The sequence below is a fragment of the Rhodococcus sp. IEGM 1305 genome (assembly GCF_030058635.1).
Lineage (GTDB): Bacteria > Actinomycetota > Actinomycetes > Mycobacteriales > Mycobacteriaceae > Rhodococcus_F > Rhodococcus_F opacus_D.
In genome coordinates this window covers 228,874-286,544 of the sequence record NZ_JASHKX010000001.1, presented here as the reverse complement: position 1 = coordinate 286,544, position 57,671 = coordinate 228,874, and the positions used below count along the sequence as shown (strand labels likewise).

Here is a 57,671-nt window from a genome sequence, read left to right as displayed (position 1 = left end):
CTTCTCCGACTTCACGCCGCCGCGGCGGTTCGACATGGACTCGGAGTGGGGTCGCCGCTCGATGCGGACGCTGTCGCGGTTCGTGCACGGCGACCCGACGCCCACCCCGGCGGAGCGGGAACTCCACGCCCGGGCGGTGGTCGGTCAGGACGAGATCGGTGCCGCTCTGGCGCGGGCCGTCCTCGTCGACAAGACCGTGATGATGGCCCAGTACTCCCGGGCACTCTCCGACGGCATCGGCAGCGTGCCCGACGCCGCGCAACCGCTGGTCGCGTTCTTCGACGCAGTGGACCGTCGGCCGTCGTGGGTCGACGACCGCCGCCTCGAGCACGGGGCCGCCGTCTGCCTGCGCAGCGGCATGACCGGACTCGACCTGCTCGCGACCGGTTCCCTCATGAACGGCTACCGCAGCGCCGCCACCTCCCGCCAACTCGTGGCCACCGGCAGGCTCGTCGGGGACGGCGCCGGTCAGCGCGTGGCCGAGACCGTGCGGTGGTGGTACGAGTGCGTCCTGCCCGGTGGCATGGACCGCGACCGCCGGGGCTGGCAGTTGTCCGTGCACGTCCGGTTGATGCACGCGTTCGTGAACCTGACCCTGCTGCAGGACGAGAACTGGGACGTGTCCGACTGGGGCATGCCGATCAACCAGTCGGATCAGGCCGGGACGCTCGCCCTCTTCTCGACGACATTCCTCGTCGGACTCCGGTCGCTGGGGGTGTGGGTCTCCGCCGACGAGGGCCGCGACGTCATGCATCTGTGGCGGTACATCGGCTGGCTGATGGGCATCGACGAGCACTGGCTGGTCGACGACGAGAACACCGGACGCCGCAACATGTGCCAGATCGGGATGTTCGCTCCCGGTCCCGACGACAACTCCAGGGTGCTGGCCGACTCACTGCAGAAGTCGTGGGCCACCTTCCACTACCCGCATGCAGAGTCCCTGCGACGCCGGCTCAACCGCCAGCGTCTGCTCAGCATCCAGCGGTTGTTCTCCGGCAAGCGCGGCATGCAGGAACTCGGATTGCCGGTCGTGCCCGCCTGGTTCGTTCCGCTGGCACTGGCGGGGAACGGGACGCTGCACGGTGCAGCCAGAGTGAGTCCGGCGGTCCGTGACCGCGTCGGCCGACGCTCCCGGCGACGAGTCGAGGCGTGGCTCGCCGCCAACGAGACGTCGTCGCGGGCTCAGCGGCGCTCGTAGATGCCGCGGACGTACGCCGCCTGCCCGGCATGCTGAAGATCGTCGGAGACGACGCTGATCAACCGGACACCGAGAGTGACTGGCGGATCCCAATTCTCGTCGACGATCCGGTCGAGGTCGTCCGGGCCGATCGACTGGACGTAATCGACGGTGCGGTCGTGCACGGCATCGTGATACTCCCGCAGGAGGCCGGCGCCGGTCCGAACCTTCGCCACCTCGTCCGCGGAATGCCCGTAACCGATGTCGGCAACCGGGAACGGGAGGTCGAGGCGCTCCACCCACCCGCCGGAGGTCCACACCTGCGCGGTGCCCGCGACACCGGCGACGTGGTCGTCCTGCACTCGCGTCAGATGCCAGATCAGCCAGGCGATCGTGTTCGCCTTCGCGTCCACCCGAAACGTCAGGGCGTCGGCGGGGAGATCGGCCAGCGTGGAATGCACGGTCTCCTGAATGCGATCGAAGGCGTCGGTCAACAGCGCGCTATGGTCCACGATCTTCCTTTCGTCGTGTTCACATCACGTTCCACTATGACCCCCCTCGGGCTCACAGAACGGCACGACATGTCCCCGGCACCCCGGGCGGCCGCTGACCACCACGGCGGCCGGGCTACGCCGGTGACGATCCGAACCGCCGAGCCTCACGGGTGGGCGGAGGTGTGAGGGTGTCGGCTGTGGTCGGTTTCTGTGGTCGGTTTCTGTGTTCGGCCTCGAGTAGGGAGCTGAAGGCTCGGCTACGGAGGAGATCGTGGCGGTTCCGTTTTCATGACACGGACCTTGCGATCACGGCGTCGAGGTACCGGCTCGCGGCGTCCTCGACGCGGGCGCCCTCGGCGACCATCGGCCACGCACCGTCCATGCCGCCGACAATGGCCGCGCGGGAGAGGAACCCCTCCCAGAACGCCGGTGACCCGAACTCGCCGCGCCACTGCAGGGCGGGAAGGGTGACCCGGTGCAGGGTGTGCTCGTGGGTGGTCCCGATCGCGCCGTGCACCTGGTGGACGTTGCGCACCGCCACGGCCAGGGCCTGCGAAACGACGCTGCGCGCGACCGCAACGCGGAACTGGGACAGCTCGCCGTCGAGGTCGTCGGTGAGGGCGTCGGCGAGCGCGGTGTCCACGGCAGCGCGGGCCAGCACGGACTCGGCGGCGATGTCGACGACGAGGTTCTGCACGGACTGGAACTTCGCCAGGGCGCGACCGAACTGGCTGCGGGCGGTGGTGTGCTCAATCGCCGAGGCGAGCATGCCGTCCATCGCGCCGACGCACTGCAATGCACGGGCGAGCGCGCCGCGCAGGACGTACGCCTCGACGGCCGCGGTGGGTACGGGTGACCAGGAGATGCCCTCACCGACGGTGACAGAGCCGGTCGGCACTGCCGAGATGCCCTCAATGGTCGTGATCGTCAAGCGGTCGGTTGGCACGTCCGCGAGCTCATGGGTATCGCCGGCGGGGCGCACGCACACGACGGTGGCGGTGGCACCGGCCCACGGGACACCGTGCGCGGTCCCCGAGGAATCGAGCAGCGCGACGGTGGCGGTGGAGTCGGACGAGTCGTCGATCCCGGCGGCGCGCCGGAGCGGCCCGGCCAGCAGGTCAGTCTCGGCGTACGGGACGGCCACACCGGCGGCAGCCGCGGTGCGCAGGAGCGCGGCGGCTTCGGCCCAGCCGGCTCCGCTGCCCCCGGCGTCCTCGGGCGCGGTGAGCCGGGCGACGCCGACCTCCCGCAGTGTCGACCACACGGCGTCGGCGTCGGGCCGGACGTCGGGGCCGGAGAAACCGGAGACGACGTCGGAGAGCATCGCCTGCAGGTCCTCGTCGACGGAGAGGTCGACGGTCGTGGCGGTGGTCATCAGCGCATCCCCAGTCCCCGCGCGATGACGCCGCGCAGAATCTCGTTGGTGCCGCCGCGGAGCGTGAAGCCCGGGCGCTGGTGGAGGCCCGCGCGCAGCAGGCCGTGGATCTCGGCGACCGCGGCGGTGCCGTTCGTGCCGGCGAAACCGGGTGCCAGCTCGTCGCCGAGCCGGGTGGAGACGGTGTCGACGATGTCACCCTCGGTGGCGGTGCCGAGCAGCTTGACGAGGGCTGCCGGGGTGTCGGCGGGTTCACCGCGCTGCAGCGCGCCGGCGATGTTCTGGCTGAGGTTGTGCAGTCCGGCCATCCGGGCCACGGTCCGGCCGAGGTCGCTGCGCTCGGGCAGGGCTCCGGTGGAGATCGCACCGATCTCCGCGGCGAACAGGCGGAACGAGGAGAGGAACCGTTCAGGGCCGCTGCGCTCGAAGGCGAGCTCGGAGTTGACCTGTTCCCAACCGTTACCGAGGGTGCCGAAGACCATTGAGTCCGCCACGAAAACGTCCTCGAGGACGACCTCGTTGAAGTGGTGGTCCCCCGAGAGGGAGACGATCGGCCGGATGGTGACGCCCTCGCTGCGCAGGTCGACGATGAACTGACTCAGACCCGCGTGACGGTACGAGGTGTCGAGCGGTTCGGTGCGGCACAGCGCGATGAAGGCCTCCGCGTGCTGGGCCCCGGAGGTCCACACCTTGGTCCCGGTGATCCGCCAGCCGCCGTCGACCTGAACGCCCTTGGTGCGGACACTGGCCAGGTCGGAGCCGGCGTCCGGTTCGGACATGCCGATGCCGAAGCAGCACTCGCCGGCGGCGATGCGGGGCAGGTAATCGTGCTTCTGCTCCTCGGTACCGTAGCGAAGCAGGGACGGGGCGATCTGCCGGTCGGCGACCCACTGCGCGGCGACGGGGGCGCCCACGGAGAGCAGTTCCTCGGTGACGACGAAGCGCTCGAGGTGGGTTCGGCCGCGGCCACCGAACTCCGTGGGGATCGTCATCCCGACCCAGCCGCGTTCGGCGAGGCGTCGGGTGAAGTCCTCGTCCCAGCGGGTGAGCCAGGTGTCGATCCAGGGTATGAGCCGCCCGGCGTCGACCTCCTCGGCGAGAAACGCGCGTACCTCGGCACGCAGGGCGTTCATCTCATCGGTCGCCACCGTGGTCGGTGGCGCGAGAGTCGAACTCATGGGGCCTCCTGATGAGTCCTGCCCGGGCGGCGCCCGGGCGATCGGGGTCGACTGTGCCGCTGTTCGGGGAGTGCGCACAGTCAAATCAAGGGTCAGTCCAGACCGCGGGTCGCCCTGCCGCGAAGGATGCCCCGCATCACTTGGAAAGTGTTCCAGAAACGCTAGAGATACACAATAGCGAAGCAGGTTACGTATATACGCTATCTAGTGAGCGTGGATGCCATTGCTACGCTTTCGCAATGACGGAAACTTCTCCGGCCGCCGGAGCTGTACCTTTCGAGCAGGTTCCCGAGCGTCCCCGCCATCGCATGATCGACCGGGTCGCGGCAATCCTCGAACTCGTCGCCCGCTCCGGTGCCGGTCTCACCCTCACGGCCGTGGCAAAGGCTCTCAACGCCCCAGTGAGTTCGGTGCATGGGCTGCTCAACGGTCTCGTCGCCGTCGGCTACCTCGACGAGCGCGACCGTATCTACACCCTCGGTACAGCGCCCTACCTGCTCAACGTCATCGCGGGACGCCCCCCGGTCACGTCGATAAGTCACGAACAGCTCCAGCAAGTGCACGCCGAGGCCGGACTGACCATCGCGCTGTCCACCTCGGTGGGCGACGACCTGTTCTACGTTGACCACGTCTCCTCTGAACCGGAGTACGCGTACCTGGCGGAGAACCGCCTGCGGCGCTCCCTGCTGCGCACGTCCGCGGGGTGGCTGCTACTGGCCGACCGCGAGCAGCGCGACATCTGGGCCTACCTCAACTCCCGCCCGGTGGCCGACGCCGACTACATCGAGCAGTTCCTCTACGCCCTCGAGGCACTACGGGCGACCGGCGTGTGTGCAGCCCCAGGCGTGGCTGTCGAACGCGGTGACGGCGTGTCGGTGGCTCTCCGGGAACGCGGCCGAACCATCGCCACACTCGGTGTGGTCGGCGTTCGCGAGACGATCATCGAGCGGCGCGACGAGCTCGCTAAGATCTGTCTCCGGCACGCCGAGGAGTGGGGCTTTCGCTGACCGCTAGGCGCGCGACTCCGTGCGAATGCCGAGTGCACGAACGTTCTCACAAGATGTAGGACGAACGCGATCTCTCGTGTCAACGCCCCTGATACTTGCCGGCGCGTTTGCCCGCGAACGCCGTCAGCGCCTCACGGTGGACCTCGGAGTGATGCGCGAGCGCCCACGGAGCGGCCGACCGCTCGAGAGCAGTGACTCCAACGGCTGGTGCTGAGACTCCCGCACCAGGAGAGCTTCGTGCCACTGGGGTCGTTCCCGTTAGTGGAGCACATCGGGTTCGCTCATACCGAGGGCGATCTCACGACGTTGATGGCGGTGACCAGGGGCAGGATCGACACTGATCAGACGCGTCTCGAGCTGGAGCTGGAGCTGGAGCCGGAGTCGCAGGTCTGCGCGGGCGGGGATGCGGTGGTGCGCTCGCACTCAAACGAGGTCCTGTGGGCCGACCTGGCCGGGACGTACTAGGCGCTGGGGTTCGATGAGATCGGCGATGAGACATTCAAAGTCGCTAGTGTGCGCCCGACTGATCGAGCCGAACGGCAAACTCGACACGACCGGGCGCTCGAAGACATCGGCGTCCAGGCACGCCCCGAAACACGATCGACGCCAACCTGCGGGGCCGTCGTTCATCGTCGCCTCCCGAACCTCCAAGGCCCCCAGGGAAACTCGAGGATAACTTCGGCCGCCGCGGTAACACTATCGCCGAAGGTGACACCGCGGAGCTGACCCGCTCGATGGGCCAGGGCCCTGACCGGCGCGACCGCAGGGTGGTGTGGCACTAAAAGTGGCAGCGCGCCCAACGCGACCGGCGCACCACTAACGCGCAGATCGACCGCACCCAGCGCGTAGGCGACCTGGCAGAACCACTACGAAGGTAACGATCCGTCAAGGTCACCGGACAGAGCGTCATCCTGGATGAGGCATCAATCGAGCGGGCCCGCCAGTCCGCCGGCCACAAGGGCTACGTCACCGACATCGAGCCGACCGCGATGGTCGGAAAGGCGGTCGTGGCCACCTATCACAACCTGCGGAAAGTCGAGCAGTTCTTCCGCCTCACCGAGTCCGAACTGAAGGCCCGACCGGTCTTCCACCGCACCCGCGAGTCGATCGAGGCGTACCCGACCATCGTGCTCGCCGCTCCAGCCATCGCCCGCCCGCGCCGCGCGGCCAACGCAGCAAAACACTACTGAAGCGACCGTGTTTTACGTAGTTATGAATTATTCTCTTTAGTTGCGGACTTGAAGCCTGAAGCCTATGGTGTACACCACATCCCAAGCGAGACTTGGTCGCAGTCACACAGGTTCCAGATCTCGCTCCCCTCCAGCTCGTTCGGCCCTCTAATCACCTCTGATCAGAGGGCTACAGCGAGCGGCAACCCTGCCCCATCTCAGCGTTCGAAAGGTCCAAATCGATGACCGCAATCCACGCTCCAAAGAACGACCTGGCACAGTCTGCGGAAACACCTACCTATGACGTCATCGTTGTCGGGGGTGGTTTCGGTGGCATCTATCAGCTACGCCATCTTCGGGACCGGGGATTCTCTGTGATCCTCCTTGAAGCCAGTGGCGGTTTCGGCGGGGCATGGAGCCTCAATCGCTATCCGGGAGCAAGGGTGGACAGCCACGCACCGGTATATCAGTTCACTGACGAATACCTCTGGAAGGATTGGGACTTCTCGCAGATGTACCCCGATCATGAGGAAATGCGTAGCTATTTCAATTATGTTGATTCCAAACTGGACCTGAGCAAGGACAGTCGATTCAACACTAAGGTCGTGGGCGCAACGTTCGACGAAGAGCAGCGGATGTGGAACCTCGAAACACAGGACGGAGCCACTTTCCGGGCAAGGTTTGTGGTGTTCGCGACAGGGTCGACCACGGAACCCTACACACCATCCATCCCAGATATGGATGCGTACCAAGGAGAACTGGTTCATACCGCCCGATGGCGTTCCGACCTGGACATGACGGGCAAGCGCGTCGCGATTATCGGAACTGGCGCAAGCGCTGTTCAGGTAGTGCAGGAAGCAGGCCCAGTAGTCGAAAACCTCACGGTTTTCCAGCGCACTCCGAATATTTCGTTGCCTATGCAACAGAAGTACTTGGATGATGAGGAACAAGCCGCCCTGAAGAACAAAATGCCCGAGGTTGCCGCGAAATGTCGCGAAACCCACGCAGCGATCGACTACGACTTTGACCCCCGGAGCGGTGTCGAAACCCCAGAGGACGAGCGCAATGCTGTCTTTGAGCGCCTATGGAATCAGGGCGGATTCGCATTCTGGCTGGGAAATTTCTCGGACTATCTATTCAATGACAAAACAAATGCGCTGACATATGAGTTCTGGAAGAACAAGATCAAGCCCCAGATCAAAGACCCAGTCAAAGCAGAGCTGCTGGTCCCAGAAATCGCCCCTCATCCCTTCGGAGCCAAGCGGCCGGCCCTCCATCAAAACTATTATGAGGTGATGAATCAGACGAACGTCTCTCTTGTCTCCACCAAAGAGACCCCGATCGTCGGATTCACCGAAACTGGGATTCGCACAGCCGACGGAGTCGAGCACGGCGAGTTTGACATTATCGTTCTCGCTACAGGCTTCAACAACAACACCGGCGCACTAACCTCGATCGACGTTCAGAACGCGAATGGCGTCACTTTACGTGACAAATGGAGCCAGGGCGTAGACGCGTACCTCGGAGCAGTCACAGCCGGGTTCCCGAACGCCATTTTCGTCTACGGCCCCCAGAGTCCTGCTGCATTTGCGAACGGGTCCACGAACGCCGAGCTTCAGGGCGAGGTCATGGTCGACTTTTTCGAATTTCTTCGGTCAAACGGACTCACCCGTTTCGAATCGACAGTTGAAGCGGACAAAGCTTGGACCGCGCACATCAACGAGACCGACGACACGGCGCTATTCAATCGGGCGAAGTCTTGGTACAACGGGGGCAACATTCCGGGCAAGAAAATGCAGATGCTGCAGTATCTAAACGGCGTACCGACATACTTGCAGTTCTGGCAGAAGGAAAAGGAGTCCGGATATACCGATGGGCTGACCGTGTCATGACTTTTCATCACTTGGTCGCTATATCATGGACCCGGTCGATCGATGACTCGAATATATCGGCTTTCGCAATTGCGCTTGATCAGCTGTCCGCCGAATGTACAGAACTGCTACATGCCTACGCTCATGGAAGAGACATCAGTTCGCGCGACGTGAGCAGCGACTACGGGATTTCCGCTGCGTTTCATGATCCAACAGGCTATGCCGAGTACGACGTGCATCCTACTCATATTCGCGCAAAGGAGTTGCTCTCCAAGCTCGCGGCGAAATACACCGTAGTGCAATTTGAGGCGTGACCAGCGCCTAGGATGCGTTAACTCGAAGCTGCAATCGCCATATCTACCACCGAAAGGGCAGGCAATGAAGAACCATTCACTGCAGACAATATCCAGTGGGCATGGCTACCTCGAAGCACCACGCTGGCACGATGGTCGACTATGGGCCAGCGACTTTTTTGGCAAGCACATCCTTCATTTCGAAGAGGACGGCAGCCACACTGCATTCGCGACGCTCGAAGAGTCACCGTCTGGGCTCGGTTTCCTACAGGATGGATCGGTCTTAGTGGTCCTCTTGGATCCGACGAAGAAGAAGGTTGTGCGAATCGCGCCCGACGGATCCGTCAGCGAGTACGCCGATATCGCGCATATCGCCCGCGGAATGGCAAACGACATGCTGGTATCGCCGTCCGGACATGCCTACATTGGCAACTTTGGCTTTGACCTCGGGGCTGAGGATCCGAAGGCAACAACTTTGGCCCACGTAACACCCGAGGGCAACGTAAGCAGAGTTGAAGGCGATGCGATATTCCCGAACGGAGCTGCTCTTAGTGCGGACGGTCGAACTTTGCTCCTCGCGGAGACCTTCGGTCACCGGATTGATGCTTTTGACGTAAACGCCGATGGTTCCTTGACTAATTTCCGAGTGTGGGCACAACTCGACGAGAGCATGCACCCTGACGGGATTGCACTGGACACCGAAGGTGGCGTCTGGTTCGGCAATGGCGTGACCAACGGTCCGGAGAGCGGCTTCTATCGCGTTGAGGAGAGCGGCGAGATCACCGATTCCGTTCTCGTGCCTGACGCCTGGGCTGTTGCGTGCACGTTCGGCGGATCAGACCTGGATGTGCTGTACATGTTTTGCAATGCGACCACTCTCGAGCAGTTCGGTGAAGGTAAGTCACAAGGCACCGTCCGCACCGCGCAGGTGAATCGACGTGGCGTCGCACAGTAGGCCGGCCTGATCTCCCTAGATGTGGGCCGTCGGAGTTCGATCGGGCCCGAGACGGACCGATCGGTACGGTGCCGAGCAGTCATCTAGTCATTCGCTTCAACTGTAGACGCTCCAGCGCTTTGCCCTTCGTTTGGCTGCGGCAGCGTATTGACCGTAATCGTCTTTCGTAAGCAACCTTGGAAGACAAGGTATATGACCACTTCAGAGAGGTTACATTATGCCCCCAGCCGGTGGCGCCGACCGCAGACAGTTTTATATTAACGGCCAGTGGCGAGAGGCTGTCGACCCAGAGTTATTTACTATTGCAGAAGCAGCAACCGAGCGGCCGCTGGGCGTTGCCGCAATGGGTGGTCCTTCGGAGATTGACGAAGCTGTTTTGGCCGCGCGGGCGGCACTCGACAACGGCCCCTGGGGGCGTTCCACCCCGCACGAACGGGCCGAGACTATGCGGCGGTTCGCCGATAGCCTCGAGCGCCGAGGAGAATCCACCGCGCGCTTGGTCAGTCAGCAGAATGGCATGATTAGGCCTTTATCGATTATCAGTAACGCTGCGGCCCCGGTAGCGATACTGCGTTCAATGGCTGAGCTCGCCGAGGCACGGACTTTTGAGACTCGCCGCCCCAGCAAGAAGGGGCACACCATTGTGCGGCAAGAGCCAGTCGGTGTTGTTGGTGCAATCGTTGCGTGGAACTATCCTCAGTTGCTGGCTATGGCCAAGATCGCTCCTGCTCTCGCCGCTGGGTGCACTATCGTTTTGAAACCAGCCCCCGAAACTGCGCTTGACGCCTATGTGCTCGGGGAAGCAGCGGAAGATGCAGGTCTACCGCCTGGAGTCCTCAACATTGTTGCTGGTGGCGTTCGCGCGGGCGAGGCCCTTGTGGCTCATCCGGGTGTGGACAAGATTGCATTTACCGGGTCAACGGCTGCAGGGCAGGCGATAGGCGAGGCGGCAGGCCGGTCCCTTAAGAGGGTATCGCTCGAGCTCGGTGGCAAGTCGGCGGCCGTTGTGCTCCCTGATGCGGATCTGGATGTCTTCGCTAGGAGCCTGGACGACGCTGTGTTCAAGAACGGGGGGCAGACGTGCACCACAAACTCCCGTATCTTGGTTCCCCATAGTCGTTCCCGGGAAGTTCTAGATGTCCTGGCTGCCTATGTGGATGATCTGGCGATGGGGGACCCGCTTGACGACGCGGTCACTTTGGGCCCGATGGTGAGCGATCGACACCGAGAGCGAGTTAGAAACTATATCCGGCTTGGGGAGTCTGAGGGATTCCAGCTTGTCCGTGGCGGCGCCGAGCCGCCTGATGGCCTAACGCGAGGGTGGTTTGTTTCGCCTACTATTTTTGGAGGCGTGGACAATAACAGTCGACTGGCACAGGAGGAGATATTCGGTCCTGTCATCTCCGTTATCCCGTACGGGTCCGAGGATGAGGCCGTTCGTATCGCAAATGACACCGTCTTCGGTTTGGGCGGGGTCGTCTTTACTGACGATCACGAGCATGGCCTAGATATCGCGTCACGGATCAGGTCTGGCACAATGGGGATCAATTATTTTTCGATCGACATGGGCTCCCCCTTCGGTGGCGTGAAGCACAGCGGAATTGGGCGAGAATTCGGCCCTGAGGCGCTGGATTACTATCTTGAATACAGGTCCATCTATGTCTAGTCGCCTCGGAGCCTTCCGACCCCACTCCCTGTTCAATTGGATGCCTAGAGGCTTCATGATTTACCTTCCCCCTCGGCCGGCCCGACCCTTCAATACCCACCAGAATGAGCAGCCATGACCAACTCGACAGTCAACGCCCTTTCGGCCGACGCCTGGGACGCCTCTTCCAATTCAGCCGCGCTGCCTCCGCGGACTGGCGCGCTCACAGACATTCGCGTCGTCGACCTGTCGCGGGTGCTCGCCGGACCACTGTGCGGGCAGATGCTCGCTGACCACGGTGCGGACGTAACGAAAGTAGAGCCACCAGCCGGCGACGAAACCCGCGGTTGGGGCCCGCCGTTCGTCAGAGAAGACCACAGCACGTACTTCGACGGGCTCAACCGCAACAAGCGCAACATCAGCGTCGACCTACGAATCGAGGAAGGACAGCAACTCCTGCGCCGAATGCTCGCCGAGGCCGACGTCGTGATCGAGAATTTCAAGGCCGGGACGCTCGAGAGGTGGGGCCTGGGCGACGAAGTACTCGCCGCGGAGTTCCCGCGCCTCGTACACTGCCGGATCACCGGGTACGGTACCGACGGGCCGCTTGGTGGCGCGCCCGGGTACGACGCCGTGCTTCAGGCACTGTCCGGGCTTATGAGTATCAACGGCGAAGCTGACGGCGAGGCGATGCGGATCGGGATCCCGCTGGTGGATATCATCACCGGCCTCAATGCGATGAACGGCATCCTCATGGCGCTGCACGTGCGGCGCGAGACCGGGCGCGGGCAGCTTGTCGACCTCGCGCTGCTCGACAGCGCGGTGTCGATCCTGCACCCACACGCCGGCAAATGGTTCGCTACCGGCGTCGCGCCGGAACGCACCGGCGTCGCCCATCCCACCATCTGTCCTTACGAGACGTTCATCTGCAGTGACGGACCGTTCTTCATTGGTGCCGGCAACGACCGGCAGTTCCGGTCGCTCGCCAACGCGTTGGACGCGCCCGGGCTCGCCGAGGACCCACGGTTCACGACGAATACCGATCGTATGGCGAACGCAGTACAGCTGCGCAAGGTCCTCGGCGGACTCATCGGCGGTTGGCAGCGCGAGGCCCTGGCCGCCGCGCTTCGACTGGCCGGTGTTCCCTCGGGGGCCGTGAACAACGTCGGGGAGGCACTCAACCTTCCGCAGGTGCGGCACCGAAAGATGGTGATCGAGTGCGACGGGTACCGAGGTGTCGGCGTACCAGTAAAGCTGTCCGAGTCCCCCGGTTCGGTGCGATTCGGCCCTCGCCACCGCGGCGCCGACACCGACGCTGTTCTCGACGAGCTCGGATTTTCCGAGAACGAAGTTGCGTCTCTACGCCGCTCCGGGGTATTGCCGGAGTAGCGGGGCCGCAACACCCGTGAAATCCGTCATTCGGGAGCGTTCCGAGGACGGCATACCGATTGCAGCACAGTGGATACGAACTCCGGTCCGTTGTCCATCCGCAACATCAGCGGCGGTCCACCCCACAGCGCGAACGCCTCGTCCAACCCGATCCAAGCGAGCCATCGCACCGGCCCGGAAGTAAGCGACCATTGAAACCTTCGGTGCCCCACACTGCCCATTCGTGGTCCCCGTCGAAGACACCGAGCAGCACCGCATGCTCGGGAGGCTCGAAGTAGCGGTCGGAGGCCGGTTCCAGCAGCACATGCTTCTCCGTGAGACGAACCTGCCCGAGCCCGTCGACTCGCAGAAGTCGCGCCGTCGGCCACTCCCGCAGCGCCTCGGCGTCGTCGCGCAGTGCGGCGGGGCGGTCGCGGCCACCACGTGAAGCCGCGGCCAGTCGCGATCGAGTTCGATCATAGATTCACGCCCAATCTCGTAATGGTGTTTCACAATTGCTCAGAAAACTCATGTTCGTACCGCGCGCTTTCGCCCATCAACTCTGAAGGCCCCGGAGGGCTCGCCTTCCAGGCACCGTACTACCGACGCGTCGTCAACGCGGTTATTCCACGGATGATCTCATCCACCATGAAGAATGGCTATCTGACACTTGCTTTACTGCAAGCTAAGTGACACGACACACCAACCATTTATCATCATATTCGTTGCACCCCAACCCTTTTTAATCGATACTCAAGGCTGTTACCCTTGGCCGTGGCACGGTTCCCACCGATCAACTGATCTCGATTAGCGAAGTGGTTTGTCGAGTGCCTTTCCCCAACAAAAACCCTCAAGGAGCACGCTATGCCGCTGTTGCATGTGACCCAGACCCCCGGCCAATCCGCCGAAGCAAAGCGTGAGCTATTGAAAAAGCTGACCGCTGCATACGTGGACGCGACAGGAGCGAAACCGGCAAGTGTCTGGGTGACGATCGAAGAAGTGTCGAAGGACGATTGGGCCATCGGCGGCGAGACTCTGACCGAACGAGCCTCGAAGCCGGCCTGACCGACTTTCGGCGAGCGACTCCGACTTCTCGTTCGGCCACCTCGGTCGCGCGAGAGGCCGGAACCCACCCTCGGTTCTCACTGAACGTCGGCGCCCCCGATCAACTGGACGTGGTGCCCTCCGCTCAGCAGGTGAGCGGAGGGCACCACGTCGAGAAACTCGTCGATGCCATCAAATGTTGCGGAAACGGCGCAGTCGGTGTTGCCGTCCTTGATTCCGAGATCTCGGCCGTGCCGATACTGAACAATCTGCGGACTGCAGCCGAAGTCGGGACCGACAACTATAAGTCAGTCATCGTGACTGATTGACCCTCACACAAGGAGCAACTTTCATGGATGATCCCGTTCTCGTCCAGCGCGACGGTGTTATCGAGACCTGGACAATCAATCTGCCCGAAGAACGCAACCCGATCTCCGGCGAGGACGTGATCGACGCGCTCGTAGCGTGCGTGTCCGCTGTCAATGCCAGCCATGAGACCAGAGCAGTCATCGTGACGGGCGCCGGTTCCGCGTTCTCGGCGGGCGGTAACGTGAAGGACATGGCGGAAGGCCGCGGGCTCTTCGGAGGCAAGCCTCACCAGCAGCGCGAGGGCTATCGGAAGGGAATTCAACGTATACCTCGGGCGATGTACAACTGCGACGTCCCCCTGATTGCGGCGGTGAACGGCCCCGCAGTGGGCGCCGGCTGCGATCTCGCGCTCATGTGTGACATGCGGATCGCCTCCGACACGGCCTTCTTCGCAGAAAGCTTCGTCAAGCTGGGCATTATTCCCGGGGACGGTGGAGCGTGGTTGCTGCCACGCGCGATCGGCGCTGCCCGCGCTGCCGAGATGACGTTGACCGGGGACCGCGTCGACGCGGCGACTGCACTGGAATGGGGGCTGGTCTCCCGGGTCGTCGCCCCGGAGCAGCTGCTCGACGAGGCGCGCGGGCTGGCGGAGCGCGTAGCGGTCAATCCGCCGAACTCGGTGCGGATGGCAAAGAAGCTTTTGCGTGAATCCCAGCATCTGAGTCTCGATAGTTTGCTCGAGTTGTCCGCTGCCATGCAAGCGCTGTCCCATCACACCGCCGACCACCGGGAGGCCGTCAGCGCGTTCATGGAGAAGCGTCCGGGTTCCTTCACAGGTGAGTAGCACCTGAATCGCTCGAGGCTGGGGCGGTATCGCCGGAGAATGACCGCCCAGCCGCCCGCGAGCTCAGTATGAGAACCACGAACGAGCAGATTTATCACCGCCTGACCCAACCGAGCCGGAGGACATTGCGCGTGCCATCGCGGCATTGATCGAATGCTTCAACTAACCCCGGAGGTGATGACAGTGATTCCGATCCCCCGTACGGGTTGGGCGACAGCTGGATGGTGTGGACACCTTGGCTGGTGCCCATCGTTCTCTGGTGGAACTCCTGGCACTGACCCAGTACCTACCGCGCGCAGCTGACACGACTATGGCGGACCACATCACCGCTGTTCCGGAATAAGCGGACCGTCTTTGGCCAGGTCACGGGCTTAACCGGGCGTATGCGTCTGATCGCGCCCATGCTGGCCACGGCCGGCACACTCCCGGACAACACGGACCGTCCGTGGAGTTTCGAGATGAAGTACGACGGGTGCCGGATGCTGGCCTCGGTGGGCGGCTGCGAGCCGGTGCTGTGGACCCGCGCCATGAACGTGGTGACACCTCATATCCCGAGATCGGCGGCCGCGGACGCATCGTTCTCGACGGCGGGGTCGTCGTACTCGATCACGGCAAGCCCTCGTTCGGCCTGCTCCAGCGGCGCATGGGGATTGCACACGCGACGAAGCCGTTTCAACGACGAATCCCTGTGACATTCTTACCCTTTGACGTCCTGGCGTTCGACGACCTGCACATCATGAGCGCGTCCTACCTGGATCGGCGGGCGGAGCTGGCCGAACTGGAGTCGATCATCCAGAACGTCGGCGGCCTGCCCATCACCGTCCCCCCGCACTGGGAAAATCAGAGCAGCAGAATCATGCTAAATGCCGCGAACAGTGCTGGAATGGAGGGGAATTTTGGCCAAACGGTCGACATCGATCTACCTTCCGGACCAGCGGAGCCGAGCCTGGATCAAGCACGCAATCCGGACTCGCAGTTCGGTTTGGCGATCGGCTTCGTCGGCTGCAGCCGGTCGGTTGCCGTGCTGATCCTCGGAGCGTACGACGCTACTGGTAATGCGGGATATTCAAACCTGCGGAGTGCCGATCGATGATGGAGAGCAAACCAGGGAGTCGGTGTTGCACGCGCTTGTCACGTTGCGTCGACTTGGGGCGATACCTAGATCATGAGGGTGAGGAAAGCCGCGATAGGTACCAGCGCTCTTGTCGCGATCGCAACCATCGCCGGCGTTTACTCGGTTATTCATCACGCCGCCGACCCGATCGTGCCGATGGCATCGGGGTATTTAGAAGAGCATTCATCGAGCACGCAACAAGCTCGTCGGGGAACTCGGCGTGTCGTGAGAGGTGCGGAATACGGACAAGATCGTTGAGTGCTGTGCGAACCGCATTCACCAGCGCGAGTGCGTCTGCCTCGGTGACTTCTGAACGCGAGGTTCGTAGCCATTTGACCCATTCGGCGAGGTCGTCCTGGCGGATTCGCCGATCACGCTCGGTAGCACTAGCGGGGAGGTTGAGGGCTTCGGTAACTGAAACCGCGAACAGATCCGTTGCTTCGGTTGCGATACGAACATAACCTCTCACGAGGCCGTCGATGACCTGTTCATCGGAGGCGCTGTGATGCATGGCCCTGGAGCTCTCCAGGGCCATCCATTCCTGTACTCGGATGATCATGGCGGAAAGGATGTCGGCCTTGCTGTCGAAGTACCGGTAGACGGCGGGGCCTGCGATGCCGAACTCGTCGAGGCTGACTCCACCGAAACCGCGCTCCCGGAACGCGCGCGCCGCTGCTGCGATGATCTGTTCGCGACGTGATGTACCTGGTCGTTCATTTGCGACTGGAGCCTCCGCCGCTGGCGCATCGCGGAACTCGGGTGACGCTGACGCGCATTCGGGGGTATTGATGGCTGCCAACGCAGCAGACACCAGCAGTGGGGACAGGCGACGCTGTGACAGTGACCGGTCGTAGTGCCCTGGGCTGGTGATGATGCTCACCGCCATCCACGCGCGTACGTCGGCACCGAATCTGCTCTTGGAGGGATCGGCTTTTTCAATGGCCCTTCGCACCGCGCCTCCGATGCGACGAGTACCCTCGCGCACTCGCTCGAAGTCATCGGCGGTGAGGTGCCGTGCTTCTCGCTGCCATAGGGGGCCGAGTCGAAGGCTCTCCAGTGATGCCTCGACCATCCGCGTCAATAACTCCTCTAAGCTGCAGACGCCGGTTTCGGAGCGCTCGGCGGATTGGGCTGCCATGAGCAGTCGGTCCTGGTCTTCGAGGACCACCTGCGACAGTAGATCCTGCTTGTTGGCGAAGTGCCGGTAGATCGCCCGTGCGGTGACGTCGGTTGCCTCGGCGATGTCTTCCATCCGCACGGCGTGAAACCCGTATTTCGTGAACAATTCACTGGCGTTGTGGAGTATCTGCGCACGCCGGTCACGGGGTCGCCGGCGCGTGGCAGCGGACGTCTTCACAGTTTGCGATGCGGTCACGACGCCCCTTTTCCTCCTCGAGGCCCATACGGATGCACACGATGTCCGGACTGGCGGCGCAGCCGTTGATACAGCCTTCTGACGATATACCGGCGGCGGACGGTCCCCCCGCAGTACCCCGCACTACCGCCGTTCGAGGGCCGATCGGACACAATGCCTCCTTCTACGCGGGGCGGCGCAGGCGCACTGCGTACGAGCGTAGGTGAAGTCTCCACTACGGCCGCAGTCCGAACAGCATGCACAATTTTCGATAAGAGTCATGGACAACTTCCGTTACATGATGCTACGTGCTTGATTCGATGAAAGATACGTTTGCCTGACATTTTCGGCTCAACACTTAGCGATGCGCCCCTCGCATTGCCGCGGTTCACTAGCGGAACGGCAGCTCTTCCTGCGCGGCATTTGCGGCCTCAACAGGTCATATGCTTCCGAATGGACGAAAAATCAACCATGCATCCTCAGAACTCTCTAGCTCTGAGCAGTTTCACATTTTCAGATACGAGCTATTGACATATCTAGGGAGTGGGGCCTACTAATGTGAGTAGAAGCACACCCGGTCGTGGCGCAAACCACTAGGGATCAAGGACATGCCGCCTCACGGAGGCGACCATCCGCACCCGGCCGGTCACAGCTCCTGCTTACGCCCGTTCGAACAAAGGAACCTCGATGAAGGATCTGCAATTTCTGCAATGGAAGACCGATCAGAAGGTAGGCACGGTCTGGCTTACCCGCCCACCGGTCAACGCGGTCACCCGCGAGATGTACGCAGAGATCAAGTGGTTCTTCACCCACACGGAGGAGTACCTCCCCGAGGCTCGGGCGATCGTCTTGACCGGCGCCGGCAAGCACTTCTGCGGCGGCAACGATCTCACCGAATTCCAGACGATGACGCCGGAAAACGCCGGTGAGCGCATGCTTGCGGTCCGTGAAGCGTTCTGGTCGATCTACGATTGCCCGTTGCCGGTGATCGCAGCTGTCCACGGAGTGGCCGTGGGCACCGGATTGGCCCTGGCAGCGTCGTGTGATCTGGTCGTGGCAGCCAAGGGCGCCACCTTCACGCTTCCCGAGGTCAACGTCGGTGTGATGGGCGGCGCCAAACATGCCTCACGCCTGGTACCGCAGCAGTTGGTCCGCTATCTGCACCTCACCGGCGAACCGCTGTCTGCCGAGGAACTCGCGCAGCAGGGCGGCGTCTTGAAAGTCGTCGATCCCGATCAGCTACTCGACGTAGCCTACGACGTGGCGGCCAAGATGGTCCGGCACTCGCCGGTCACGTTGCGGTTCGCCAAGCGCAGCCTCAACGCGATCGAATACCAGGACCTCAAGGGCGGCTACGAGTTCGAGCAGGGTCTTTCCGGCGAGTTGTCCGCTTACTCAGACGCCAAAGAGGCCGTAGCAGCATTCTTCGAGCATCGCGCACCGGCCTACACGGGAGCTTGAGATGAATGCTGTTTCACCTGTGCCGGTCGAGCAGATCACCGAGATCGCCGATCTGCGGCGCGAGGCTCGGAGGTGGCTTGCCGAAACAGAGATCCCCACCGTGCCGTTGGAGCTGGAGGAACGGTACAACGTCCTTCGTCGATGGCAGCGCACACTATTCGATGCCGGATGGATGGGGCTGGGATGGTCACGTGAAGCGGGCGGACGTGGCCTCACCGCGCGGCACCAGCAAGTCTTCTCCGAGGAGCTGGCGCGCGCTCATGCACCCGCCCCGATCGGATTGATCGGCCTCGATGTGGTCGGCCCCTCGATCCACCGGTACGGTTCGTCCGAGCAGCGCTCCCGTTTTCTGCCACCGCTGCTCGCGGGCGAAGACATCTGGTGTCAGGGGTTCTCCGAACCCTCTGCCGGCTCCGACCTCGCATCACTGCGGACCCGCGCTCTTCGCCACGGGGACAAGTACGTCGTCAACGGACAGAAGGTCTGGACCAGTTGGGGCAATCAGGCCAGTTGGTGCGCATTGCTGTGCCGCACCGACCCCGACGCCGAACCCAAGCACGCCGGCATCTCCTACCTCATCGTCGACATGAGTTCCCCCGGAATCACCGTCCGTCCACTCGTCCAGATGACAGGCGATGCCGAATTCTGTGAGGTCTTCTTCGACAACGTCGAAGTCCCGGTCGGCAACCTGGTCGGCAAGGAAAACGACGGCTGGCGAATTGCCCTCGACACCCTGTCTCAGGAACGTGGCAACTATGCAATGCGCCGACAGGTGGAGATCGGCTGGGGTGTCGAGAAGACGATCGACGGACTACGAGGCACCTCCTTGGAATCGACGACCAATCGTCGGATCAGCACCGCCATCGGAGAGTCACACGTGGCGCTGCGGGTGTTGGATGCTCAGATCCGCCGAACTGTGCAACGCCTGATCGACGAAGAGGGACCACATCCGCTCGACTCGATCGACAAGCTCGTCCTCAACGACGCAGAGCAGGTGGTCGGCCGCGCCCTCGCCGATCTCCTCGGACCGTTCCGCCTCGACACCGAATCACAACCTCTCGGGCTGAACGCCGCGCAGTTGATTCACGATCACTACTTCTCGCGTGCCGCATCGATCTACGGCGGTACATCACAGATCCAACGCAACATCGTTGCCGAGCGACTGCTCGGCCTACCCAGGAGCTGATGATGAGTCTCACCGCAGCTGACGTGGACCTCGTCACCCCGATCCGCGAATTCTTTGACCGCCGTGTCACATCCGACTACCGCCATGCCCTGCTCAGCGGCGGCGGCTGGGACCCGGAGCTGATGGCCGAACTCGACGACCTCGGCTGGTCCGAGCTGACCCGCCCCGAAAACCGCGGTGGTCTAGGAATCGACCTGACCGCGGTCGCCGGTCTGATCGCCTTGGTCGGTGATCGGCTCGTACCCGGCCCCCTGGTCGAGCAACTGATCCTGCCGGCGTACCTCGACGTTCCCGACGGTTCGCTCGTCGCCTTCGCCGACCCTGCCGTCACCCTCGACTGGGCATCCTCGATCGGTTCCGTGCACATGGAATCGGGGCAGATCCAGGGAACGATCGAACTCGTACGCTTCGGCGGCGAGGCCGACTCGCTGGTACTGGCAGTCGACGGCCCGGACGGACCGGCGCTGCTGCTCCTACCGGGCAGTGACCCGGCGCTGGTGCTCACGCCGATCACCAGTTCTGATCCCACATCGCATTACGTGCGCCTGGAGATCGCATCGCGAACTGTCGCCGACGCCGAGATCCTCGCCACCGGAATCGAAGCGGCCACACTCCTACGACAGATCCGGGCATGGTTCCGTCTTCTCACCGCGTGCGAAATCAGTGGTATCGCCCGCCGCATGCTCGAGAAAACTGTCGAGTACGTCGCGCAGCGCCAGCAATTCGGCAAGCCCGTCGGATCCTTCCAAGCCGTGAAACACATTGCGGCGTCGATGGCACAGGCGGCCATCTCGATGGAGGCGCTCTGCGAGGCAACGGTTTCCGATATTGCCTCTGCTGAGGTTGATTTCGACATCGAGATGGCAACGTGGACGGCCAAGGCTTATGCCGCCGGCGCCGGACGACAGGTGGTCGAGGACGCCTTGCAGTTGCATGGCGGGATCGGCTTCACCACCGAATACGACCTACACTGGTACTACCGGCGCGTCCTCGCCCTGCGGACCTGGTATGGGGACGAGCACGAACTCCACGCACTCATCGGTTCGCGGCGCCTGACCGACGGAGTCGACCGATGATCACCGCAACTCACACCGATTCCGCGCGCCGCGACCGCTACCTCACCAGCGGCGAGTGGAGCCACAGCACGATCGATTCTGCTCTGGCCGAGTATGCACACCATCACCCCGATCGGCTGGCTGTGGTCGATGGCGATCGTCAGGTCAGTTATGCCGAACTCGACGCCATGATCCGCCGGTTGGCCGGCGTGCTACTCGAGCGTGGGATCCGGCCGGGCGACTCGGTGGTCTGGCAGTTGCCGAACTGGCTCGAAGCGATCGTCGTACATCACGGCGCGCTGCGGATCGGCGCCGTCTCCACCCCGATCATCCCGATCTATCGACATCGCGAAGTGCAGTTCATTCTGAAGCAGTCGCGAGCGCGTATCGCGTTTGTGCCCGGCATGTTCCGCACCTTCGACCACCGCGGGATGTTCGACGAGCTGGCGCCCACGCTTCCCGACCTCGAGCATGTGATCACCGTTCGCGGTTCCGACAACGAGTTCGACCACCTCCTCTCGGGCGCAACTCCACTCGACAATCCCGTCGAGCACGCCAGCACCGATATCGCATTGCTTCTGTACACATCCGGAACCACCTCCGATCCGAAGGGTGCTCTACACACCCACGAGAGCCTGGATTACGAGAACCGGAGCATCATCGAACTCTTCGATCTAACCGGCGAGGACATCGTGTACATGCCCTCACCGGTCGGTCACATCACCGGAATTCTGTACGGACTGCAGTTGCCGTTCATGCTCGGCAGCCATGTCGTGTTCCAAGATATCTGGGACCCCGGCGCCGGCCTGGAGTTGCTGCAACGCCGACGCTGCACGTTCGTCATCGGTGCCACACCCTTCTTGCACGGACTGGTACACCACCCGGATCTCGCCGAGTACGACATCGCCCTGCGGGTTTTTGGTTGCGGTGGCGCCGACGTACCCCCCGAACTGATCCGGCAGGCCGAGGAGCAGCTGGGCTGCACCGCGACCCGCATCTACGGATCGACCGAATTCCCGACTCTGTCCGGCGGAAACGCGAGCGATCCGCTGGACAAGCGCGCCACCACAGACGGGCGTCCTATCGGGTCCGCAGAAGCGAGGACTGTCGATGAGCACGACACTCCGGTCCCCCCGGGCGCGGTCGGCGACCTGCAGGTTCGCGGCCCTGACCTGTTCACCGGATACCTCGATTCGAGACTCAATGCGGATGCCTTCGCCTCGGGTGGCTGGTTTCGGACCGGTGATCTGGCGGTGATCGACGAGGACGGGTACATCCAGATCACCGGTCGGCGTAAGGACATCATCGTCCGGGGCGGGGAGAACATTTCCGCCAAGGAGATCGAAGACCTGCTCTTCGAATATCCCGGTATTGCCGACATCGCGGTGATCGGCATGCCCGACCCGATCATGGTCGAACGCATCTGCGCCTACGTGGTACCGAGCGACCAGGCGCATCCACCTGCGCTGGACGAGCTCACGTCGTTCCTGCGCGAACATCGGTTGGCTACCCAGAAGCTGCCCGAGCGGCTCGAAGTCGTCGAACAACTACCGCGGACGGCGACAGGCAAGATCCAAAAGTTCGTCCTGCGTGACCGAATCCGGGACGCTCTGACCTCCGACAACGCTGTCTGATCGCGCTCCCCATCTCCCTCGTACCCCTTCCGGAAGGAAATCCTGTGAACACCACACTTCTCGAGGAGCTCGACGTCCTCGTCATCGGCGGCGGCTTCTCCGGCGTCTACCAGCTCGACCGGCTGCGCACCCTCGGCTACAACGTCAAGATCTACGAAGCCGGCACCGGACTCGGCGGCGTCTGGCATTGGAATTCCTATCCAGGGGCACGCGTCGATACCTGGGCGCCGGTCTACCAGTTCTCGCGTGAAGAGCTCTGGCGCGACTGGAACTGGAGCGAGATGTACCCCGGTCGTGACGAGCTGGTTCGCTACTTCGAATACGTCGACGAGAAGCTCGACCTGAGCAAAGACGTCCGCTACGAGACCCGTGTCCTGGCAGGCCGATTCGATGAAGAAACCCATACGTGGACATTGGTCTCCCGCAACGAGCGCACCGGTGAGGAATTCACCACCCAGGCGCGGTTCGTGATCATGTGTCTCGGTGCCGGCTCCAAGCCCCTCTTCCCCAACATCCCTGGCCTCGAGAAGTTCGGGGGCGACTGCTTCCACACAGCACGCTGGCCACTGGAGGGCTACGACCTTGCGGGCAAGCGGGTCGCCGTCATCGGCACCGGAGCCAGCGGCATCCAGGTAATCCAGGAGGCCTCGAAGGTCGCAGATCATCTGACGGTGTTCCAGCGCACCCCCAACACCGCGCTTCCGATGAATCAGCGGGCGCTTGGCGAGGCGGACAATGCCGAGATGAAGAAGACCTACCCGGAGCGATTCGCCAATCGCAAGAACACCTGGGCCGGTTTCGATTATGACTTCCTCAAAGAGAACCTCCAGGATCTGACCGAGGAACGTCGCAACGAAATACTCGAGGAACTCTGGACCAACGGTGGACTGCAGCCGTGGCTGGGTGGCTTCCTGAATGTCCTGTTCGACAAGGACGACAACGACATCCTGTACGCGTTCTGGCGGGACAAGACACGTCAACGTATCACCAGGCCGGAGCTGGTGGAACTGCTTGCACCGACTGAGCCGATCCATCCCTGGGGCGTCAAGCGTGTCTCCCTGGAGCAGAACTACTTCGAGATCCTGTGCCGTGACAATGTCAAGCTCGTCGATACCTCTGCCGATCCGATCCGGGAGGTTACCAGTGACGCCATCGTCACCGCGGACGGTACCCGACACGAAGTCGATGTCATCGTGCTGGCCACCGGCTTCGACTCGGTCACCGGAGGCTTGACTGCCATCGATATTCGCGGCACCAGAAATGAGACCTTCGAGGAGGTGTTCCGCGGCGGCAGCCGTACAGCACTAGGCAAGGCGACAGTAGGCTTCCCGAATCTCCTGTACGTCTACGGACCCCAGAGCCCGAACGCATTCTGCAATGGTCCGACATGCGCCGAACTTGAAGGCGAACATCTGATCCAGATCGTCGAGCACATGCGGAACAACGGCTACACCCGTATCGAGGCCAAGCCGGAAGCCCAGCAATATTGGGGTGCGCATATCGCAGAGCTGACCTCGGCCACCCTGTTCCCGCTGGCCAAGTCTTGGTACATGGGCGCCAACGTGCCCGGCAAAACCGTCGAAATGCTCATGTATCCCGGCGGTCTTTCGGTATACCTCGAGATCCTCGAGAAGGCTGCTGCCGGTGGATATCAGGAGCAGTTCGAACTCGTCTGAACTCACCTGGCCAGCCACCCGATCGGAACCCGAGGGTAGACATGCTCATTCATGTCGTGACATTCACCTTCAAAGCCGTCCATCTCGACCAGTTAAATCGACGAATTCCAAAAGAATTTCGAATTTTTCGGCGACCAAATACCGTACTCGCGCAATGTCCGACACGGTATCGACCTCGGACAGCGACCGAACAACGTCAGCTACGCACTGGTTGCCCATTTCCAGGACGAAGCCGACTTCCAGCAGTATCTCGACCGCCCTCTCCGCAAGGAGCTGACCCAGTCCAGTACCTCAACCCGCACGGACTAAGGAGTTCACGCGATGGCTACCTACCAACCCACAGTATTCTCGACCGGGCATCAGTTTCTCGAGGCACCTCGCTGGCATGACGGAAAATTTTGGGCCAGCGACTTCTTCAGCGAACAGGTGCTCACCTTCGCCGAGGACGGCACCGCAACGCCGATAACCAAAGTGCCCGGTCGACCGTCCGGACTCGGTTTCCTACCCGACGGGACCCCCCTTGTCGTCTCGCAAAACGAGCGGTCGGTGTATCGCATCACCGCCGGCGGCAAGCTCGAGCAGTATGCCGACTTCAGCGCACTGGCTGGAGGGATCGGCAACGACCTGTATGTGTCACCGGCGGGCGACGCTTATGCCGGCAATTTCGGATTCGCGCTCGGTGAAGAGGATCCGAAGCCGACTCACCTCGTTCACATCCGGGCCGACGGCAGCGTCTCGCAGGTTCCTGGAGATCTGATCTTCCCCAACGGCTGCGCACGTACCCCCCGTGGCACCCTGCTGGTCGCGGAAACCTTCCCGCACCGCATCAGCGCGTTCGACATGGCGGAAGATGGCGGTCTGACCAACCACCGAGTATGGGCGCAGCTCGACGAATCGTTTCATCCCGATGGCATCGCCCTCGATAGTGACGGCGGCCTCTGGTTCGGGAACGCCTTGACCCTCGGCGCCGACAGTGGCTTCTATCGGGTCGTCGAAGGCGGCCAGATCACCGATAAGGTCGAGGTCACCGACACGTGGGCAGTGGCGTGCGCCTTCGGCGGAGAGAACCTCGACACCCTCTACCTCTGCTGCAACACAACAACGCTCGAAGAGTTTCACGAAGGACGCTCGACCGCTCATGTGGCCGTCGCGCAGGTCGGGCGCACCGGAGTTCCGGCGTCCATCTGAACGTGAGGAGACAGGCGTGAACACCACGATCGTCACAGAAGGCCGGGTTCATCGCGGGCGATCTTTTCGACCGTCGATGCCGCTCACGCCGACCCGCCCGAAGCCCTCTCGTCGGGTATCCGCCGACGCCGTCGCCCGATGTCTGCCCTCGAACACCGCCGGAGAAGCGCCGGATTTCCGTCCGGCCAGTCAGGCAACATCTCGATCCCGGACGTGGCGGATCAGGCTCCCACACCGGTCGCCGACGACGCTACAGAACGAGACGGCGGATGTGATGCCAGTTACTTTCGAGCGATACCCTTCGGTAACGTTCGCGGTGTCGCTACCATCAATTGCACACCGTTTACCACCTCGTCAGAGGTGATCGAGTGTGGATCATCCGGGTTCGTCCCGGTCCCACCGATGTCGAGCCCAGGCATCAAATGCACCGACACGACCTGCGGACGTGGTGCCCGCCGATCACAGTCCCGGACTCAGGTCTGTCGCTACCGCTACCCGACCGCCGCCTCCCGGGCATCAGAAGTGACACCGCGATGTGTCGAGGGGTCTTGTCGCACAACACCTTCGGATGAAAAGCACTACGCCGTGGTTGTTTCCCGGGAGGCGGCAACAAGCCCAGGCCCGCCAGCCACGCACGCTCCGCCCATACCGACGGATCGGCCCACCGGTCCCCTCCGAAAGAGACCCACCCCGCTGTGCCTGATCATTTCCACCACTCCCCCGACCGGGACTGGCAACACCGCGCGTCCTGCCGCGGCACCGACACCAACCTGTTCTTCTCCCCCGACGGTGAACGCGGCCACGACCGCGCCCGACGTGAGCGCGCCGCCAAACAGATCTGCCAGGACTGCCCCGTACTCGCACGGTGCCGAGCCCACGCCCTCACCGCCACCGAGACCTACGGCATCTGGGGTGGCATGTCCGAAACCGAGCGCACCCGCCACACCCGACGCACCCGCGTCCCGGCCCGCCACCGCGACGCCACACACGCTCCGGCACCACACCACCACCGCTCTCCCTGCTCGCGCACGTGACGAACACGACATCGATACCCCGGCACGGCTCCGCACCGGAACCTGCGAACGTCTCTCCACAAACCGGCCGACGGCACTCCTGAAGTCCCTATCGTCGACAACGGACGTTCTCCCGCAAAGGAGTGACCATGAGCGGATCGATCGAATCATCCCCGAACGACGAGGCCCGTGTGCTCGTCGTGATCCTCTCCGCGGTGGTGGCGGTCGTGGGTTCGATCATCGGCTCAGGGGCGCTGGTGGGAACCCCGATCTCCCAGGTCGCCGACGGCGCCCTCGCCGCCGACGCCACCGCAGTGGCCCCCGGCGGGCCCGCCTTCTCCATCTGGACCCTGATCTACCTCGGGTTCCTCGCGCTCGCGATCTGGCAGGCACTGCCCGCGCACCGCACCGATCCTCGGCAACGCCGCGCCGGGTGGTGGCTCGCCGCGGCGATGATCCTGAACGCGGCGTGGACAGTCTGCGTGCAGTTCGAACTGCTGTGGCTCAGCGTCCTGACCATTCTCGCGTTACTCGCAGTGCTGGTTGTCGTGTTCGACATCCTGACCAGCATGAAGCCGTCCAGTCGTGTCGAGGCGATCGTGGTCGACGCCACCGCGTTCGTGTACCTCGGATGGGTGTGTGTCGCGGTGGTCGCCAACATCGCCGCCGCCCTGGCCGCCGCCGAGATCGATCCGTTCGCTCTCGGGGCCGATACCTGGGCCGTGCTCGTCCTCACCGTAGTCGCCGTGGTCCTTGCCGTCGCCGGTCACGGACGCTTCACCGTCACAGCAGCCATCGTCTGGGGCTCGTATGGATCGCCGTCGCGCGGACCACTGGCGACGGTTCCACCTCACAGCCCGCCGCCATCGCCGCGCTGACGGCCGCCGCGCTGGCCATCGTCGCCACCGCGATCGCCCGGCTACCCCGCGCACGTTCCGGCGAGCCCACGGTCACGAACCCGTAATCGCGTAGTGCTTGGCAGGTCGACCACGAGCGATCCGCAGTGGCCGACAGATTCCCCCGATCACACCCGTCCTGGCCGCCCACAACTGCGCCCGCATCTTCTCCTCGAAACACTGGTCTACCGACGCCGAACATGGAACGTCCCCGACGAGAACGAAGTCGTCCTGTGCGGAGGTCAACCAACCAGGGGACGATAACTCTCGAGCTCGAGAAGCGACCTCACGCATCCCGCTTCCGCCACGGCCGTCACCTCGTCGAGGTAGGCCAGGACGGGCCGGATCGGCGGCCGAGGTCGTGCCCGGGTCGCAGAACTGGACCTCCAGACGATCACCGGCCGTGGTCGCGTCCCTACTGACTGCACCGACATTCCAGTTGTACCGCGCAGTCCCGCTGTGCCGTTAATCGAGCCAGACTCGGCTGCGCGACCATGAGCGAACAGGCAGGCATCACGCTTGCGGCATTCGCCGAGCGCGCTCACGTACGACTCGAATCCAATTCCGGCTCCGCAGAGACGTTCTCGTCGGGCTCCGGTGCCGAGGCGAGCTTGCTCGGCCACCAGATCTTCTGCCCGATGTCGACGGTGAGGGCGGGCACCAGGAGTGACCGCACGAGGAGTGCGTCGAGGAGCACACCGAACGCCACGATGAAGGCGATCTGCGCGAGGAAGATCAGCGGGATGACGGCGAGCGCCGAGAAGGTCGCCGCCAGAACCACTCCCGCCGACGTGATCACTCCGCCGGTGACGGTCAGGCCGCGGAGCGCTCCCCGTCGCGTGCCGATGCGCCGGGCCTCTTCCCGGACCCGGGTCATGAGGAAGATGTTGTAGTCGATTCCGAGGGCGACGAGGAACACGAACGCGAACAGCGGGACGACGGGATCGGCACCCGGGAACCCGAAGATGCGCTCGAAGACCAACGACGAGATGCCCAGCGTCGCAGCGAAGGACAGGACCACCGTTCCCATCAGCAGCAGCGGCGCGAGTAGCGAACGCAGCAGCAGGCACAGGATCGCGAACACCACGAGGATCACGACGGGGATGATCAGGGTGCGGTCACGCGTCGACGTGGTCTTGGTGTCGAGGTCCGTGGCGGTGGTGCCGCCGACCAGGGCGTCGGCGCCGTCGATCGGGTGGACGGCGTCACGCAGGCGGATGATGGTGTCCTCGGCCGCGAGGGAATCGGCCGGATCGGTCAGGGTGGCTTCGATCGCCACCCGGCCGTCCACCACCAGTGGGTCCTGCGTGCCGGGGGCCGACAGAACGGTGATGTCGCCGACCCCGTCGATCCGGGCAGCGTCGGCTACCGCATCGCGGGAGCCCTCGTTCGCGATGATCACCGCCGGTGAACCGGAGCCGGCGTCGAAGTGATCGCCGAGAATCTGCTGGCCCGCAACGGAATCGACGTCGAGCAGGAACGTCTCCGACTCCGCGACCCCACTCGCCTCGAACTGGGGCATCAGGAGCGCGAAGAGCACCAGCACCAGGCTGGACGCCACCCAGAAACGGCGCGGGTGCGCACCGATTCGTGCCGCGAGCGCGGCCCAGAACTTGTGGTCGGCGGCCTCGTCCTTCTCGGCGTGCCGCGCGTCGAAGGCGGGCCTGCTCGGCCAGTACGCCGTCCGGCCGAGGAGCACGAGCACCGCGGGGAGGTACGTCATGGACGCGACGAAGGACGCCGCGATACCGATGGCCGCCACCGGCCCGAGTCCGCGGTTGGAGTTGAGATCGGACAGCAGCAGGCACAGCACGCCGGCGATGACGGTGCCCGCGGAGGCGGCGACGGGTTCGAGCGTCGCCCGCCACGCGGTCCGCATGGCACGGTACTTGTCCTGCTCGATCCGCAGTTCCTCGCGGTAGCGGGACACGAGCAGCAGTGCGTAGTCGGTCGCGGCACCGAAGACCAGGATGAACAGGATACCCTGGCTCTGACCGTTCAGCGCGATCACACCGGTGTCGGCGAGCAGGTACACGAGGAGACTCGACAGTCCCAGCGCGAAGACGGCGGAGGTGATCACCGCGAACGGGAGGATCGGGCTGCGGTAGACGACGATGAGGATGAGGATCACGACGACACCCGCCACCAGGAGCAGCAGTCCGTCGATTCCGGCGAACGCCGCGGACAGATCCGCGACCTGTCCGGCGGGCCCGGTGACGAGGACGGTGAGACCGTCCGGTGCGGCACCGAGCGCGTCCCGGAGTTCCGTGACGCTGTCGCCGACCTCGCCGGCGCTGTCGACGGGCACGAACATCTGCAGTGCCCGGCCGTCGGCGGACGGGATCGGCGGCGACACCTCGTCACCGAATCCTTCCGAACCGGCGAAGGAGTTCGCGGTGCGGGCGAGGAACTCGGTGTCGGACGCGGTGATCCCCGACGTCCGTTCGGCGACGACGATCGCCGGCACGAACTGCGTGTCGGTGAAGCCCTTCTGCAGCGCCGAGACCTCCGTGGCCTCGGCGGACGCGGGCAGGAACGACGTGCTGTCGTTCTGCTGGACCGAGGAAAGTTTGCCGGCGAACGGACCACCGAAACCGCCGACGGCCAGCCAGACGATCACCAGCAGGGCTGGCAGAATCCACCGCAGGCGACGAACCGGGCGCGGGCGGGCAGTTGTGGTCACGTGCTCTCCAATGCTGGACGGTTCGACGACCGGATGTCCGGATTGCGATGTTCCTATTTTGTTCAGCCTGCTGAGCAAATTGCAAATGGAGGCGAGGAAATGACGAGCGACGGCATGGACGAGTGGCCCACCGGACGGCTGTTGTCCACGGCTGCGCGGCTGGTCGAGCACTCGTGGGAGGACATTCTCCGGTCACAGAACATGACCCACGCCGGCCTCATCTGCCTGCACACGATCGCCGACCGGCCTGCCTCGCAGCGGGACATCGCGAAGGCCTCGCGGGTGACGGACCAGACCATCAGTCGCACCATCGACCGCCTCGAACGAGCCGGGTACGTCACCCGGGAAACCGACCCGCTCGACGAGCGGCGCAAGCGGGTCGCGATCACCGAGCCGGGTCGCGCGATCTACCGCCGCCTGCTGACCCTGGAGAAGGAGGATGCGGCCCTCACCGCCGCCGTCGGCGACGTGGGGCCGCTGCGCGAACAACTCCTCCTCCTCGTCCGGTCGCTGGGACTTCCGCCCCGGGACTGATCGTCGTCGTCACACGTTCGCAGGCAGGGCGATGACGACCTCCCGCTCGTTCCCCGGCAGATAATGGACCGTCACCACCCGGCCGACCTGAACGTGCCCGACGCTGCGCGGCGGCAGGAACTTCTCGACACGGGTGGTGAACGTCGTGCCGTCGGGCCGGGTGACCGCCAGCCCGAGTTCGACCTTCGAATTCCCGTTGCGGATCTCGCCGGGCACACTGAGCGACTGCACCACCGCCTGCGCGGGAACGCCGTGAGCCGCGATGTCGAGCTTGCCCGGGGTGGTGAGCCCCTGACGAATCATGGATCGGTTCAACGCGTCCTGCGCCGTCGACGTGTCGCCCGAGCGGTCGATCTCGACCTTGTCGGTGCGGCCCGGCAGGTAGCGGACGGGGAGAACGACACCCGGGCGGAAAAGAGCCAACTCGGTGAGCGGCACGATCATCCTGGCGTGCGATTCGAAGGTCTCGCCGTCGGCGCCCTCGACGCCGAGGTCGATCCGGACTTCCGGTTGATCGTTCAGCGTCATGCCGGTCTGGCGCACCGACCGCACCGTCCCGATCCCGACGGCGCCCTGCCGGAACGCGGCACTGTTGCGCCCGGTGAACGCCGCCAGCACGCTGTCGCCGGTGAGGGCGAAACAGACCACGACCACGCTGACCGCGACGATCGGCCAGATCATCTGCGGGCCGACCCACGACAGGGCGTCGATTCCGTAGTTCGACCGTCCCCGATCGCCGAGGCCGTACCACAGGTAGTAGCCGACCGACCCGACGAGAAACACCAGGGCGGCGGTACGCACGATCTTCTTCACGATGAGTCCTCTCCGTGCCTGAACTTGGGGGGGAAGAACGGGTGGGACGCGCGCGAACTCGACTGCCGCGACTCCGCGCGCGTCCCGGGTGAGCCGGCTCAGCCGCCCACGACGGTCGAGCATGCGAACGTGATGTCGAACTTCGACGAACTCGGCGCGGTCGGGTTGCTCATGTCGGGCGCGCCGACGCCTTCGCCGCTGATCGTGTAGGTGTCGCCGTCCTTCACGACGGTCGCGGATCCGCCGGGCATTCCCTGCCCGAAGCCGAGGGCGTACGGGAGGCCGTTCGACCCGCCCTTGCTGCCCGCGATTCCGACGGCCTGCACGGTGTCCGCGCCGGTGATGGTCGCGGAGACCGCCAGGTCGCCGTACGTCGCATTGGCGGTGTCTGCCAGCGCCAACGCGAGGGTGTCGCCGTGCTTGGCGCAGGTGGCGTCGAAGTCGGCTTCCAGTGCCTTTCCGTCGACCGCGGCCGAGGACGCGCCCGCCGGGTTCGCGGCGGCCGGGGACTGTTCGGAGCTTCCGCCGCCGGAGCTGCTGTCACCGGTGTCGCTGCAGCCCGAGACGAGCAGGGCGACAGCGGCCGCCGCCACGATGCCGGCGGTGTAGACGCGCTTCTGAGTCCGAACGATCTTGTTCATGATCCGTCCTTCACGTTTCGTGAGGGGCGCTCGGCGCCCGTCGTCGATTCCTTCGGCTCGCGGACTGGAGCCGATGTGAGAAAGGTAGGAACGTCTCGCGCCCTACCGATCCCAGATTTGTCGCCCCGTCGACCGGGCATCCCTGCGGTAGCCTGCTCGAATGCGGACGGCATCGAGGAGCTCAGTGGCTGCTCGGCGACCGCGAGCGATGGTCCTCGACGAGGTGTGGCGCGAGCTGGACGGGGTCGAACCGCTCAGTGGGCCGGACGGCGGACCCCTGAGCCGCACCGTGAAACTGATCCTCGATCCGCTGGTCATCCGCCCGGTGCAGAACCCGCTGTGCGCCGGTCCGATCGTCACGGCCGACGGGGCGCAGTTGCTCGCCACCCGGGTGCACGCCTCCGCCGACGTGCTCCGCGCCACCGCCGCCTGGTTCACGCTGCTCAAACGGGTTCGCCGGGCGCTGCGCATCACGGACGGCAATCCCCAGGACCTGTATTTCCAGCGCTGTTTCGAACTCGCGACCGGTTCGGGCACCCCCGACCCGCTCCGGAGCGAATCCGTCGCCGAGGACACGTTGCGCGACGTGCACGATGTCGCCGCAGGCCGCACCACTCAGGCGTTGAAGGCCCACGTCACCGACCCGGAACGGGCACGCGAGCTGAACGCCCTGATCGACGTCGCGTGGGGCCGCCGACCGCTGTCGGGCGCGGCCACCGTCGACCACGCCGACGCGATCGACGTGGTACTCGACGCGTGTCCCGGCGCGCGCCTGGACCAGGACGGCGACGACGGACGGCAGGCACTCGACAGCCTGGTCGCCGGCCACGCAGGAACCCACCGCGGGATCGCGCTCTGGGCAACCGAGGTCTCGGCCCACCGGCTCGGGCTGACGGCGCATCCCGTGCCCGCGCCGCCACGTCTGGGAGCGTCGGCGTCCACCTCGACCCTCGGGCTCCCGTTCGACCGGTCGGTCTACGAACGCGTCTTCACGGTGCTCCGCGCGTCGACCGACCGTGCGGAGCTGCCACCGATCCGCGAACTGGTCACCACCGAGATCGCCCGAAGTTGCTCGCCCTGGGCGCTTCTCGACGAATCCCTGCGGGTTGCGGCGACGACGGGCGCCGCGCTGGCGACCGGTCTCCGTCCGATCGGTACCGCGCCCTCTCCTGCGGGCACGGACACCACCGCCGTCCGGGTGATCAACGGCCGCTGGCAACGGGAGGCGTACGTCCTGCAGGCACGCCGCCTCACGGTGAGCGCCGACGCCGCGTCGCTGCCCGAAGCGAATCCGCTGACGGCCATCGCCGCCGAACTCCTCGAGCCGTGGCGCCCCTACCTCCGTCGCCTGTGGGTCCGCCTCCACGGCCGCGACGTGCGCGAGTTCTCGGTCCACGAACCGGACGAGGTCTGGGACCTCCTCGACGGGGTGGCACGATCGGTGATCCTCGACCACCGTATGCGGGTCAAGCAGGCGCTCAGTGCAATTCCCATGACGGATGCGGCGGGCGCTCCCGAATCGAGGGCGAGTTGACCCCCGGCAGGGTGCGGATCGAGCGCGCGCCCGACGGGGTATGGGTCATCGCCCCCGACGACGCACCGAGTGTCCTGGACGACGCCGCGGGCATCGACGTGGCAGTGTTGGAAGTGCTGGGTGGGCACCTGTCGTGGAGTGTGCTCACGGAACACACGGTCCCGGTCGCGGTGCTCGACGACGTCGCGTCGGCGCAGAACTGGGTGTGGGCCGTGTTCGGCGAGGAAGTCGCGCTCGCCGTTGCCGCCGGCTCCGGGCGCGACGTCACGGTCGAGCCGGCGCGACCGCGGGTGGCCGCCGGTGCGAGGCGACTCGCGTACGCGCACTGGGCTGCGCGGTGGTGGCCGGCCTCGACGATCGACGCCATCCCCCCGCTCGACGAGGGGCTGTTGCACGGCGAGATCGCCACCCTCGTCGAGGAATGCGATCTACTCGTCGACGGAGACGACGCTGTCGTGCCGACGGGCCCGGCGCCCGCCGACCGGCCCCGCCGGGCAGACGACTACGCCCTCGCGGCCGGCGCGGCGGTCGCGACGCTGCCGAGCACGCTCGTCCTGGCGCGGGGTACCACCGGATCCGACTGGCGTCGGTACCCACCCGGGCTCGTCGACGCGTCCGAGCGTGCGGTGTCGTGGGAGGTGGTGCGCGCCGCCGGGAACACGACCGTGCGGGTGAGTGCGGTTGCGGCACCGGGCCTTTCCCAACCCGTGCCGGCGCATGTGCGTCCACACGCGCTGATCGGCACCGCATCGGGCACCGCTGACGTCGCGCTGCAGCTGTCGGGGGATGTGTGGTCCGGCGAGTCGGCCGCACCACCGGGCTCGGAATCGGGGGTGTCCGTGGACGTGTACCTGCCCGGGTTCGGCGTGAACGGTCAGGCCGACGACGGAGGCCCGGAGGCCCGGGAGCGCGTTCGGGCCCTGGTCCGCGGGCGGCTGCGCCGGGCTTCGGAGACGGCACCCGACGACGGGCCGGATGCGTCCCTGCTCGCCGAGATAGCCGCGGCCGCCTCGGATTCGGACTTCTGACGTGGGAGAACAGATGGGGCGTGACCTCCTCGCGGCCGGCGCGGCAGCGTACTCCCGCGGAGACGTCGCCGAGGCACTCCGGACGTTCGAGCGGGTCGCCCGCTCGACCACCGGCGATCTGCGGACGAGCGCGATCATCAACGCGGCCAGCATGTCCGACGAGCTGGGCGATCACACGAAGGCCGTCGACCTCTACCGGGAAGCCCTCGCGGAGATGCCGGCCGACGCGATCCGGATGCGTCCCGCGGCGCTGGTCAACCTGTCGCAGGCCTTGCAGCACCTCGGCGACCTCGACGGCGCGCAGGACGCGCTCGAGCAGGCGCGGGGGCTGCTCGCGGCAGCCGACGATCAGGGCGACCTGCGCGTCGCGTGCCTGCTGTCACTGACCGCGGTCGCGATGCACCGGCAGCAGTGGGCGCACGCGGCCGACATCGCCACCGAGTCCCTCGACGCGGCGGTGCGTTTCACCCCCGAGCTGGCGGGACACCCGCTCATGAACCTGGCCGCCATCCATTTCGAGACCGGGCGCTTCGACCTCTCCGACGACTTCGCCGGGCAGGCGCTCGAGGCGTTCGAGACCGCGGGCGACGTCAACGCGGTCGCCGAAACGCAGCAGAACCTGGGCATCATGCACGTCCGCTCTGGGCGATCCGACGATGCGGAACCGCTGGTGCTGTCGAGCCAGACGTACTTCGAGCGCGCCGGGATCGGCCACCGGGCGGGGATCGGATCGAAGGTGCTCGCCTTTCTCGCCGAGGGCCGGGGCGACACCGAACGCGCGGCGACGCTCTATCGCCGCAGCCTCGACTACTTCCGGACTTCCGGAGCGGTACTCGACGCCGCGGACGTTCAGACCCGCCTCGCCACCGTCGCCTTCGGCGAAGGGCGACCCGACGAGGGAGAGACACTGCTCGCCGCCGCGTTCGACACGTACCGCGCGCTGGGGCTCGGGCTGCACTGCGCGCAGGTCGACTTCTGGCACGCAGCCCTCCTCGAGTCCGCCCTCGCGGCCTCCGAAACTCCCGACAGCGCGGTGCCGGCACGAGCCACCGCGCTCGCGGTGCCCGCGGCGATCGCCATCGACGCCGTGCGGTACACACTCCCGAACGGGCGTCAGCGCGAGCAGTGGAACCGCGAGATCGCCGATCCGGCGATGCAATTGGCGTTCCGGCTCGCGTACGCCTCGGGTGACGCGCGCCTGGTGGCCGATCTCGTCGAGGCGCAGTGCGCGGGGACGACGGTGGACGTCGGCCGGGCCGGGCACCGCATCCCGGCGCGGCTCCCCCTGCAGTTGCCGGACCTTCCCCCGGCAGGCACGACCGACACCGAGGGGTCGTTCCTGCTCGGCGCCGCACTGGCCGGAGTCGCGGCCGGCGCCGGTCTGCCGGTGCCCCTTCCCCCACGGCTCGCCTTGACGTCGGATGGGCGAATTGCGCTGGACAACTCGATCGCGGTCGCCGAGGAACGCTACCGACGCGCGGTCCGGGACAGCCGGGTAGTGCCTGCATGGTGACCTCTCCCAGGTGTCACGGTCGTCACACTGCACGTCCGGGGACCACCTCGGGTGGTGCGGGGGGAGTGCGGCACTGACCTGCAGCGCTGCCGATTCGGCGACCATTGATAGCCCCACCCAATCTATGGAATAGGTCTCATAGATTGGACCTATTCCAATGTGCTGGATAGCCTCGTCGCTGTCGGCTTCCCCGTCTCCACCGAATAGAGGTTTCCATGGCCCTGATCAACACGCAGATCAAGCCCTTCGCCGCGAACGCTTTCAAGGACGGCGCGTTCATCACCGTGTCCGCGGACGACATCAAGGACAAGTGGGCGGTCTTCTACTTCTACCCGGCCGACTTCACCTTCGTCTGCCCGACGGAACTCGGCGACCTCGCCGACCACCACGAGGAACTGCAGCGCCTCGGCGTCGAGGTCTTCTCGGTGTCCACCGACACGCACTTCACGCACAAGGCATGGCACGGATCGTCCGACACCATCGGCAAGATCAAGTACGCCATGATCGGTGACCCGACCCAGGAGATCAGCAGGAACTTCGAGGTCCTCCGCGAGAACGAAGGATTGGCCGACCGCGGCACCTTCCTCGTCGACCCCGACGGTGTCATCCAGTTCACCGAGGTCACCGCAGAAGGCATCGGGCGCAATGCCGCCGAGCTGGTTCGCAAGGTCAAGGCCGCTCAGTACGTCCGGTCGCACCCGGGCGAGGTCTGCCCGGCCAAGTGGGAAGAGGGCGAAGAGACCCTCGCCCCGTCGCTCGATCTCGTCGGCAAGATCTGACGCAGCCCAGTCGTACCGCAGGCACGGGCTCAGGTTTCCTGAGCCCGTGCGGGCGGTTCCCGGTGCTCAGCTCCCGTGGGGGCAATCGGTGTCGCACCAACACCTTCCGGACCACCTGAACCAGAATTTTCCGGTTTCCGATCCCCTTGTCCTCCCGACCGATGGAGTAGATCCTCATGCTCGAAGCCTCGCTTGCCGGCCAACTGAAGTCCCTGCTCGAAAAGCTGACCCTGCCGATCGAGCTCGTGTCCTCACTCGACGACGGACCCAAGTCGGTCGAACTCGCCGAACTGCTCACCCAGATCGCGGCGATGTCGGAGAAGATCACCTACGAACGCCGCGACGACGACACGCGACGCCCGTCGTTCGCGGTCCGCCGCAGCGGAACCGACATCGAGGTCCGCTTCGCGGGCATCCCGCTCGGCCACGAGTTCACCTCGCTCGCACTCGCTTTGCTCCAGGTCGGCGGCCACCCGTCGAAGGAGGCTCCCGAACTGCTCGAGCAGGTCCGTGACCTCGACGGCGACTTCCACTTCGAGACCTACTTCTCGCTGTCCTGCCAGAACTGCCCCGACGTGGTGCAGGCCCTGAATCTGATGTGCGTGCTCAATCCGCGCATCAGCCACGTCGCGATCGACGGCGCCCTGTTCCAGGACGAGGTCGACGGCCGCCAGATCATGGCGGTCCCGACGGTCTTCCTCAACGGCGAACTCTTCGGCTCCGGCCGGATGAGCCTGGAGGAAATCGCCGGCAAGCTCGACGTCGGTGCCGCCGACCGCGCCGCCGCCGCGATCGCGCAGAAGGATCCGTTCGACGTGCTCGTCGTCGGAGGCGGCCCGTCCGGCGCCGCGGCCGCGGTGTACGCCGCGCGCAAGGGAATTCGCACCGGCATCGCCGCCGAGCGCTTCGGCGGTCAGGTGCTCGACACCATGGCAATCGAGAACTTCATCTCCGTTCCCTACACCGAGGGACCCCAGTTCGGGTCGGCGCTCGAGAATCACGTCCGTCAGTACGGCGTCGACATCATGAACACGCAGCGGGCCGCGAAGCTCGTCCCTGCCGCCACCGAGAACGGTCTCGTCGAGATCGAACTGGAAAGCGGTGCTTCTCTTCTCGCGCGCACCGTTATCCTGTCGACGGGTGCGCGGTGGCGTTCGATGAACGTGCCCGGCGAGGACGCGTACCGGAACAAGGGTGTGACCTACTGCCCGCACTGCGACGGACCGCTGTTCAAGGGCAAGCGCGTCGCCGTGATCGGTGGCGGCAACTCCGGCGTCGAGGCCGCAATCGATCTCGCGGGACTCGTCGAACACGTCACCCTCGTCGAGTTCGACTCGGTGCTCCGCGCCGACGAGGTGCTGCAGCGCAAGCTGCGCAGCCTCCCGAACGCCGACATCCTCCTGAGCACGCTCACGACGGAGGTCCTCGGGGACGGCAACAAGGTCACCGGCCTGACCTACCAGGACCGCACGACCGACACCTCGCACACGCTCGACATCGAGGGTGTCTTCGTCCAGATCGGCCTCCTGCCCAACACCGAGTGGCTGGCCGGGTCGGTCGAGTTGTCCGACCGCGGCGAGATCGCGATCGACGACCGCGGCCAGACGTCGGTGCCCGGCGTGTTCGCTGCCGGCGACTGCACCACCGTGCCGTACAAGCAGATCGTGATCGCCGCCGGTGCCGGAGCAACGGCAGCGCTGAGCGCATTCGATCGGCTCATCCGGACGGGCGTACCCGCCGAGGAGTCCACCGCCGCAACGGTCGCGTAGTTCGGCCGAGGTCGACGAGCCGTGCCTGCACGTCAGGCACGGCTTTCGGCTTTCGGATCGACCCGGGTGCCGGTACTCGCGCCACAACCTGGGTGGGTAGGGAATGCTGGGACGGTGCCGACTCATCCGTGTCACCCACCGACCGCGATCGTCCGGATGGCCGACGCCGGGGATCTGTACACGTCGTGGCGGTGGACCCACGACTCGCACCCCGGCGGTGTCGGCGTCGCACCCGCCGCGCAGGTGGATGCGGCCCTTGCCGCGCTGGCCCGGGCTCTGCCCGACCTCACCGATCCGGAGGGACTGCACCACGCGCTGACGGCGGGCGGCTTCTCCGCCTACGAGTCGGAGCATGATCTGGCTCAGCTCCTTTCACGCACATTTCTTCCATTCGGCCTTGCGCAGCAACTGCACGAGCTGCTCACCCGCGGTGTGCGGCCGCACCTCCGGCTCCAACCGTCGCCCCGCGTCGCGCAGGTGCCGTGGGAACTGATCGCACCCGACGCCGGGCTGCGTCTCGTCGACATCGCGGATGTCAGCCTGCTGGCTCCGCTCAGCATCGTCCACTCGCCCGGCCGGCCGGTTCGAACGTGGACGCACACCCGGCAACTCCCCGTCGTCGCGGTGCTCGACCCGCGGGTGCCGGGCTTCCGTGCGGATTCGGAACTCGGCTCGGTCCTGGGGCGGATGGCCGCGGACAGTCCGCTGTCGCAGCGGGTCGCGACGTACGCCGGCGAGGGCCGGCTGCTCCCCGAAGTGGACGGACCGACGGACTGCTTCCGCCGTGAAGACGTGGACCGGGAGTGGCTCGGCGCAGCGTTGCGTGAGGGTGCGGGCCGGCTGATGTATGTCGGTCACGTCACCGCGGCGGCACCCGAATCCGGTCAGAGCGAGCACGCCGAACTGCACCTCGCCTGCGCCGCGGACTCCGTCGGGTTCGCGGAGCCGACCCGTGCTCACCGGCCGTTGTCCGCGAAGGACCTCCTGCTGGGCACGCACACGCTCACGGCCGAGCCGATCCGCGGCGCGGAGTTGTGGCCGATCCCGAGCAGGGTGGCGCTGATCGCCTGCGAGAGCGGTGGCGACCTGCGGTTCAGCGAGGCGCTCGGGCTGGTCTCCGCGATGATCGCCGGCGGGGCGGAACTCGTCACGGCCAGCCGCTGGGCCCTGCCCACGGACCTCGCGTTCCAGCGCATCGCCGGCACCGCAGCACACGCGCGTCCGCTGCAGGACGCCATCTGCTCGATCGACGCCGCGCACGAACTGCCCGACGCGGTCGGCGCGCTCTGCGACTGGCAACGCGAGCGGGTGGCCGCCTGGCGGGACGAGCGGACGATCGAGCACTCACCGGTGTTGTGGGCGGCGTTCGCGACGGTCTCCACCCACTGATCCGCCTCGGCCGTCCGTTCCCCACATCGTGTCGGCCGGTCGTTGTACCGTCGTTGCTGTCGGTTCCGGCACGAAGAAGGAGCATGTCCCATGACCTCTCGGCTCAACCCCTACATCAGCTTCGACGGCAACGCGCGGCAGGCAATGGAGTTCTACAAGGACGTCTTCGGAGGCACCCTTGCGTTGAACACGTTCGGTGAATACGGTGCGCCGGAAGGCGAAGGCGCCGACAAGATCATGCACGCCATGCTCGAGTCGGACACCGGCTACACGCTCATGGGTGCAGACACCCCGCCCGGTATGGAACACAACCCGGGAACCAACATCGCGGTGAGCCTGAGCGGAGACGACGGCGACGAACTCCGCGGCTACTGGGCCAAACTCGCCGACGGCGGATCCGTGTCCGTGCCCCTGGAGAAGCAGATGTGGGGAGACGAATTCGGCGCCTGTACCGACAAGTTCGGCATTTCATGGATGGTCAACATCGCCGGCACACCGGGCTGATCGCAGCGCCGGGTAGTCCTGCAGATCGATGTCGGTAGCGAAGGAGTCGGTCAGCTTCATCATCAGGCCGAACAGGAACGTGGACTTGAACGTCCAGTTGCGCAGTCTGATTCGAGTAGCCGATTTCGGCGCGAGAAACGGTCCGGCACTTCCCTTGCGGGCGATCTTCGCGTACCCGAGCATCTTTTCGTTGTAGCGTCCGAACCCCACGCGGTGGTCGCCGTCGGCGGCGGCGAGCTCACCCGCCAGGACGTACGCACCCACGAGGGCGAGGCCGGTCCCGAAGCCGCCCAGCGCATTTCCGTACGCGGCATCACCGACCAGGGCCACGCGGCCGGCGGTGTAGGTATCGGCCTCGACCCTCGCGATCGAGTCGAGGTAGAAGTCGGGCGCGTCGTCCAGGTGCGCGAGTAGCCGGGGCACGCGCCACCCCGCATCGGCATACGCGGCGGTCAGCATTCGTTTCTGCTGGGTGATGTCGGCGCGGTCGTACTCGATCCGATCGGAGGCGAAGACGAACAATTCCGGAGCCTTCGGTCCGCCGACGACGGCCATCCGTCCCGGCTCGTTGTACATCAGTCCCGTCCCGCGTTCCCGGTCCGGCGAGGCGTCACTCGCCGAGCCGGTGGTCCCGACGACGGCGTAGTAGTAGCCGAGGTATCGGACGAACTCGTCCTCCGGCCCGAACCGGTGGCGGCGGACGGCCGAGTGGATGCCGTCGGCGCCGAACACCAGGTCGAACCGGCGTGCGTCCGACTTCTCGAACGTGACCTCGACACCCGAGTCCGTGTCGACCAGTGCGGTGACGGAATCGCCGAAGAGGTACTCGCACGAATCCGCGGTGCGCCGGTAGAGGATCTCGGTGAGGTCGCCCCGCGCGATCTCGATGTCGCCGCCGACGAATTCCCCGGGGATGGTCGCCAGGTGCCTGTCGCGTTCGTCGACGATCAGGAGGTCGGTTTTCCCGGTCTGCCTGCGGCGCACGTCGTCGAGGATTCCCATCCTCTCCAACACTTTTCGGTGAACCTCCCCCTTGAAGTCGACGGCCTGGCCGCCGAGCCGAAGGTCGGGTGCCCGCTCGACGACGGTGACGGTGTATCCGCAGCGGCTGAGCCAGAATGCCAGTGCCGGACCGGCGATGCTTGCACCCGAGATCAGGACGGTTCTGTTCGGCATGGGAGCCTCCGCGGAGTAATTGTGTCTGACGGACACAAATCAGTGTATGGTAGATACTATTCCGGATCAAGAGTCGTCCGGAGGAGCGCAGATGGTCACCCAGCCCCGTACCGCCGAGCTGCTGTGGGGATCGCCGGAGAGACCGAAGCGGGGACCGAAACCTGCGCTGAGCCTCGAGCAGATCGTCGCCAACGCGATCTCGATGGCGGATGCCGAGGGCCTCGCCACACTGTCGATGCAACGCCTCGCGGAGGACCTCGGGTTCACCAAGATGTCCCTCTACCGCTACACCCCCGGCAAGGCGGAGTTGACCGCCCTCATGCTCGATGCCGCTCTCGGACCCGCGCCCGACCTGTCCGAGATCGACGGCGGCTGGCGCGCTGTGCTCCACGAGTGGGCTCTCCGGATGTGGGCGGGCCTGCGGCGGCATCCGTGGGTGGTGGACGTCGCGGTCGGTCCGCGAGTGATGGGCCCGAACGAACTGGACTGGCTCGAAACCGGCCTCGACGCACTGCGCGACACGGGACTCACCGGCGGGGAACGCCTCGACGCGGTGGCCCTGATCACCGGTCACGTGCGCAGCCTCGCTCAGCAGACGACGGCACCCGGCGCCGAAACCGACACACCCGAGAAGTCCCTGAACGCGATCATGACGGGAATCGTCGCCGACCACGCCGACCGCTACCCCCAGGTGACGGCCGCGTTCGCGTCGGCCAGTGCCACCTCCGGGCAGGACGACGCGCTCGAATTCGGCCTGGCCCGCATCTTCGACGGACTCGCCGCCCTCGTCGCGGCCCGCGCCGGATGACACCCATTCCGCTTGCGGCTCGGCGCTCCCAACGTCATGGGTAGACCACGTCGGAACCCTATCGAGGAGACATCATGACGATCGACCGAGGACTACTGGCACTGCTCGAGGCCAAGCCGGGCAAGGGCGAAGAACTCGCCGCGTTCCTGGAGCAGGGACGCGCCCTGGCGGCAGAAGAACGGGGGCACCGTCACCTGGTACGCGTTCAAGGTCAGCGACACCACGTACGGCATCTTCGACACGTTCGAGAACGAGGAAGGCCGGCAGGCGCACCTGACCGGAGCCATCCCCCAGGCACTGGGCGAGGTCGGCCCTGAACTGCTCGCCACCGACCCGATATTCGTCCCGTCGACGTCATCGCCGTCAAGTAGGCACACCCCGTCGAGCACGGTTTACCTCCATCTCCCGTCGGGCACCCGACTACGGACATCGACCGACGAGAGGTGTGGTTCCCAGTGCGAGCAGTCACGTGGCAAGGCAAACGAAAGGTCAGCGTCGACACCGTCGCCGATCCGAAGATCGAACACCCGACCGACGCCATCATCAAGGTCACGACAACGAACATCTGCGGTTCCGATCTGCACCTGTACGAAACGCTCGGCCCGTTCATGGGAGAAGGGGACATCCTCGGCCACGAACCGATGGGGATCGTCGAGGAGGTCGGGACGGCGGCGGGCGACCTGAAGGTCGGCGACCGCGTCGTGATCCCGTTCCAGATCTCGTGCGGCGACTGCTTCATGTGCAACTTGCAGCTGTACACGCAGTGTGAGACGACGCAGGTTCGCGAGCAGGGCATGGGAGCGGCATTGTTCGGTTTCTCCAAGCTCTACGGCGAAGTGCCGGGAGGACAAGCCGAGTACCTGCGTGTTCCGCAAGCCCAGTTCACCCGCATCAAAGTGCCCGAGGGCCCGCCGGATTCCCGTTTCGTCTATCTGTCCGATGTGCTGCCCACGGCGTGGCAATCCGTCGAGTACGCCTCGATCCCCGAGGGCGGGTCGGTCACCGTTCTCGGCCTCGGCCCGATCGGAGACATGGCGGCGCGCATCGCCCACCGCAAGGGTGCACGGGTCATCGCGGTCGACAACGTCCCCGAACGTCTCGCTCGCGCGAAGTCCCGGGGCATCGAAACCCTGGACCTGGACCAGCACGGCGGCGATCTCGCCGACGTCATCCGCGACGCAACCGACGGTCGTGGCACCGACTCGGTGATCGACGCGGTCGGCATGGAGGCGCACGGTTCACCGATCGGCAAGCTCGCCCAGCAGATCGTCGGGTACCTCCCCGATGCGGTCGCGGCGCCGCTCATGCAGAAGGCGGGTGTCGACCGTCTCGGCGCGCTGTATTCGGCGATCGACATCGTTCGCCGCGGAGGCACCATTTCCATCATCGGCGTCTACGGCGGCATGGCCGACCCGATTCCCATGCTCACCTTGTTCGACAAGCAGATTCAGCTGCGCATGGGCCAGGCCAACATCAAGAAGTGGGTCGACGACATCATGCCGCTCCTCGGCGACGACGACCCGCTCGGCGTCGACACCTTCGCCACTCACGAACTCCCCCTCGAACAGGCACCCCACGCCTACGAGATCTTCCAGAAGAAGCAGGACGGGGCGGTGAAGATCCAGCTCAAACCCTGAACGACGCAGACGCAAGCGGCGGTGGCCGGGATCCCGTGACGGGTGGCCCGGCCACCGCCGCCGTTTTGCGCAAACCGGATAGACCGTCGCGCGAGCATCCCCCTGACCAGCACGGATACGTCGAAATCCACGTCCCACTCTCGGCGTGTAGCGGATTGCCCAGCGCAGTGACGCCCCTCACACTTGTAAGCAAGGAAACCTGATATTCAGCGATCAGCTGTCGCAGGTCTTGCGTACGACCCGGCCGCATCGAGGCGGCCGCCGAACGAGGAGCAGTCAAGAATGACGCGAACCCTTCCCCCTGGCGTTTCCGACGAGCGATTCGACGCGGCGCTCCAGCGCTTCCGCGACGTCGTGGGTGACAAGTGGGTCCTGTCGACCGCAGACGAACTCGAAGCGTTCCGCGACCCGTACCCGGTCGGCGCCGCCGAGGCCAACATGCCGTCGGCCGTCGTCTCACCGGAGTCGACCGAGCAGGTCCAGGACATCGTCCGGATCGCCAACGAGTACGCCATCCCCCTCTCCCCGGTCTCGACCGGAAAGAACAACGGTTACGGCGGCGCCGCCCCGAGGCTGTCGGGTTCGGTGATCGTCAAGACCGGCGAGCGGATGAACCGAATCCTCGAAGTCAACGAGAAGTACGGTTACGCACTGCTCGAACCCGGGGTCACCTACTTCGACCTCTACGAGTACCTGCAGAGCCACGATTCCGGACTGATGCTCGACTGCCCCGATCTGGGATGGGGCAGCGTGGTCGGTAACACTCTGGACCGCGGCGTCGGGTACACCCCGTACGGCGATCACTTCATGTGGCAGACAGGACTGGAAGTAGTTCTGCCCCAAGGTGATGTGATGCGCACCGGCATGGGCGCACTGCCCGGCAGCGACGCGTGGCAACTGTTCCCCTACGGGTTCGGCCCCTTCCCGGACGGCATGTTCACCCAGTCGAATCTCGGGATCGTCACCAAGATGGGGATCGCCCTGATGCAGCGGCCGCCCGCGTCGCAGTCGTTCCTGATCACGTTCGACAAGGAGGAGGATCTCGAGCAGATCGTCGACATCATGCTGCCGCTGCGCATCAATATGGCTCCGCTGCAGAATGTTCCGGTGCTGCGCAACATCTTCATGGACGCGGCCGCGGTGTCGAAGCGCACCGAGTGGTTCGATGGCGACGGGCCGATGCCGGCCGAGGCGATCGAGAGGATGAAGAAGGATCTCGATCTCGGGTTCTGGAACTTCTACGGCACCCTGTACGGACCTCCGCCGCTGATCGAGATGTACTACGGGATGATCAAGGAGGCGTTCGGCAAGATTCCCGGTGCCCGCTTCTTCACACACGAGGAACGCGACGACCGCGGTGGACATGTGTTGCAGGACAGGCACAAGATCAACAACGGCATCCCCAGCCTGGACGAACTGCAACTCCTGGACTGGGTGCCCAACGGCGGGCACATCGGATTCTCCCCGGTGTCGGCGCCGGACGGTCGCGAGGCGATGAAGCAGTTCGAGATGGTGCGCGCTCGCGCCGACGAGTACGCCAAGGACTACGCGGCGCAATTCATCATCGGGCTCCGCGAGATGCACCACGTGTGCCTGTTCATCTACGACACGGCGATCCCCGATGCTCGTGAGGAAATCCTGCAGATGACGAAGGTCCTCGTCCGCGAGGCCGCCGAAGCCGGTTACGGCGAATACCGCACCCACAACGCCCTGATGGACGACGTGATGGCGACGTTCGACTGGGGCGACGGTGCGCTGCTGAAGTTCCACGAGAAGATCAAGGACGCCCTCGACCCCAACGGCATCATCGCGCCCGGCAAGTCCGGTGTGTGGCCGCAGCGGTTCCGTGGCCAGAACCTCTGACACGCCACGCGCCTCAGTGCGCGGGCGTCTCGGCCAGGGCGATGCGGCAGCGGCCGAGGTAACCGCGGAACGCCTCGCGCTGACGAACACTCATGTCGGCGAGCATCTGTTCCTCCAGCCCGCAGATGCTCGTGTCGTACTCGGCGAGAAGGTCCAGGGCCTCCGGGGTGAGGCTGGTGAGCATGCGGCGACGATTGGCGGGGTCGACGCGCCTGGTCACCAGTCCGCGGCGCTCCAGCGCGGAGAGCATCTCGCCCATCGTCTGCGCGGTGACGAAGGAGTTTCGTGCCAGTTCGGCGGACGACAACCCGTCGCGCCGGCGCAGGACGGTCAGCGCCGTGTACTGCAGCGCGGTGATGCCCATCGGCCGCAGCAGGGCATCCATGTGGGATCGGATCGCCAGTTCGACCTGCTTGATCGCGTACAGCAGGGTCGGCGAGGAGTCGTGCGCGTACTCCCCGTCGAGCGGTGTCTCGTCGATCTCGTCCGGAAGGTCCACCGTCATCGTCCACTTCTCCCCGCGCCTCGAGCTCGAGGCCCACGAACTCGGACCTCAGGTTTCCTGACTATCTTAGGTCGCCCGAGCCGGGTTCGACCGCAACAACGAACACAAGGAACCCTGCCGAATACGGTCGGCAGCTCACACGAAGCGAAGGCAGCGACATGACAGTCACCGACGACACCGCCGTCATCACCCGCCCGCAGATCGGGCCACGCCAGCTGTTCATCGACGGGCAGTGGCGCGAGGCCGGTGCCGGGGAACGATTCGAGATCGTCGACCCCTCCACCGGGAAGCCCGTCACCACCGTCGCCGAGGCAGACGCGGACGATCTCGACTCCGCCGTACGCGCCGCACGTGCCGCGTTCGACGACGGCCGCTGGTCGGGACTGCCGGGCCGCGAACGGGCCCGGATCCTGCTCCGCGTCGCGGCGCTGGTCCGCGAACGGGCCGACGAGATCGTCGCCGTCGAGAGCGTCGACGTCGGCAAACCCGTCTCCCTGTGCCGACCGGTCGACGTAATGACCACCGCCGAGCAGTACGAGTACTGCGCCGCGCTCGCGCAGACCGCGGGCGGCTCGAACCGGGAGACTCCACTCGACGCCCACGCCTACACTCGCCGCGAACCCCTCGGTGTCGTCGGCGCCATCACCCCGTTCAACTTCCCGCTCATCCTCAGTACGTCGAAGATCGCACCCGCCCTCGCGGCCGGGAACACCGTCGTCCACAAGCCCGCAGAGGACACTCCGCTCAGCGCGCTGCTGATGGCGGAGATCCTCACCGATGCAGGGGTTCCCACGGGCGTGGTCAACGTCGTCACAGGCAAGGGGTCGACCGTGGGCGAGGCCCTGCTGCAGCACAGGGGGATCGACAAGATCGCGTTCACCGGATCGACGGCCGTCGGCCGGCACGCCGCGAGCGTCGCGGGAGAGAACCTCACGCCCGTCACCATGGAACTCGGCGGCAACGCCGCGCACATCGTCTTCGAGGACGCCGACGTGGACAAGGCGATCGGCGCGATCATCAAGGGCTTCGTGTTCAACACCGGACAGTTCTGCATGGGCGGGCCGCGGCTGCTGGTCGCCCGCCCGCTCTACGAGACGGTGCTCGGGATCCTCGGTCAGGCCGTTCCCGGTGTGCCGGTGGGTGACCCGTTCGACCCGGCCACCGTCGTCGGACCGATGGCCGGGGACAAGCACGTGCGGAAGGTCGAGGAGTACATGCAGATCGCCCGCGCCGACGGTGGCCGCATCCTCGCCGGCGGCGAACGACTCGACCTGGGCGGCGGCTACTACTACAAGCCGACCGTCATCGCCGACCTGCCCAACACCTCCCGCGTCGTGCAGGAGGAAATCTTCGGACCGGTGCTCACCGTGCAACCGTTCGACACCGAGGACGAGGCGATCGCGCTGGCCAACAGCACCGAATACGGACTCGCCTCGGGGCTGCAGACGCCGAACGTCGCACGGGCCCACCGCGTCGCGGCCCGGTTGCAGGCCGGCATCGTGTGGGTCAACGACTGGGCGATGCTCGACCCGGCGGTCCCGTTCGGCGGCGTCAAGAACTCCGGATTCGGCCGCGAATACGGCCCGGAGGCCCTCGAGTCGTATTCCAAGGTCAAGTCCGTCGTCATCTCCCTCGCCTAGAGCGCACCCCCTTTCAGGAGCAACCATGCCCACCAGCACCACCGCCGCCGTCGTCGAAACCGGCGGAGCGAAGTTCACCGTGTCCACCGTCGACCTCGACGAACCACGCCCCGACGAGATCCTCGTTCGTCTCGTCGCCGCGGGCCTGTGCCACACCGACCTCGGCGTCGCCTCGGGCGCGTTGCCGTTCCCGCTGCCCGGCGTCCTCGGGCACGAGGGAGCCGGGATCGTCGAGAAGGTCGGCGCCGGCGTGACGACGGTCGACGTCGGTGATCACGTCCTCCTGTCGTTCAGCTCGTGCGGCTCGTGCGGGAACTGCCGCGACGGGCATCCGGCCTACTGCGCAACGTGGCTGCCGCTCAACCTGATCGGGGGCAGGCGCGCCGACGGCACCAGCCCCGTCAGCCGCGGCGGCGAGGCAATCGGTGGGCACTTCTTCGGGCAGTCCTCCTTCGCGCACCATGCCGTCGTCGACGCGCGCAGTGCGGTCAAGGTCGACCCGGACGCCCCACTGGACATCCTGGCGCCGCTGGGGTGCGGTGTGCAGACCGGAGTCGGGGCGGTGTGGAACGTACTGAAACCCCGCCCGGGCCAGACCGTGCTCGTCACGGGGGCGGGCGCCGTCGGGTTGTCGGCGGTGATGGCCGCCGCTCTGACCCCGGCGTCGAAGGTGATCGTCGTCGACCGGGTTCCGGCGCGGCTCGATCTCGCCCGCGAACTCGGCGCGACCCAGGTGATCAACGCCGCCGAGGTCGACACCGCCGAGGAACTGGCGAAGATCGTTCCCGGCGGCGTCGACGGCGCGGTCGAGACCACCGGCAACGTCGGGGTGCTGCGGACCGCGATCGACGCGCTCGCACCTCGCGGCACCGCCGTCATCGTCGGTGCACCGGCATTCGGCACCGAGGTGCCGGTCGACGTCAACGCCATGATCCCGGGCCGCACCCTCGTCGGTCTCACGCTGGGCGACAGCGAAACCCAGACGCTCATCCCCGTTCTCGTCGACCTCGTCAAGTCGGGCCGACTGCCGATCGACCGCCTCATCACCCACTACAGTTTCGACGACATCAACACCGCCGTCGCGGACATGACCAGCGGTGCCTCGATCAAACCGGTCCTCCGGTTCTGATCATCGAGAGGTAATCGAACGCAGTGCCGCAGAAGGGCTTTCACCGAACATCTCGCGGTACTGTCCCGCGAAGCGACCCAGGTGGTTGAAACCCCACCGGTACGCGATCTCGGCGACGCCTGCCGACTCGGGATCGGCCGCCAACAGGTCGCCACGGACCTTCCGCAGCCGGAGGTCCCGCAGATAGCGCATCGGGGTGGTCTGCATCGACGTCTGGAAGCCGTGCTGCAGCGCCCGCAGACTCACCCCGACCGCGCCGGCGATCTCGAGGGCGGTCAACGGCTCGTCCGCGTGCGCCTCGATGTACTGCTTGGCGTGCTCGACGGCCGCCGGGCAGGCGGGGGCGACGGTTGCCGCCAACTGCTCGCTGTAGTCGTGCCGCGATGCCAGGAGCAGCGACACGATCACGCTCTGCGTCAGCGGCGCCAGCAGTAGCGGGTGGCGGAAGAGGGCGTCGGTGTCACGCAGCTGCACCGACAGGGCCTGCATCACGGACCACCACTGCTGCCCGTGGCCGGTGGTGATGTCCAACGCGAGGTCGAAGGCGATCGGGTTGCGGATCGGGCGTCCGAGGAGCAGCGCGAGTTGCTCCTCGACGGCGCGGCGTTCGATCTTCATTCCCAGGATCCGCCGGGTCTCCTGCCCCCAGCCCTGGAGCACCGATCCGCGGTCCGCGCGGTACACGGCGGCGCACGACGGGGTCGCGATGATCCGGTCGGCGCCCGAACTCGTCTTCAACCGGCCGCTCACCGGCACATTGACCTGGTACCAGTCCTGGAGTTCGCCGGTTTCGATCTCGACCTCGGTGTCGTAAGACAGCCAGCCCATCGTGACGGGGCCCAACTCGGCGGCATCGAGGTGTATGCCGAAGCTCTGCTGATCCCCGAGAACTTCCACGGAGTGCGGGTAGAACAGTCGCCCACCCACGTGACGCGCCTCTTCGACGTCTCGGCTGACGAGAGAGACAGACGCTGGGCCGCCGACAGAGGTGGACATCCCACAATGAGACCAGAATCACACACCAATTGCAAGGTTTCCTTAGCTTGAGGTCTGTCAAGGACAGGCTTCGAACCGTCCGGTCGGGTAGTACCCGGACCGGCGGGTCCGGGGGCATACTTGGCCGGCTCGGGGGTTTCCGCAGACGATACGGAGAAACTGATGCTCGACCGGCTGTACGCCGCTGTCCTCGCCGTCGCCGGCCTCGGCTACGGGGGATACATCCTCCTCGACGAGCTGACCGGCAGCTCGGACACACCCGGCGAGGACGACCATCACCTCCGCCGAGAATTCTCCGAACCGGTCTCAACGGCATAACCGCTGCGTGGGACGGCGGGAAACAGTCCCCGCGTCTCGTGCGCCTCCACTGCCGACCGTATCCGGCTTCGCCGCGCATCCTCGGGGCGCCCCACCGGCGAAGTTCAACCTCAACGACCCGCCGCAGCACCGGTCAGGTCCACCCCAGCCAGCCCCGTCTTGCGTGGTGAACTAGGGATGACCTCACCGCCGGTCCGAGCGCCGGAGAACGCAACCGAGAGACCGCCGTCACCTACGACAGGCAGGAGAACCATGTCGATCCCCCGACCCCGACCCACGGGTCATCAGCTTGGATGCAGTGCGCCGGAAGCGGACCGATGATCTGCTCTCGGGTGACCTCCCGATCGCTGCGCTGTTCGACCGCCCCGGTGACCCCATAGCATGCGATCTTCTCGTCGAGGACGCGCTCACCCCACATATGCGCGGCTCGGGCAGCCTCGGGTGCGGTGAGATGTTGCTCGCCGACCGGTTGAGCAGCGGTCACACGATTCTGGTTTGACCATGTCGCGTTCGACCACCGTGTGACTGTCTGCGATATCGCTGCCGTCCCGCTCGACGACGCATCCGCCGACATCGCGATCCTGTCGTTGGCACTGATGGGCAAGAACCACGCCGACTACGTCCGCGAAACGCACCGGATTCTCCCGGTCGAGGGGCATCTGTGGCTCTGTGAGCCGACCTCCAGCATCGGTTCGGATGAGGCGCGACTCCGAGATGTCCTGTCCGGATTTGGCTTCGACCTGTATCGCGTGCAGGTCGAGGGCCAGTTCACGTTTGCGCGTGCCGTCAAGTCGGACAGTGCTCCCCGCGACGTCACCGCGCCGATCAAGCTACGCGCCCAATGAATTCGCCGCGAGGGTCGACCAATTGGCCTGCCAGGCCCCTTGCGCCACCTACTTGGTATTTCCGGATAGGGATCGACAACCGGTGACAACGAATCGTCTATCGATCTGTCTGATTCATCAGACGGTGTTTCAGCTGATTACGGGGCCGGGCCCGTCCGACTTGGGGCGGTGGGGGTGCTGGAGTTCAGCATTGATACGTCGGGCCTCGGCGAGTTGGTCTTCGAGGATGATGATGCGGCACGCGGAATCGAGCGCGGTGCCCTGGTCGATCAGTTCGCGGGCTCGGGCGGCGAGACGCAGCTGGTAACGGGAGTAGCGGCGGTGGCCGCCGTCTGATCGTCCGGGGGTGAGCAGCTTCGCGGCGTCGAGGCTGCGCAGGAATGCCTGTGTCACGCCGAGGATCTCGGCGGCGTGACCCATGCTGTAGGCCGGGTAGTCCTCGTCGTCGAGCTTCCCGGCCGCGCTTCGGTCGGGCGAATCTTCCGGAATGGGGTGACACCTTTCCAACGGACAGGGCCCCCGGCGCCGTGAGGCACCGGGGGCCGGAGCGGGTTTCACTTCCTTATTCACTGCACTTCTTCCGGCTGCCGGGCCTTAGTGCTGGCCGGCCGCCGATCGGAAAGTGCCGGGGCCTTACACACTCACATCAACCCTTGCCCGGCACATCCTGGTCTTGCGGTACTTCTCTGCGGGCAGTTCATTCTCTCCCGCACCTCGTGAACTCTTTCCTTGCGACGAGAGGAACTCTACAACAGCATCCCCTCAATGTCTACAGTCACCACTATAGAAATTCTGGAGTTGGATGACCAGGGATTTCACACGCTCCGGGAGGCACGCTGGTTCCGCCCGTCAACGTCGACAGGCACCACTTTCGACGTCCGCACGGATCACGACCAACGGCGACTCCCCGACTACCACCGGGGCGACACCGTGTGCGGGTGCCTTGGCCGCGTGGTGGTCGTAGGTGACGTGGTCGGCAAGCCGCCGGCCGACCGAGAGGAACCCCAGTGCCGACACCCGAACCCAACGAACAGACCGGCCGGCCGGAGTCATGGTCATGCCCGGCATCGCCGCCGACGCCCGGGTCCGCGACCTGACCGCCGAGCAGCGCGGGCAGATCACCGACACGATCGCCGCGACGAGCCAGCGATAAGGGAGGTGCATCTCCGAGCACGCGCCGCCCACTGAGTGCCCTCCCCTTTGCTTTCGTACTGGACGTTTCGTAGGCTTTAACCCTACGAAACGCACACGCAGAGGAGGTGGGGTCGTGGCACCCGCGCACAGCACCGCCGTACCCGCCGCCTTGGCCCGCCGGCCCTTGCGCACCTTCCGCCCCCAAGACGCCACCGACGTCTACGCCCACCCCCGCCCTGAACTCGCCCGCCTGGTCACACGCGGCGTCCTGCACCGCGCCGCCCCCGGCTACTACATCGTGATCCCCCCGGAACAGGCCGGGCGACCCTGGATCCCGAACCTCGAAGCCACCGCCGCCGGAATCGCCGCCGCGATCTACGGACCCGATCACGCGATCGTGATGGGCATCAGCGCCGCCCGCCTCCACCACGCGATCCCTCGTGCGTTGGCCACCGCGGTCGTCGCCGTCCCCCGCCGGCACCGGACCATCACCCTCACCGACAGGACCGCCACCATCCGGTTCCTCCGCCGCGACACCCCCGAACTCGACGCCGAACGCCTTAATACCCCCCTCGGGCCGGCACTGGTGACCACCCCGGAACAGACCGTCCTCGACCTGGCACGCTGGCCGGCCCTCGGCGACGCCGAAAACGAAATCCCCGCCGCCGTCACCTCGCTCTATCGGCGCAGCGACCGCGAACGCCTTAACACCCTCGCCGCCGAGCAGGGACTGACCGCAGCCCTCACCCGCGCCGAAACCTGGGTGCAGGCAGCCTCGTGAACCTCGACGAACGCGACCGTGTCACCGACCTGTTCGGCGGCACCGCCCTCGCCCGAACACACTTCCCCAATGGAAGATTGAGTGAGGACATCGACCTCATCGCCCTCGACCCACGGCGCGGTACCCTGGCCGCCGACCTCGACGCGGCGCTCCCGAGAGCATTGCAACGCGCCTACGGTCGCCTCGAATGGGCGCCCCCGCTCAGCGCCGGATCGAGCGTGGACGCCGCCACCCTCCACACCACCAGTGGCCTCGCAGTGAAAATCCAACTCCTCGCCTCCACCGACCGCACCCTCTAGCCCACCGAACCCCGCACCCTCATCCAGCGCTACAGCGACGCCCCACCCGCCCGGCTCCTCGTGCCCACCCTGCCCGCGTTCGCCGCCTCCAAAACCGCCACCTGGTGCGACCGCGCCGCCGCCCGCGACCTCTGGGACCTGTGGGCACTGGCCAACATCGGCGCCATCAACCCCCACACCGCAGCACTGTTCCGCAAACACGGGCCGACCGGGAAAAACCCCGGCACCTACGTCTTCACCCGCCCGCCCAGCGACAACGAATGGCACACGCAACTCGCCAGCCAAACCCGACTCACCATCACCGCCACCGACGCCCTCCACACCGTCCGCACCGCATGGAACCACCTCACACCCCACCCCTGACCACCTCCCCCACCCCACGCGCACGGGCGACGCCTCACCGATGCACCAGAATCAGATCCACCGAATATCCCAGTGTCACGATGGATCGTGTTGGCCGGTTCGCTCCACCGTTGTTTCGCCTCCGTGGCTTATGTCAGTTTTGCGGCTGGCCGACACCACAAGGACCGGCCGACCTGGCTTGAGAGGAGCGTGGCGTCGCCCCTACTGGGATATGCCGATCGACCGGTCCATGCCACCCACCCGCAACCTGGGCAGGAGACATACCACCATTGATGGTCATCGGAATCGATGCGCACAAGCGCACCCACACCGCCGTCGGGGTCGATCAGACGGGACGACAACTGTCGACGAAAACCATTGGTACGACGAGCAAAGACCACCTTCAGCTGCTGCGCTGGGCGACTGAACAGTCTGGTGATCGACTATGGGCTATCGAGGACTGCCGTCACCTGAGTCGGCGTCTCGAACGCGATCTGATCGCCGCCGGCGAACGAATAGTTCGGGTCCCGCCGAAACTGATGGCGAACGTCCGCGACGGCGCCCGCACCTACGGCAAGTCGGATCCGATCGACGCGCTCGCAGTCGCACGCGCGGCCCTGCGTGAGCCCGATCTGCCCGAAGCCCGCCTCGACGGCGTGGGTCGAGCTCGTGAAGGTGCCAGCGCAGTCGTGCGATGATGCGAGTCCGTTCGGCAGACGCCGTCCGAGAGTCTGCGTTTGAGGATGCGGAGTGCTTCCATTCCACTCTGGTTCGGGACTATCACTTGCTCCTCTGTCAAGCAGCGGCCCGTCGAGCACCTACGCCGCCTCACAGTCGAGATCGACGAACTCAAAGGGGAGATCACTTCCCGGACCGCTGTGCTAGCCCCTTCCTTGTTAGCGATTCCTGGGTGCGGACCGCTCATTGCAGCGAAGCTGGTCGGTGAGACCGCTCGTGTCGATCGATTTCACTCCAAGGATGCGTTCGCACGACACAACGGGACCGCGCCGCTTCCGGTATGGTAGCTGTGCCGCAACCTCGCGCTCCACGATCAACCGACGCATCCGGTATGTGGAGCGGTTCGTCGAGTACACCAATGAGTACCCGTGGCAGTGCACGCACCGCAGGTGGAAGCCTTGCCATGCTCAGATTGGATGAGAACGGACATCTGCCGTCTGCCCCGGCTACCAGATGCTGAGCTGTGCCTCGTCGACGGCGCGGCGTCGGGGCCTGCGCTGCGGACGAATCGAACCGATGTAGTCGGCCGTCATGTTGACCTGAGCACGATGCGCCAGCGCGGAGGTCATCGATAATGGCGATGAGCGCGGCGTCCCCACGATGCTCGACGAGAGGGGGCGACGTATTCAGTCGAACAACACCTCGATCTCGTCTGCGTACTTGGCGTGGATGGGCTTGCGGAGATCTGTTTGCGGCCGGTGTTCTTCAGTTATCCAGGAAGTTGGCTACCTGGATGGCGAAGGCTTCGGCGTGCTGGAACAGGAAGCCATGCCCGGCATCGCCGTATCCGACGAGGGTGGCGCTTCCGGTGTTTTCAGCGGCGGTGTAGGACACCACGGCCGGTGTCATCACGTCGTGCAGACCGGTGGCGTACAGGACCGGCTGTGTGATGTTCTCCAGGTCTGCTCGTACCTGCTCGAAGGGGATTGCCGCGTTCTTTCCGATCGCGGTGATCTGGCCCTTGCCCGCTGCTTCGGATACGCCGGGACCGCCGGTGGCCAACCGGGTGGCGACCCTGGCGAGGTATTGGTGCCCGGCGGTGCGGCCGGTGTCGGTTTCGGGGAAGAACAGGTACACCAGGTCCTCGCCGGTAACCTCCGGTTTGGTCATGGTGGCCAGGATCTTCGGGTTCGGCGCCGGTTGCCCGGGCGTCTGACCACCCGGGTTGCTGGCGGCCAGGACCAGGCGACGGACCAGGTCGGGGCGCCGCACGGCCACCCGCTGGGCCACGGTGCCGCCCAGGGTCCAGCCGAGCAGGTCGACCCGGGTCAGGCCGAGTGCTTCGATGAATTCGATTGCGCTGTAAGCGAATCCGTCGACGGAGTCGCGAGGTTCACCGGTGGTGTAGCCGACGCCGATGTCGTCGAACACGATCACGTCATGGTCGGCGGCCAGGTAGTCCAGCAGCTGCGGGTCCCACCAGTCGATGGTTGCGCGTACTCGGTTGAGCAACACCAGCGGTACGGCGCCGCGTGGGCCGATGCGCCGGTAGGTGAACGCGGCGGACGGGCCGACGGCGATCAGGTTTTCGGCGGTGTCTGACAGATAGGTGCCCATGGTGAGCGTCGCTTTCTGTTGCGGTGGGGTGAGTGAAATGCTCAGGCGGGCAGTCGGTTCATTTTGCGCAGCTGCTGGTCGAACATGCGGGCGGGAACGAGACGACGCATGGTGCTCACGCGAGCGGTCAGGCCGACGGGGTAGCGCAGTTTCGGCTTGGCGTCGGTGGCGGCCGCGACGATCGCCTTGGCGACCAGGGCCGGGTCGTCGCCCGCCTTGACCGCCTCGGCCACATATTCCTCGAAGACCTGCCGATGCTCGGCGTAGACCTGCAGGGGCTGGTCGGGCCGCACACTGTTCGTACCGAACGCTGTAGCGGTCCACGCCGGTTCGATGAGCAGCGCGCGGACGCCGAATTCGCGAATCTCGTGGTCGAGGGATTCGGTGTAACCCTCGACCGCGTACTTGGAGGCGGCGTAGACGGCCATGTAGGGCTGCGGCATGATTCCGACGACGGAGGAGATGTTGACGATGCGCCCGCTGCCTTGGGCGCGTAGGTGCGGCAGGACCGCGTTGGTCATCCGGATGACGCCGAAGACGTTGATGTCGAAGAGGTTTCGTGCCTGCTCCGCCGAGTTCTCCTCGGCTGCGCCGGCGGAGCCCATGCCGGCGTTGTTGACCAGGACGTCGATCCGGCCGTAGCGGGCGATCACCTGGTCGACCAGCGCGGTCACCGACTGGTCGCTCGTGACGTCGAGGTCGAGCAGGGTCACTTCGTCGGGTGGGGTGAGATTTGCGGTGCGGCGGCCGGTTCCGATCACCTGGAAGCCGGCCGTGACCAGCTCGAGTGCGGCCGCCTTTCCGATTCCGGAGGATGCGCCTGTGACGAGGGCTACGGGGCGTGAGGTGGTCATTGTGAACTCCTGACTGCGGGGGTTTGCGTGTGCTGTAATTCGATTCGTGCGCCGCCGCGGAAGGCGGCTGTCGGGGCCCGGCTAGCTGCTCGCGACGGCTTGGGGGTAGAGGAGCGCCGGGTCGGCGGCGAGCCCGGCTTTGACCTGTCGCGTCAGGGCGTCGGCGAGGACTTCCAGCGCGTCGGCCTCGATACCGTCGAGGGCTTGCGCCGCGATGCTGTGCGGGGAGGACTTGGGGGCGACGATTGCTGCGGTCAGATCGGTGTCGACGTAGCCGACATGCAGTCCGGTGACGTTGATTCCGCGCGGTCGCAGCGCGAGTCGCAGCGCGTTGGTCTGCGACCACAGGGCCGCTTTGGACGCGCCGTAGGCGTCGGCGCCCGGGGTTGCGAGCCACGACAGCACCGAGTGAATGGTGAGGATGTGGCCGCCGCCGTTGCTTTCCAGAATCGGAGCAAGAGCGCGGGTGACGTGCAGCGCTCCGAAGAAGTTGATGTCGAACTCGCGGCGGATGTCGGCGATCGGCGAGTCGAGGAACGAGGAGCCCAGCGCGGTG

Annotated in this window: 53 protein-coding genes and 5 pseudogenes (2 of these 58 only partly in view); 41 read left to right on the top strand and 17 right to left on the bottom strand. The window is 65.4% G+C overall.

Going from position 1 to position 57,671, the window contains the following annotated elements:
- Positions 1-1,198: the 3' portion of an oxygenase MpaB family protein gene (locus QM693_RS01350; RefSeq protein ID WP_283351111.1), read on the top strand. It extends 35 nt beyond the left edge of the window; only the last 1,198 of its 1,233 coding nucleotides appear in the window; its start codon lies beyond the left edge, outside the window; the stop codon is at positions 1,196-1,198.
- Here the strand turns inward: QM693_RS01350 and QM693_RS01345 are convergent.
- The 3 genes from QM693_RS01345 to QM693_RS01335 form a co-directional block, all read right to left on the bottom strand.
- Entirely contained in the window at positions 1,183-1,689 is a 507-nt protein-coding gene (locus QM693_RS01345) for a mycothiol transferase (RefSeq protein WP_283333083.1), read from the bottom strand. The genes QM693_RS01350 and QM693_RS01345 overlap by 16 nt on opposite strands.
- Before the next feature lie 268 nt (positions 1,690-1,957).
- The gene (locus QM693_RS01340; protein WP_283351110.1) at positions 1,958-3,046 is read right to left on the bottom strand and encodes an acyl-CoA dehydrogenase family protein; all 1,089 of its coding nucleotides are present in this window, start codon (positions 3,044-3,046) and stop codon (positions 1,958-1,960) included.
- Complete coding sequence (locus QM693_RS01335; protein ID WP_283351109.1) at positions 3,046-4,224, bottom strand: acyl-CoA dehydrogenase family protein; 1,179 nt, start codon at positions 4,222-4,224, stop codon at positions 3,046-3,048. Before QM693_RS01335 ends, QM693_RS01340 begins: the two co-directional genes overlap by 1 nt.
- Before the next feature lie 239 nt (positions 4,225-4,463).
- On the opposite strand from QM693_RS01335, the gene QM693_RS01330 reads away from it, so the two are divergent.
- The 12 genes and pseudogenes from QM693_RS01330 (at position 4,464) to QM693_RS01275 (ending at position 15,822) form a co-directional block, all read left to right on the top strand.
- Complete coding sequence (locus QM693_RS01330; RefSeq protein ID WP_043788657.1) at positions 4,464-5,231, top strand: IclR family transcriptional regulator; 768 nt, start codon at positions 4,464-4,466, stop codon at positions 5,229-5,231.
- 237 nt (positions 5,232-5,468) lie between these two features.
- Positions 5,469-5,696, top strand: coding sequence for a hypothetical protein (locus QM693_RS01325; RefSeq protein ID WP_283351108.1), 228 nt, complete (start codon positions 5,469-5,471; stop codon positions 5,694-5,696).
- A gap of 148 nt (positions 5,697-5,844) precedes the next feature.
- Positions 5,845-6,385, top strand: a pseudogene (locus QM693_RS37730) (IS1634 family transposase); the annotation flags it as partial.
- Between the two features lie 257 nt (positions 6,386-6,642).
- Complete coding sequence (locus tag QM693_RS01315; protein ID WP_005564477.1) at positions 6,643-8,292, top strand: flavin-containing monooxygenase; 1,650 nt, start codon at positions 6,643-6,645, stop codon at positions 8,290-8,292.
- Positions 8,289-8,585, top strand: a complete 297-nt coding sequence (locus QM693_RS01310; RefSeq protein ID WP_283351106.1) for a Dabb family protein — start codon at positions 8,289-8,291, stop codon at positions 8,583-8,585. The genes QM693_RS01315 and QM693_RS01310 overlap by 4 nt, the downstream gene beginning before the upstream one ends.
- A 64-nt stretch (positions 8,586-8,649) precedes the next feature.
- Positions 8,650-9,519, top strand: a complete 870-nt coding sequence (locus QM693_RS01305; protein WP_283351105.1) for an SMP-30/gluconolactonase/LRE family protein — start codon at positions 8,650-8,652, stop codon at positions 9,517-9,519.
- A gap of 217 nt (positions 9,520-9,736) precedes the next feature.
- Positions 9,737-11,185 (top strand): aldehyde dehydrogenase, encoded by a 1,449-nt coding sequence (locus QM693_RS01300; protein ID WP_283333089.1) that lies wholly within the window; start codon positions 9,737-9,739, stop codon positions 11,183-11,185.
- Between the two features lie 114 nt (positions 11,186-11,299).
- On the top strand, positions 11,300-12,553 hold the full coding sequence (locus tag QM693_RS01295) for a CaiB/BaiF CoA transferase family protein (RefSeq protein ID WP_283351104.1): 1,254 nt from the start codon (positions 11,300-11,302) through the stop codon (positions 12,551-12,553).
- Positions 12,554-12,776: 223 nt separating this feature from the next.
- The gene (locus tag QM693_RS01290) at positions 12,777-12,980 is read left to right on the top strand and encodes a hypothetical protein (RefSeq protein ID WP_283351103.1); all 204 of its coding nucleotides are present in this window, start codon (positions 12,777-12,779) and stop codon (positions 12,978-12,980) included.
- Between the two features lie 416 nt (positions 12,981-13,396).
- Positions 13,397-13,597: a tautomerase family protein gene (locus QM693_RS01285; RefSeq protein ID WP_005264727.1), complete on the top strand. Its 201-nt coding sequence runs from the start codon at positions 13,397-13,399 to the stop codon at positions 13,595-13,597.
- 331 nt (positions 13,598-13,928) lie between these two features.
- On the top strand, positions 13,929-14,729 hold the full coding sequence (locus tag QM693_RS01280) for a crotonase/enoyl-CoA hydratase family protein (protein WP_283351102.1): 801 nt from the start codon (positions 13,929-13,931) through the stop codon (positions 14,727-14,729).
- 445 nt (positions 14,730-15,174) lie between these two features.
- A complete protein-coding gene (locus tag QM693_RS01275; protein WP_283351101.1) occupies positions 15,175-15,822 on the top strand; it encodes a DNA ligase-like domain-containing protein in 648 nt (215 codons plus the stop codon).
- Between the two features lie 145 nt (positions 15,823-15,967).
- Here QM693_RS01275 and QM693_RS01270 read toward each other — a convergent pair whose 3' ends face one another.
- Positions 15,968-17,218, bottom strand: a complete 1,251-nt coding sequence (locus tag QM693_RS01270; protein ID WP_283351100.1) for a TetR/AcrR family transcriptional regulator — start codon at positions 17,216-17,218, stop codon at positions 15,968-15,970.
- Between the two features lie 666 nt (positions 17,219-17,884).
- Between QM693_RS01270 and QM693_RS01265 the strand changes: the two genes are divergently transcribed.
- The 9 genes and pseudogenes from QM693_RS01265 (at position 17,885) to QM693_RS01230 (ending at position 27,374) form a co-directional block, all read left to right on the top strand.
- A complete protein-coding gene (locus tag QM693_RS01265) occupies positions 17,885-18,658 on the top strand; it encodes an enoyl-CoA hydratase-related protein (RefSeq protein WP_005264718.1) in 774 nt (257 codons plus the stop codon).
- 19 nt (positions 18,659-18,677) lie between these two features.
- Complete coding sequence (locus tag QM693_RS01260) at positions 18,678-19,844, top strand: acyl-CoA dehydrogenase family protein (RefSeq protein WP_317569501.1); 1,167 nt, start codon at positions 18,678-18,680, stop codon at positions 19,842-19,844.
- Between the two features lie 2 nt (positions 19,845-19,846).
- Positions 19,847-20,920: an acyl-CoA dehydrogenase family protein gene (locus QM693_RS01255; protein ID WP_283351099.1), complete on the top strand. Its 1,074-nt coding sequence runs from the start codon at positions 19,847-19,849 to the stop codon at positions 20,918-20,920.
- Positions 20,917-22,533, top strand: a complete 1,617-nt coding sequence (locus tag QM693_RS01250) for an AMP-binding protein (RefSeq protein WP_283351098.1) — start codon at positions 20,917-20,919, stop codon at positions 22,531-22,533. The genes QM693_RS01255 and QM693_RS01250 overlap by 4 nt, the downstream gene beginning before the upstream one ends.
- Before the next feature lie 44 nt (positions 22,534-22,577).
- Positions 22,578-24,209 (top strand): flavin-containing monooxygenase, encoded by a 1,632-nt coding sequence (locus QM693_RS01245; protein WP_283351097.1) that lies wholly within the window; start codon positions 22,578-22,580, stop codon positions 24,207-24,209.
- 96 nt (positions 24,210-24,305) lie between these two features.
- Positions 24,306-24,518 (top strand): Dabb family protein, encoded by a 213-nt coding sequence (locus tag QM693_RS37725; protein WP_502942581.1) that lies wholly within the window; start codon positions 24,306-24,308, stop codon positions 24,516-24,518.
- Positions 24,519-24,530: 12 nt separating this feature from the next.
- Positions 24,531-25,397, top strand: coding sequence for an SMP-30/gluconolactonase/LRE family protein (locus tag QM693_RS01240; RefSeq protein ID WP_283333100.1), 867 nt, complete (start codon positions 24,531-24,533; stop codon positions 25,395-25,397).
- Positions 25,398-26,092: 695 nt separating this feature from the next.
- Complete coding sequence (locus tag QM693_RS01235) at positions 26,093-26,431, top strand: WhiB family transcriptional regulator (protein ID WP_283333101.1); 339 nt, start codon at positions 26,093-26,095, stop codon at positions 26,429-26,431.
- 128 nt (positions 26,432-26,559) lie between these two features.
- A pseudogene (locus QM693_RS01230) lies at positions 26,560-27,374 on the top strand (TspO-related membrane protein).
- 473 nt (positions 27,375-27,847) lie between these two features.
- Here the strand turns inward: QM693_RS01230 and QM693_RS01225 are convergent.
- A complete protein-coding gene (locus QM693_RS01225) occupies positions 27,848-29,989 on the bottom strand; it encodes an MMPL family transporter (protein WP_283351096.1) in 2,142 nt (713 codons plus the stop codon).
- A gap of 99 nt (positions 29,990-30,088) precedes the next feature.
- On the opposite strand from QM693_RS01225, the gene QM693_RS01220 reads away from it, so the two are divergent.
- Positions 30,089-30,523, top strand: coding sequence for a MarR family winged helix-turn-helix transcriptional regulator (locus tag QM693_RS01220; RefSeq protein WP_283351095.1), 435 nt, complete (start codon positions 30,089-30,091; stop codon positions 30,521-30,523).
- 9 nt (positions 30,524-30,532) lie between these two features.
- Here QM693_RS01220 and QM693_RS01215 read toward each other — a convergent pair whose 3' ends face one another.
- A complete protein-coding gene (locus tag QM693_RS01215) occupies positions 30,533-31,336 on the bottom strand; it encodes a hypothetical protein (protein WP_280779553.1) in 804 nt (267 codons plus the stop codon).
- A 98-nt stretch (positions 31,337-31,434) separates the two neighbouring features.
- Positions 31,435-31,977, bottom strand: coding sequence for a lipoprotein LpqH (locus tag QM693_RS01210; RefSeq protein ID WP_005250067.1), 543 nt, complete (start codon positions 31,975-31,977; stop codon positions 31,435-31,437).
- Positions 31,978-32,185: 208 nt separating this feature from the next.
- Between QM693_RS01210 and QM693_RS01205 the strand changes: the two genes are divergently transcribed.
- From QM693_RS01205 to QM693_RS01175, 7 genes are all read left to right on the top strand, one after another.
- Entirely contained in the window at positions 32,186-33,511 is a 1,326-nt protein-coding gene (locus tag QM693_RS01205; RefSeq protein WP_283351464.1) for a hypothetical protein, read from the top strand.
- Positions 33,508-34,539 (top strand): hypothetical protein, encoded by a 1,032-nt coding sequence (locus tag QM693_RS01200; RefSeq protein ID WP_283351094.1) that lies wholly within the window; start codon positions 33,508-33,510, stop codon positions 34,537-34,539. The genes QM693_RS01205 and QM693_RS01200 overlap by 4 nt, the downstream gene beginning before the upstream one ends.
- A 13-nt stretch (positions 34,540-34,552) precedes the next feature.
- Positions 34,553-36,052, top strand: coding sequence for a tetratricopeptide repeat protein (locus QM693_RS01195; protein ID WP_283351093.1), 1,500 nt, complete (start codon positions 34,553-34,555; stop codon positions 36,050-36,052).
- Between the two features lie 215 nt (positions 36,053-36,267).
- On the top strand, positions 36,268-36,831 hold the full coding sequence (ahpC, locus tag QM693_RS01190; RefSeq protein ID WP_105420263.1) for an alkyl hydroperoxide reductase subunit C: 564 nt from the start codon (positions 36,268-36,270) through the stop codon (positions 36,829-36,831).
- A gap of 176 nt (positions 36,832-37,007) precedes the next feature.
- On the top strand, positions 37,008-38,600 hold the full coding sequence (gene ahpF, locus QM693_RS01185; protein WP_283351092.1) for an alkyl hydroperoxide reductase subunit F: 1,593 nt from the start codon (positions 37,008-37,010) through the stop codon (positions 38,598-38,600).
- A 114-nt stretch (positions 38,601-38,714) separates the two neighbouring features.
- On the top strand, positions 38,715-39,989 hold the full coding sequence (locus tag QM693_RS01180; RefSeq protein WP_280779547.1) for a CHAT domain-containing protein: 1,275 nt from the start codon (positions 38,715-38,717) through the stop codon (positions 39,987-39,989).
- 90 nt (positions 39,990-40,079) lie between these two features.
- Complete coding sequence (locus QM693_RS01175; RefSeq protein ID WP_073360863.1) at positions 40,080-40,493, top strand: VOC family protein; 414 nt, start codon at positions 40,080-40,082, stop codon at positions 40,491-40,493.
- Here the strand turns inward: QM693_RS01175 and QM693_RS01170 are convergent.
- A complete protein-coding gene (locus tag QM693_RS01170) occupies positions 40,458-41,669 on the bottom strand; it encodes an FAD-dependent monooxygenase (RefSeq protein WP_283351091.1) in 1,212 nt (403 codons plus the stop codon). The two genes, QM693_RS01175 and QM693_RS01170, sit on opposite strands and share 36 nt — an antisense overlap.
- 91 nt (positions 41,670-41,760) lie before the next feature.
- On the opposite strand from QM693_RS01170, the gene QM693_RS01165 reads away from it, so the two are divergent.
- Positions 41,761-42,477 (top strand): TetR/AcrR family transcriptional regulator, encoded by a 717-nt coding sequence (locus QM693_RS01165; protein ID WP_283351090.1) that lies wholly within the window; start codon positions 41,761-41,763, stop codon positions 42,475-42,477.
- Positions 42,478-42,569: 92 nt separating this feature from the next.
- Here the strand turns inward: QM693_RS01165 and QM693_RS01160 are convergent, their stop codons facing one another.
- Positions 42,570-42,710, bottom strand: a complete 141-nt coding sequence (locus QM693_RS01160; RefSeq protein ID WP_283351089.1) for a hypothetical protein — start codon at positions 42,708-42,710, stop codon at positions 42,570-42,572.
- 222 nt (positions 42,711-42,932) lie between these two features.
- On the opposite strand from QM693_RS01160, the gene QM693_RS01155 reads away from it, so the two are divergent.
- Positions 42,933-44,114 (top strand): zinc-dependent alcohol dehydrogenase, encoded by a 1,182-nt coding sequence (locus tag QM693_RS01155; RefSeq protein ID WP_283351088.1) that lies wholly within the window; start codon positions 42,933-42,935, stop codon positions 44,112-44,114.
- Between the two features lie 282 nt (positions 44,115-44,396).
- Complete coding sequence (locus QM693_RS01150) at positions 44,397-45,977, top strand: FAD-binding oxidoreductase (protein WP_283351087.1); 1,581 nt, start codon at positions 44,397-44,399, stop codon at positions 45,975-45,977.
- Positions 45,978-45,990: 13 nt separating this feature from the next.
- Here QM693_RS01150 and QM693_RS01145 read toward each other — a convergent pair whose 3' ends face one another.
- Positions 45,991-46,482 (bottom strand): MarR family winged helix-turn-helix transcriptional regulator, encoded by a 492-nt coding sequence (locus QM693_RS01145; RefSeq protein ID WP_283351086.1) that lies wholly within the window; start codon positions 46,480-46,482, stop codon positions 45,991-45,993.
- Positions 46,483-46,640: 158 nt separating this feature from the next.
- Between QM693_RS01145 and QM693_RS01140 the strand changes: the two genes are divergently transcribed.
- Both QM693_RS01140 and QM693_RS01135 read left to right on the top strand, forming a co-directional pair.
- Entirely contained in the window at positions 46,641-48,122 is a 1,482-nt protein-coding gene (locus QM693_RS01140; RefSeq protein WP_283351085.1) for an aldehyde dehydrogenase family protein, read from the top strand.
- 25 nt (positions 48,123-48,147) lie between these two features.
- Positions 48,148-49,251 carry an NAD(P)-dependent alcohol dehydrogenase gene (locus QM693_RS01135; protein WP_283351084.1) on the top strand — a complete coding sequence of 368 codons (1,104 nt, stop codon included), beginning with the start codon at positions 48,148-48,150 and terminating at the stop codon, positions 49,249-49,251.
- On the opposite strand, the gene QM693_RS01130 is transcribed toward QM693_RS01135, so the two are convergent.
- On the bottom strand, positions 49,252-50,247 hold the full coding sequence (locus QM693_RS01130) for an AraC family transcriptional regulator (RefSeq protein ID WP_283351083.1): 996 nt from the start codon (positions 50,245-50,247) through the stop codon (positions 49,252-49,254). It abuts the gene before it with no gap.
- A gap of 162 nt (positions 50,248-50,409) precedes the next feature.
- Here QM693_RS01130 and QM693_RS01125 point away from each other — a divergent pair, with 162 nt between their 5' ends.
- Positions 50,410-50,565 carry a hypothetical protein gene (locus QM693_RS01125; protein WP_198602205.1) on the top strand — a complete coding sequence of 52 codons (156 nt, stop codon included), beginning with the start codon at positions 50,410-50,412 and terminating at the stop codon, positions 50,563-50,565.
- Between the two features lie 232 nt (positions 50,566-50,797).
- Here the strand turns inward: QM693_RS01125 and QM693_RS01120 are convergent, their stop codons facing one another.
- Positions 50,798-51,049 (bottom strand): hypothetical protein, encoded by a 252-nt coding sequence (locus QM693_RS01120; RefSeq protein ID WP_283351082.1) that lies wholly within the window; start codon positions 51,047-51,049, stop codon positions 50,798-50,800.
- A 22-nt stretch (positions 51,050-51,071) separates the two neighbouring features.
- On the opposite strand from QM693_RS01120, the pseudogene QM693_RS01115 reads away from it, so the two are divergent.
- Positions 51,072-51,410: pseudogene (locus QM693_RS01115) on the top strand (class I SAM-dependent methyltransferase); the annotation flags it as partial.
- A gap of 129 nt (positions 51,411-51,539) precedes the next feature.
- Here QM693_RS01115 and QM693_RS01110 read toward each other — a convergent pair.
- A complete protein-coding gene (locus QM693_RS01110; RefSeq protein ID WP_348539592.1) occupies positions 51,540-51,980 on the bottom strand; it encodes a MerR family transcriptional regulator in 441 nt (146 codons plus the stop codon).
- 394 nt (positions 51,981-52,374) lie between these two features.
- On the opposite strand from QM693_RS01110, the gene QM693_RS01105 reads away from it, so the two are divergent.
- From QM693_RS01105 to QM693_RS37720, 4 genes and pseudogenes are all read left to right on the top strand, one after another.
- Positions 52,375-52,563 carry a hypothetical protein gene (locus QM693_RS01105; RefSeq protein ID WP_283351081.1) on the top strand — a complete coding sequence of 63 codons (189 nt, stop codon included), beginning with the start codon at positions 52,375-52,377 and terminating at the stop codon, positions 52,561-52,563.
- A gap of 114 nt (positions 52,564-52,677) precedes the next feature.
- Complete coding sequence (locus QM693_RS01100) at positions 52,678-53,325, top strand: type IV toxin-antitoxin system AbiEi family antitoxin domain-containing protein (RefSeq protein WP_283351080.1); 648 nt, start codon at positions 52,678-52,680, stop codon at positions 53,323-53,325.
- Positions 53,322-53,987: pseudogene (locus tag QM693_RS01095) on the top strand (nucleotidyl transferase AbiEii/AbiGii toxin family protein). Before QM693_RS01100 ends, QM693_RS01095 begins: the two are co-directional and overlap by 4 nt.
- A 269-nt stretch (positions 53,988-54,256) precedes the next feature.
- Positions 54,257-54,988: pseudogene (locus tag QM693_RS37720) on the top strand (IS110 family transposase); the annotation flags it as partial.
- A 162-nt stretch (positions 54,989-55,150) separates the two neighbouring features.
- On the opposite strand, the gene QM693_RS01085 reads toward QM693_RS37720, so the two are convergent.
- From QM693_RS01085 to QM693_RS01070, 4 genes are all read right to left on the bottom strand, one after another.
- A complete protein-coding gene (locus tag QM693_RS01085) occupies positions 55,151-55,273 on the bottom strand; it encodes a hypothetical protein (RefSeq protein ID WP_283351078.1) in 123 nt (40 codons plus the stop codon).
- Positions 55,274-55,409: 136 nt separating this feature from the next.
- Complete coding sequence (locus tag QM693_RS01080) at positions 55,410-56,261, bottom strand: alpha/beta fold hydrolase (protein ID WP_283351077.1); 852 nt, start codon at positions 56,259-56,261, stop codon at positions 55,410-55,412.
- Between the two features lie 41 nt (positions 56,262-56,302).
- Positions 56,303-57,115, bottom strand: coding sequence for an oxidoreductase (locus QM693_RS01075; protein ID WP_283351076.1), 813 nt, complete (start codon positions 57,113-57,115; stop codon positions 56,303-56,305).
- Between the two features lie 81 nt (positions 57,116-57,196).
- Positions 57,197-57,671, bottom strand: partial view of an SDR family oxidoreductase gene (locus QM693_RS01070; protein ID WP_283351075.1) — the 3' portion only. 239 nt of this gene lie beyond the right edge of the window; only the last 475 of its 714 coding nucleotides appear in the window; the start codon falls outside the window, past its right edge — the gene reads right to left on this strand; its stop codon occupies positions 57,197-57,199.

Coding starts and splice junctions, on each gene's coding strand:
- QM693_RS01340 (WP_283351110.1), bottom strand. CDS start 3,046: ATGACCACCGCCACGACCGTCGACCTCTCCGTCGACGAGGACCTGCAG.
- QM693_RS01335 (WP_283351109.1), bottom strand. CDS start 4,224: ATGAGTTCGACTCTCGCGCCACCGACCACGGTGGCGACCGATGAGATG.
- QM693_RS01330 (WP_043788657.1), top strand. CDS start 4,464: ATGACGGAAACTTCTCCGGCCGCCGGAGCTGTACCTTTCGAGCAGGTT.
- QM693_RS01315 (WP_005564477.1), top strand. CDS start 6,643: ATGACCGCAATCCACGCTCCAAAGAACGACCTGGCACAGTCTGCGGAA.
- QM693_RS01310 (WP_283351106.1), top strand. CDS start 8,289: ATGACTTTTCATCACTTGGTCGCTATATCATGGACCCGGTCGATCGAT.
- QM693_RS01305 (WP_283351105.1), top strand. CDS start 8,650: ATGAAGAACCATTCACTGCAGACAATATCCAGTGGGCATGGCTACCTC.
- QM693_RS01300 (WP_283333089.1), top strand. CDS start 9,737: ATGCCCCCAGCCGGTGGCGCCGACCGCAGACAGTTTTATATTAACGGC.
- QM693_RS01295 (WP_283351104.1), top strand. CDS start 11,300: ATGACCAACTCGACAGTCAACGCCCTTTCGGCCGACGCCTGGGACGCC.
- QM693_RS01285 (WP_005264727.1), top strand. CDS start 13,397: ATGCCGCTGTTGCATGTGACCCAGACCCCCGGCCAATCCGCCGAAGCA.
- QM693_RS01280 (WP_283351102.1), top strand. CDS start 13,929: ATGGATGATCCCGTTCTCGTCCAGCGCGACGGTGTTATCGAGACCTGG.
- QM693_RS01265 (WP_005264718.1), top strand. CDS start 17,885: ATGAAGGATCTGCAATTTCTGCAATGGAAGACCGATCAGAAGGTAGGC.
- QM693_RS01255 (WP_283351099.1), top strand. CDS start 19,847: ATGAGTCTCACCGCAGCTGACGTGGACCTCGTCACCCCGATCCGCGAA.
- QM693_RS01250 (WP_283351098.1), top strand. CDS start 20,917: ATGATCACCGCAACTCACACCGATTCCGCGCGCCGCGACCGCTACCTC.
- QM693_RS01240 (WP_283333100.1), top strand. CDS start 24,531: ATGGCTACCTACCAACCCACAGTATTCTCGACCGGGCATCAGTTTCTC.
- QM693_RS01220 (WP_283351095.1), top strand. CDS start 30,089: ATGACGAGCGACGGCATGGACGAGTGGCCCACCGGACGGCTGTTGTCC.
- QM693_RS01210 (WP_005250067.1), bottom strand. CDS start 31,977: ATGAACAAGATCGTTCGGACTCAGAAGCGCGTCTACACCGCCGGCATC.
- QM693_RS01205 (WP_283351464.1), top strand. CDS start 32,186: ATGGTCCTCGACGAGGTGTGGCGCGAGCTGGACGGGGTCGAACCGCTC.
- QM693_RS01195 (WP_283351093.1), top strand. CDS start 34,553: ATGGGGCGTGACCTCCTCGCGGCCGGCGCGGCAGCGTACTCCCGCGGA.
- ahpC (WP_105420263.1), top strand. CDS start 36,268: ATGGCCCTGATCAACACGCAGATCAAGCCCTTCGCCGCGAACGCTTTC.
- ahpF (WP_283351092.1), top strand. CDS start 37,008: ATGCTCGAAGCCTCGCTTGCCGGCCAACTGAAGTCCCTGCTCGAAAAG.
- QM693_RS01175 (WP_073360863.1), top strand. CDS start 40,080: ATGACCTCTCGGCTCAACCCCTACATCAGCTTCGACGGCAACGCGCGG.
- QM693_RS01170 (WP_283351091.1), bottom strand. CDS start 41,669: ATGCCGAACAGAACCGTCCTGATCTCGGGTGCAAGCATCGCCGGTCCG.
- QM693_RS01165 (WP_283351090.1), top strand. CDS start 41,761: ATGGTCACCCAGCCCCGTACCGCCGAGCTGCTGTGGGGATCGCCGGAG.
- QM693_RS01160 (WP_283351089.1), bottom strand. CDS start 42,710: ATGCCGTACGTGGTGTCGCTGACCTTGAACGCGTACCAGGTGACGGTG.
- QM693_RS01150 (WP_283351087.1), top strand. CDS start 44,397: ATGACGCGAACCCTTCCCCCTGGCGTTTCCGACGAGCGATTCGACGCG.
- QM693_RS01145 (WP_283351086.1), bottom strand. CDS start 46,482: ATGACGGTGGACCTTCCGGACGAGATCGACGAGACACCGCTCGACGGG.
- QM693_RS01140 (WP_283351085.1), top strand. CDS start 46,641: ATGACAGTCACCGACGACACCGCCGTCATCACCCGCCCGCAGATCGGG.
- QM693_RS01135 (WP_283351084.1), top strand. CDS start 48,148: ATGCCCACCAGCACCACCGCCGCCGTCGTCGAAACCGGCGGAGCGAAG.
- QM693_RS01130 (WP_283351083.1), bottom strand. CDS start 50,247: ATGTCCACCTCTGTCGGCGGCCCAGCGTCTGTCTCTCTCGTCAGCCGA.
- QM693_RS01125 (WP_198602205.1), top strand. CDS start 50,410: ATGCTCGACCGGCTGTACGCCGCTGTCCTCGCCGTCGCCGGCCTCGGC.
- QM693_RS01085 (WP_283351078.1), bottom strand. CDS start 55,273: ATGACCTCCGCGCTGGCGCATCGTGCTCAGGTCAACATGACGGCCGAC.
- QM693_RS01080 (WP_283351077.1), bottom strand. CDS start 56,261: ATGGGCACCTATCTGTCAGACACCGCCGAAAACCTGATCGCCGTCGGC.
- QM693_RS01075 (WP_283351076.1), bottom strand. CDS start 57,115: ATGACCACCTCACGCCCCGTAGCCCTCGTCACAGGCGCATCCTCCGGA.